Origin of the sequence: Rahnella sp. PCH160, from assembly GCF_047784855.1 — a bacterium.
Taxonomy (GTDB): domain Bacteria; phylum Pseudomonadota; class Gammaproteobacteria; order Enterobacterales; family Enterobacteriaceae; genus Rahnella.
The window spans coordinates 1,496,119-1,553,789 of record NZ_JBLOGT010000001.1 but is presented as its reverse complement, the minus strand read 5'-3'; the positions used below and the strand labels follow the sequence as shown (position 1 = coordinate 1,553,789).

The following is a 57,671-nucleotide window of genomic DNA, read 5'->3' as shown; positions in this document are numbered from 1 at the left end:
CCTTTCCCAACATATGCCCGAGCATATACCAGCCGTTAATAAATCCTTTTCCCATTCCCTCCAAAACATCCGGCATCTGCCTGGCAGCTTCCATCTCCGCTTCTGCCTGCTGCACTTGCGCCTCGCCCATCATTTCCCACAGGGAAAGGGTTCCCGTTACCGGTATTTCGCCATTGGCCGGGTTAACCTGAGTGTAAAGTTTGCCGACCGTATTGCCGTTATTCATCGCAACCAGCGAATCCTGTCGGGCAACGGGTTTTCCTTTGCATTTAATATGCGGCACGCCTGTGATTATTTTGCAGTCGCCACTGCCAAGACTGGTACCCGAACTGATGCCTTTTCCTGCATTACTTTGCGTTCCGGCAATCTCACAGCCCACCGTGAGAATGGGCTTACCCCGCGCCCTGACATTAGTGATGTAGCTTTTGATGTGCGATAAATCCTGAAAACTGTCGAACGGTACCGGGGAATCTCCTACCATGCAGACGTCAGGTGCAGTACTGATCACCATGTACTGTGACTCCTGACTTCCTATGTGTTTCTCAGCCATGAGGAACCTCCCTGTCCGTGATTAATATCAGGCTGTCCGGGAGTGAGACTGACGGCAACGTAATTCGCCACACCAGAGTCAATTGTTCCTCATCGGTATAGCAAGTCAAAGTATCCGCCAGTAAGAGCTGCTGTCCCAGCGCCTGATCGCCCTTGCTCATTTGCGCCCATACCCGGATCCCCGGTAGGAAACCCCTGAATTTCGTTGCAGACGGAAGCAACCCATTGAGAACAACCTTCTCGTTACCTTTAAGAAAGCCGACATATTGCTGTTCAGGCGGCGCACAGCTCAGGAAGGTAAAATCGAACTCATCGGGGTAAAACGGACGGGTATGTTTTTGCCAGTGCGAATTGAAACCTTTGGCATAACGAATTCTCGATGGCCAGCTCCGGCAAACCGCGCCTGGGGAAGATGACAGTTGAGGAGCAGGGAAAATCTGTTGGGTATTAGCATCCTCTGGCAAGCGCCTTCCAACCGGGTTGAATTCGCTGAATGAGGCCAGCTCAAAACGCAGGGGCACATGGTCTGTTTGCCCCGGTTGACTCAGTTCCCATTCACCCTGTGAATATCGCCATTCGCACGAACCGCAGACAGAAATAGTCCGACGAAAATCGCCCACCTGAAATTCAGCCTGCCAATCTCGGGCGCGCCCTGCTGCATTCCATGCATGCCCTGATAAAAGAATTTCTGAGCGCTTCTTTTTACAAACAAGATCTGTCGTCGTTTTCAGGCTGCTCATTTCCGGCTCACCAAACCAGCTATCGGCAAGAACCGGCGGGCGCTGAATTTCAGATATCAGACAAATACCGCCATCGGATGAAAGATCGAATGTCTGACTCACCACGATCACGCTAAATAACTCACCAAAATAGCTGACCTTTTCGAACTGGAAATGTGGAAACTCAGTCTTATTAATAATGTTCATTCATCATTCCCCTGAATTAGTCCATATCAATATCAGCGCCAAAAATATTGATTTTGCTTTTCCCTGAGATCTGAACGCTTACGCCATTCAACGTGATCGTCCCGTCCTTATTCATTTTCAACAGGCATTCCCCGACTTTTATGGTCAGGCTTTCCGTTACCGTCAGCGTGTAGTTTTCACCGATTTTGATGTCCTGAGATTTTGTGACCTTTTGAGTATCGCCTCCTGTTACCTCGCTGCTTTGGTCGTTGCCGACTTTGGCATGGCGGTCATTGGTCACATCCAAGTGTTGGTCATTCCCCACGGTCGTGCGATGGTCATGAGCAACGTCGAGCTTTTGATCATTGCCGACCTTAACTTCACGATCATTCGTCACAGTGGTTTTCTGGTCGTGCCCGCCCGCTTTCTCTTTACCCACAGTCACCGTCTGCCCTTTCCCGACCGTGACTTTCTGGTCGTTACCCACCGTTTCCGTATGGTCGACCGCCACGTCCGTCATCCGGTTGTTCAGCACCTTGGTCTTCATGTCTTTCTGCGCATGCATCGACAGAAGTTCCTGGCCGGTCGCATCTTCGAACATCAGTTCGTTGTAGCCGCTGCCTTTATAGGTTTGCGAGCGGATCGCCATCTGGGTTTTGGTGCCCGGCAGGTCACCGGGCGAACGGTTGCTGGCATGGTAGGTGCGGCCCGTGATGATCGGTTGGTCCGGGTCACCGTTGAGGAAATCGACGATCACTTCCTGCCCGACGCGCGGGATCGCGATATTGCCGAAACCGGTGCCTGCCCACGCCTGTGAGACGCGGATCCAGCACGAGCTGTAGTTGTCGGCTTTGTTGTAGCGGTCCCACGCGAACTTCACCCGCACGCGGCCATGCTCGTCGCAGAAAATTTCTTCGCCCGGCGGGCCAGTGACAATCGCGATTTGCGGACCGTCGACCTGGGGCTTCGGCTTCGGCGTTTGCCGCCAGGTTTGGGTGGAAGGGATGACTTCAAATTGAGTGCTCAGCGTGGTGCCCTGGCCTTCGTTGCCGATCCATGCCTGCGGCTGGTCGCCGCTCATTTCGATAGCGACCACCTGCCAGTTGGCGTTCAGGTCTTCGCGCGGGTGGTCGGTCAGGGTAAAACAGACGCCCGGATACAACTGCGGCGAATTGGTGCAGCCCGCCACGGTGTCAGCGCTGTTACGCCAGCCTTCCATCTGATATTTGGCAAAATCAGCGCCGTGCTGCTCGTCTTTGAAACGGCCCGGATAGTCAAACATGTCGTACACCGTATGCTGGTGCCCCATGTTTGACGCTTTTTCCTGATACTGTGCCTGCCAGTTCGGCGCGGTAAACGTGTAATCTTGCGTGATAACCTTTGACGGGCGAACCTGCGCACTGCGGCGGAAGTTGTTGATGCAGTAGGTATCGGACTCGGAGGCGGCGTTTGGGTTGTAGGGGAACGCGCCGATACTGATCAATGCGCTACAGTTGTCGGCAAAGGTGAGTTTTTGATCGTTGGCCTTCAGGAACTCTTCTTCGTAAAAGAAAATCCCCTCTTCGGCAGTCAGGCGCGAGATAAAATCAAAATCGCTTTCCATAAACTGGACACAAAACTCCCGCCACTTATGCGGAGAGCGGAACAGCGTGTCGTGCTTGAGGACCCCCATCTCTTTGAGCAACGGGGCAAGAATAGCGACAATATTCAGGTTCTGAAAACTGCGGCAGTTTTGCCGCAAAGCGCTGCGCCAGAAATAAGGGCGCACCGTCATGCGGTACCGCGTCTGGTTTTTGCCGGTGTCCCCCTGCTCACAAGTGCTGACGATGCCGCGTACCCGACGCTTTATCTCATCGCCCTGCCAAATCGTGAGCGTCGCCATCTCGTCCAGCACTTTGTCGAACCCGACGGCGGGGTCGCTGCTGGCCAGCACCAGGCTCAGGGTAAAGAGTTCGGAGTATGCCTGGGAAAGCTGAAAGCTGACGACAGCAAAGGTATCGCGCGGTGCGCTGCCGGCGGTGAAGGTAAAGCGGGTTCCGTTAAGGGGCATGGTGTCATTCCTTCGATACGCTGGGGATAACGCCCTGCATATGCAATGCAGGGCGTTGGCTTATTACCTGAGGGATCAGGCTTCCAGCGGTGCGCGCCAGTCATCAGCACCAGAGGTACCGGCAGAGACGTGCTCCCACTCAATTTTGCGATAAGCCAGCGAGACTTCGATCAATTGGGTGAACTCGCGTTTTGCAGGATCCTGACAGTGCGGCATGTGGCAGTTGATATCCACGATGGTGGAGTCAGTCAGACGAGTGGTGAAGAAATGTTCCTGCTTTCCTTCAACGGAAGTACGGAACCATTTTAGCTCGGTCGTAGGCAGCATTTCACCTGAAGCCAGTGCGTTATAAAGCAACGGAACAGCTTTATTCAGAGCCACAGTAAAGATAAAGGGCTTATGAGCACGCTGACCGGCTGGCTGACCTGATTGCGGGTCAGTAGGGACGGTAACGATGTGCTGGAATTCCTGCACCAACATTTCGTTTTCGTGGCCCTGGACATAAATATTACCCACAGATTCTGATGTGAAAGCACCTGCGGTGATATTCCCCTGAGTCTGACCATTCATTGAGATATAACATGGGGTTGGCATCGTAAAACTCCTTGTAAATAATACATACCATTGGTTGTTAAGAATGACCGCTTTCCCAATAAAACATTTACCGCCAAGTAGTTGAGTTATATTGATAAAACAAAAAATAAAGAAAACAAATGTGCATATTTAGATTACTTTTCGGAAATAATTCCAAAATAACTTTCTAAAAACAGTATATCCCATCGAGAAAGGTCGGCAGTAAAATATCACCAATTCATGGACTATGAAATAATTAAAAACATGTAAATCAAAAATAAAATGCAATTCCTAAAACTAATAAATCAAATCATAATATATAAAATAATTATGAAAACACAAAAATGATATTGTAAATAATCTTTTAAAAACAATGAATTACGAGAAATAAGAAATGTGATTATTTTATTAACCTTAATTTTTACCAATAGTTATGTACAAACTAATTTTGAAAATGCTAATTTAGTCAGCCTCAGAAAGTAATTAACTCAACGTCGAGCAGCCACAAGCCCTCGATTAAACACCACGATCTGCTTATCAATAAAAGCCAATCATATAACTGACCGGCATGTAACATTAAGGATGATTCAATATGAGCAATACCAAAGACGGCAGTGTCGCTCCTAAAGAGCGAATTAATATTCGCTATGTGCCAAAAGCGGATGGATTAAGCTCTGAAGTAGAGCTACCGCTCAATCTCCTGGTTGTTGGTGATATGAAAGGCCGACCAGAAGATGCCCCTATCGATGAGCGCTCATCAGTGTCTGTTAATAAGAATAATTTTAACTCAGTGATGAGTGAAACAGGGATCAGCCTGAATTTTAGCGTTGAAAATTCGCTGAGTGACAAGAAAAGCGAAGATATTCAGGTCGAAATTGATATCAAAGGGATGGAGGATTTCTCCCCGGATAACATCGTTAAACAGGTTCCAGAACTGAGAAAACTTCTGGAACTACGCGAAGCGCTGGTTGCCCTCAAGGGACCTATGGGCAACGTGCCTGCTTTCCGTACCCAATTACAGGCTCTGCTGGATCAGGAAGAGTCACGTATGCAACTCCTGAAAGAGCTCGATATCGTCAATAAGGCGTAATTTTAAAAGGGATTTTTACTATGTCATTACAGGAAGAACTGGCCACATCCATTGCTGAATCGGTTGCACCGCAAAAGTCGCTTCTGGATGAAATTATGGCGCAAACCCGCATCCAACCTGAATCTGACGGCTACGATGTGGCCCGGCAAGGTGTAGCGGCTTTTGTGTCCAGCATTCTGGAAACCGGCAGCCACGCAGAACCTGTCAATAAACTTGCCGTTGACCGCATGATCGCCGAACTGGATAAAAAACTCAGCCAGCAGATGAATAACATTCTGCACGCCGATGCGTTCCAGCAGGTGGAGTCATTCTGGCGTTCAATGAAGTTGCTGGTTGATCGCACTGATTTTAAAGAAAATATTAAAATCCACATCTTGCATGCGACGAAAGAAGAGTTGCTGGAAGATTTTGAGTTTGCCCCCGAAATTGTGCAGTCCGGTTTTTATAAACACGTTTACTCGTCCGGATATGGCCAGTTTGGTGGTGAACCGATCGCTTCCATCGTGGGGAGCTACGCGTTTAACAACTCCGCACAGGACATGAAGCTGCTCAATTACGTCAGCGCCGTCGGCGCAATGGCACATGCCCCCTTCCTGACCTCAGTCTCGCCTGATTTCTTTGGCCTTAAGTCGTTCACCGAGTTGCCGACCATTAAAGATATTTCCTCTATTTTTGAAGGCCCGGCCTACACCAAATGGCGCGCTTTGCGCGAAACAGAAGACGCCCGCTATCTGGGTCTGACTGCACCACGCTTCTTGTTACGCCTGCCTTATTCCCCGGTAGAAAACCCGGTGAAGAAGTTCAACTATCAGGAAGATGTCAGTAGCCATCACGAAGATTATCTGTGGGGTAACACCGCATATTTGCTGGCCAGCAGCCTGACAGACAGCTTTGCGAAATACCGTTGGTGTCCGAACATTATCGGTCCGCAAAGCGGCGGTGCTGTGAACGATCTTCCGGTACATATGTTTGAGGCGATGGGGCATACGCAGGCCAAAATCCCAACCGAAATTCTGATCACCGATCGTCGCGAATTTGAACTGGCAGAAGAAGGTTTTATCACGCTGACTATGCGTAAAGGCAGCCATAATGCGGCGTTCTTCTCAGCTAACTCCGTTCAAAAACCGCGAAAATTCCCGGGCACCCCTGAAGGCAAAGTGGCTGAAACTAACTATAAGCTGGGTACCCAACTGCCTTATATGTTCATCATCAACCGCCTGGCTCACTACATCAAAGTTCTCCAACGTGAACAGATTGGTTCATGGAAAGTACGCAACGATCTCGAGCGCGAACTGAATAACTGGATCAAGCAATATATTGCGGATCAGGAAAACCCACCGGCAGATGTGCGCAGTCGTAAACCCTTACGTGCAGCCAAAATTGATGTGCTGGATGTGGATGGTGATCCGGGCTGGTATCAGGTCGCTATCTCTGTTCGCCCGCATTTTAAATACATGGGTGCGAATTTCGAACTGTCTCTGGTCGGCAGGCTTGATAAGGAATAATCACGATGATGCCAGGTCGGAAAAAAGGTGTGTCTGCCAGTCTGTTTGAACGTATCGGGGGGAAACAGCAGGGTTTTCTCATTCGGTACAAGTCGAACGTTTACAAACGTCGATTAAACGAAATCTGCGCAACATTCTCAATGCCAGGCCTGGCAGTTGCCAGAGCACATTAGGTTTAGGCGTTATCGATCTTAATGATGCGACGGCAACGTCTGCTGATTTTCGTAAAACGGTTGAAGAAGCCATTCAGAAATGTATTGAACGCTATGAGCCACGGGTGAGAAAAGCAGACGTTAAAGCGCTTAATAACGACGGCTATAACCCGATGGACCTGAATTTTCATATTGTTGCCTTTGTGGACTTTAACGGTTTGCACAACGTCGTGGAATTCAATATGCAACTCGATAATCACCACCACTATCAACTGGATTAAGCACCATGTCATTTGAGGAAAAATATTTCCGGGAAGAGCTCGATTATTTACGTCAGTTAGGGAAACTGCTGGCTAAAGAAAAACCTCATCTGGCCCCGTTTCTAGCGGAAAAAGAAGCCGACCCTGACGTCGAACGCCTGCTGGAAGGTTTTGCATTCCTGTCCGGAAATATGCGTTCAAGAATTGAAGATGAATTCCCTGAACTCACCCACAGTCTGCTTAATATGCTGTGGCCCAATTATCTTCGCCCTACACCCAGCATGACGATCATGGAATATGTCCCTGATCCTAAAACGGTCACGACAGCATTTCGGTTATCAGAAGGCGCTCTGGTCATGAGCCCGCCGGGGGAGATTACGGGCAAAAAATTAGACAACGGCTCTGCTGACCCGGTCCCTTCATGCAAATTCACGTTGAGTCGTGATATCTGGCTGCTGCCCCTGAGCCTGGATAGCCTATCCTCAAATAACAGTCATAAACATGGCATGATTGACATTAGTTTTCTTACCGGCTCGCAACAAAAAATCGATGCGTTAGATTTTGGGAAAATACGTCTATGGCTTGGCAACGACGATAACTACACCCGTTATCAGCTCTATCTATGGTTTTGTGAATACCTGACTGACGTAGAGTTAATCGTTGGTAAGCAAACCATTCGTTTGCCTAATTTCAGGTTACACCCTGTTGGTTTTGAGAAAGAAGACGCCTTGCTGCCGTACCCTAAAAATGTCTACAGCGGCTATCGCGTCTTGCAGGAATATATCTGTTTTCTGGACAGTTTCTTCTTCTTTGATATCACCGGAGTGCAGTCACTTCCCGAGGGTCTGATTGCGGGGGAATTCACTTTACGCCTGCATTTTTCACGTCCGTTACCGCCGGATTTGAAATTACGGAAAGAATCCCTGCGTTTATATTGCACACCCGCAGTGAATCTTTTCCCAGGGGATTCCGAAACTATCGTTCTAAATGAAACGTCTACTGAATATATTCTGGAAGCAAGTCACAAACTCATGGATTGCTACGATATATTTTCTGTAAACCATGTTGAGAGTGGCTGGACCCTGAAAAGTGCGGATGGCCGTTCTACAGAAACGTTTACCCGAAGCTATGTTTCGTTCGAAAGTTTCCAACATCAGGTCGAATATTCGAAGCAACGTGAAGCCGTTTATTATCGGGTCAAAACACAGCCATCACATAGCCACCAGGGGTTTGAACATCTCATTTCTTTTGTCCATGGCAATGGCCTGTCACAAAAAAACAGGTTAGTGCCCGGTGTTGAGGAGATCGTTTCTGTCGCATTAACCTGTACCAATCGGGATCTTCCTGCACAGTTAATGACAGGTGATATTAATCTGGCCGATGGAAAAGATCCGGCCATTAGTTCATTTCGTAATGTAACGCGACCGTCATTACCTCTTTATCCTGTTCTTGATGGCAGTCTGCATTGGTCATTACTGTCCAACATGAGCCTTAACTATCTTTCATTACTGGATATCGAGGCTTTAAAACAGGTACTGCGCACCTACTATTTACCTGGAATTCATCACCCTCAGGCCGCCCGTCTATCTCAACAAAAACTGGATGCCATCGAACAGATTGAAACCCGCCCGGTCGACCGTTTATTTAAAGGCGTACCTGTCCGGGGGCTTACCTCCACGATTTCTATCCGTCAGGCCCCTTTTGTTTGTGAAGGTGATTTGTATTTGCTGGGCACCGTGCTTTCTCATTTCTTTTCGCTTTATGCCAGCGTGAACAGTTTCCACATATTAAAAGTGATCAATATCGATAATCAGGAGTGCTACGAATGGCCGGAAAGAATAGGTCAGCACGCGCTGATTTAATGAAAAACATCCCATTCAGCGATGTCCGCCGTTATAACTTTTATGCTCTGGTTGAAGCCATTTATAAGCGGACAGGCACTTATGAACATATTTCTCTGCAAACTGATCCGCATGAGGAAGCCGTACGCTTTGAAGCTGATGCCAGCATTGCTTTTCCATTAAGCGATGTCATGGCGCTTGAACTCAATAAGTCACAGCAGTTCATCATGACGGTCGCCTTTATGGGGCTGAATGGGAGCCAGTCTCCTTTACCGGGATATTATCTGGATAACCTTGCCTGGGAGTCAGCACAGGGTGAAAGAAAACTGACTGATTTTCTCGATATGTTTTCGCACCGCTGGACGCAGTTTATTTATCACATCTGGCGTAAATACCGTTATTACGTGTGCTTTCGCAATGGCGGGACGGATGAGTTTTCGCAGCGGATGTATTCGCTGGTCGGCCTGGGTAGCCAGAGCATTCGCGGTCGAATGGCGATCAATCACAGCAAAATGTTGGCGTATGCAGGCGCTCTGGCTAATCCAGGCCGCTCACCGGAGGTTATTTGCAGCCTGGTTTCGCACTGCTTTGATCTTGACGAAGTGACACTTCACGGCTGGCAGTTACGAAAAATGATGATCGAGCCTGGACAGCAAAATCGCTTGGGTGGCAAAAGCTTGCTGGGCTGCAAGATCATTGAAAAATCCGTGTTGGGTCAGAACTTCTCCATTGGCAGCCGAGTACCAGATCGCGGTGGCAAGTTTCTGTTATGCATAGACAACCTGTCCCGTGAGCGTTTTCTTTCATTCCTGCCCAATGGCGATAACTTTCTGCCTCTGACGCTGTTTGTCGCTTTTATTTTACGCGACCAGTTCGCCTGGGATCTTCGTCTGGGAATCGCCCCGAATCAGGTCGGCGGTATGACCTTAGGCAATGAGCAAAATTCTCTGCTGGGATGGACCAGTTTTGTCGGGCAACCCGGGCAGCATCCTCACGTGACAATCGCCGTGAGATCGTAATCAGTACAAAAAATGGAGCGCAGTATGGCAAAGGAAAAACAACAACAGCCATCCCTCTCATTACAGATTTTAAATGGTAATGAACTGGAAAGTGGCCGGGCTGCAAAGTGCCTGTTCACCACAGAGGGCGGTGAAATCGGTCATGCAGAAACATGCTTCTGGTCTGTTCAGGATCGCCAACTGAGCATCGAAGAGAAAAACTGCTCTGTCATCTGGCATGACGGGACATTTTGCCTGCAAAGTTATAGCCGGAATCTGACGATAAATCAGGCACCTGTCTCACTGAATTCGGGGCCAATCCGTCTGTCTCAGGGAGACGAAATTCACGTCGGAACACTTCGCATCAAAGCCCAGTTTCACCTCGGTGAAGCCGTGGATTATGACATTCAAAATGCTACGCCCGAAACAATCGTCATGAACCGAGATCAACTGACTGAGACCTTATTAACCACTGAGGGGCAGCCCAGTTATCAGGGTAATCATACCTTTAGTGAAACAGCCCCGACGCTGGTAAACAGTTTTTCGCAAGACCCGTTAGCGGCTTTACAAAAAGAGAGCCTGACCACGCTTCACGCCGGGTTTTCTGCCTTTGATGAACCTGCTCAGTTGCAGTATTCCCATCGCGTCTCGCGGGTTGCCCCTGATTCAGATATCGCCCCTAAGAGTGGAATAGACAATAATTTTATGGACTTGCCTGACATTCACGCGCATCGCGATTACGCCGATACAGACCCTTTTAAAACGCAGGAACAGGATCTGACCTATCAGCATGTCGCCATGAGCCCATTGATGCGCGGATTAGGCCATGCTGTCCCGCTGCACAATTCACAGGATGCTGATGATTTTTTAGAAGAAATCGGGCGCACTTTGCAAGCTGCGGTGAAAGGGCTACTGGATCTGCAATTCCAGCAAAACAGCCTCTCCGACAAGCATCTTCGCCCGCTCGAAGATAACCCGCTGCGTCTGAATCTTAATTATGAAACCGCATTGAGTGTCCTGTTCGCCGATCAAAAAAGTCCGGTGCATCTTTCCGCTCCTGCGGCTGTTTCAGAAAGCCTGCGTAATCTGAAATCGCACAATCAGGCAAACCAGACTGCCATCGTCGAGGCGCTACGCATGATGCTCGATGCCTTTTCACCTGAGCAGCTCATGACGCGCTTTGCACAGTATCGTCGCAGCCACGAACAACGTCAGGAAATGAGTGATGCCTGGGCATGGCGCATGTACTGCAGCTATTACCAGGAGTTGGCATCCAGCCGACAGCTGGGCTTTGAGAAGTTGTTCAACGAAGTCTATGCGCAGGTTTATGACCGCGTACTACGCCAGATGAACCGGGAGTCAGATGCATCATGAAATGGCGTTTTTTCCTGTCGATGTCACTGATATGTCTCATGGCCGGATCCCTGAGCGGATGCGAAACCGTAAAAAAAATAGGCAAAGTGATCGCGAACCCGGACATCAAAGTCGGTGAGAACGCGGCTCAACCTTCAGATATGACGGTCATGCTGTTAACCGAGCCCGATATCAATCCTAACGACAGCGGTGAGGCTTCTCCGGTGAGCTTCCAGCTCATTTATATGAGTGAGGATTCAAAGCTTCGGGCCGCTGATTTCGATCAGATAACCACCAACAAACTGGATGACGTTCTGGGTAAAAACTATATCGACCATCAGGATTTCAACTTATTGCCAGACACCATGAAAACATTGCCGCTCACGAAATTAGAACCCACGACCCGCTATATCGGCGTGGTGGCCTATTTTTCTGACGATCAGGTAACGGAATGGAAAGCTATTGAGCGCGTTACGGGCATAGGCCATCACTACCACCTGCTGGTACACGTTCGTGAACACAGTATCGAATTAAAAAAAGAGGATGAATGATCGTGGCAACTATGAAAAATAAAGTGATCTGGCAGGAAGGGCTGTTTGTGAAGCCTCAGCATTTTCAGCAACTTCAGCGTTATAACGACTACATCATCCACAATCGTTTGTCAGCTATCAGTAGCCTTATCTGGGGGTTTACCGATCTCGACATTGATGAAACGCAGCTCAGGCACGGCAAAATCAGCATTAACAAAGCCGTCGGCTGTTTGTCGGACGGTACCGTCTTCAGTGTGCCCGATCAGGATATCGTCCCCGCCCCTTTACTGGTGGAAAACGCCAACTCCGTGGCAAGCCGGGATATTTTTCTGGTTCTCCCGATCATCAGCGACGTCATCAATGAAGTTGAAGGCATGCACAGCGCAGGCCAAACCTCTGGCCGCTACAGAATCAATTTCTGCGATGTGCGTGACCTGCATACTAATGAAGGCGATGCCACTCAATTAGGACTAGGGCAACTCATTCCCCGTCTGATGAACGGCTCTGAGGATTTAAGCTCATGGGTCACCATTCCCGTTTGTCGCATTAAAAACAGACATCCTGACGGGAGACTGGAATTGGATCCTGATTTCATTCCAGGCTGCCAGACCGTCCACGCCAGCACCACATTGAAAAGATATCTTGATGAAGTCACTTCCGCGCTGGCGAGCCGATCCGCTGAACTTGCCGGACGTATTGGCTCGCCTTCCCAACAAGGTATTGCCGATGTGGCTGAATTTATGATGTTGCAAATGTTCAACCGCAATCAGATTAAATTTGCGCACCGTGCGTCGCTCTCCTGTCTGCATCCGGAAGATTTCTACAGGGATCTGATTTCACTCTACGGCGAACTGGTAACATTTACCGAAGAATCGCGGTTGCCGGAAAAGCTTGCGTTATACCAGCACGAAAACCTGACAGAGACCTTTGGCGTGGCGATGCAACGTTTGCGAAAAGCACTGGGTACCCTGCTGGCTCCGCGAGCCGTGAATCTGCCATTTACCCAAATGGACGGAATTTACGTCACCCTCATCAACGATGTCTCCCTGCTGCAGTCAGCGACCTTTGTACTGGCAGTCAAGTCACTGTTACCGCATGAAGCACTACAACGGCAGTTCGTTCAGCAATCGAAGATCAGCTCGGTAGAAAAAATTCGCAACGTGGTAAGTGTTCAGGTTCCCGGCGTGCCTTTAGTCGCGCTGCATACCGCGCCGCGCCAAATCCCTTATCACGCCAACTATGTCTATTTCTCACTGGATAAAAACAGTCAGGGATGGGCAGAAATCATGAAGCAAAACAGCATCGCGATGCACGTCTCCGGCTCGTTCCCGGAGCTGGATCTGCAACTTTGGGCAATAAGGGGATAACGCATGAGCGATATGCCTTCAGTGACGTCATTGCTGCCGGACGAAACGCACGATGACGAACACCGCCAGTATCGGATGACGCTGCGCGGCAACAGCCTGAACCCTATGATTGATGCCGCAACTCCGCTGCTTGGGATGGTACTGCGGCTGAAAAGCATGAGCAGCCGGGGGTTGCCTGAGCACCTGTTTGGTCAGGTCGTGACGGATATCCGCGCCATCGAACAGTTACTTCAGAACCATGGCTATGAGCCAGGCACCATCATTTCATTTCGGTATGTGCTTTGCACATTCATCGACGAAACGGCGCTGGGTCAGGGATGGTCAACGCAAAATGAGTGGATCAAACAGTCATTACTGGTGCATTTCCATAATGAAACCTGGGGGGGTGAAAAAGTGTTCATCCTGCTCGAAAGGCTGATGGGGGAACCCAAACGCTACCAGGATCTTCTGGAGTTTTTATATCTGTGCTTTTCACTCGGGTTTCGTGGCCGCTACAAAGTCAGCAATCAAAACAATGATGAATTTGAACAGATTTTTCGCCGCCTACACCACGTTCTGCACCAGTTACGAGGGGAGAGTGCCTTCCCGCTGCTGCATCAGAATAAGCAGGGCGAACACGGTTTTTACCGGCTGGCTAAACGGCTGGGGATCAAACACCTGCTGACGGGCGGTATCGCCATTCTGGTCGTTGTTTATCTGTTCTATTTATTGCGCCTGAATGCCCAGACCCAGGACATTTTGCACCAACTGAATAATTTGCTGAGATAGGAAAAGGACATTTCTATGATCCAGATTGATTTACCGACACTGGTTAACCGACTGAATACTCTTTCAAAACAGTCGCTGGAACTGGCTGCAGCCGAATGCATCAATCAACAGGCGACAGAAATCACAGTAGCTCATGTACTGTCGCAGATGTTAATGACCCCGCGCAGCGACGTTCGCGTCATCATCGAACAGACCGATATTGATGCCGACGAACTGCGCGACGCACTGACGCTCATGGGTGAAAACCGCAATCAGGCGGTAGAAAGTTACCCGAGTTTTTCACCCCTGTTGGTTGAGTGGTTAAAAGACGCGTGGCTGTTGGCCTCGGCTGACATGCAGCTTTCACAGCTGCGTGGCGGGATTTTGCTGCTCGCGCTGATCCACTCTCCGTTACGTTATGTTCCGCCAGCTGCGGCCCGGTTACTCGCACGAATCAATCGCGATCTGCTGCGTCTGGAATTCACCGCATGGACGAAGGACTCGGCAGAATCCGTCATTCTTCCTGACGGCAGCGCAAGCCACGCGCTGAACTCCGACGAAGACAGCCTTCTGGCACGCTACTCCTCCAACGTGACGCAAGATGCCCGCAACGGCAAGCTTGATCCCGTTTTGTGCCGCGATAATGAAATCGACCTGATGATTGATATTTTGTGCCGCCGGCGTAAAAACAATCCGATTGTGGTCGGCGAAGCCGGGGTCGGTAAAAGCGCATTGATTGAGGGACTGGCCCTGCGCATCGTCGCGGGACAGGTGCCTGAAAAGCTGCAAAACACTGAACTGGTGACGCTCGATTTAGGCGCACTTCAGGCGGGTGCGTCGGTTAAAGGGGAATTCGAAAAACGCTTTAAAGGCATCATGACCGAAATCAGACAGTCGGCGACGCCCGTGATTCTCTTCATTGATGAAGCGCATACGCTGATCGGTGCAGGCAATCAGCAAGGTGGCCTGGACATCTCCAACCTGCTTAAACCCGCCCTCGCCCGTGGCGAACTCAAAACCATCGCCGCAACGACCTGGAGCGAATACAAAAAATACTTCGAAAAAGACGCTGCACTTTCAAGACGTTTTCAGCCCGTGAAGGTCTCCGAACCGACCGCCGCTGAGGCCACGATTATTCTGCGCGGCCTGGCATCCGTCTATGAACAATCGCATGGCGTGCTGATTGATGATGAAGCATTACAGGCGGCAGCAATACTCAGCGAACGCTATCTGTCTGGCCGACAACTTCCGGATAAAGCCATTGATGTCCTTGATACTGCATGCGCGCGGGTAGCGATTAATTTGTCTTCTCCGCCGCGACAAATCTCTGCGCTCACCACGGCCACGCACCAATATGAAGCCGAAATTCGCCAGCTCGAACGGGAACAACGCATTGGTTTGCATCAGAACGATACGCGCCTACATGAATTACATCAGCTTCACGAAGAAACCAAAATTCAACTGGATGATCTGGATGTTAGCTGGAAACATCAGCGCGATGTAGTCCATCAGATAATCTCGTTGCGTCACGAATTCTTAAGCATGACGGATGCTGAAACGGACAGCGAAGAAACGCCGGAGAAACGTGAAAAGCTGGCAGCACTGATGGCTGAGCTGTGTGAGCTGCACCAAATGCGCACGCTGGTATCACCGCACGTCGACAAAGGCCAAATTGCCGCCGTGATTGCAGAATGGACGGGCGTGCCACTTAACCGTTTATCGCAAAGTGAAATGGCGCTGATCACCGAACTGCCGGTCTGGCTCGGTGAAAAAATCAAAGGCCAGTCGCTGGCGATTACTCACTTGCATAAACATTTGCTGACCGCCAGAGCGGATTTACGCCGCCCCGGTCGCCCGCTGGGCGCGTTTTTACTGGCAGGCCCAAGCGGTGTCGGCAAAACTGAAACCGTTCTGCAACTGGCTGAACTACTGTTCGGCGGACGCCAGTATCTCACCACGATCAACATGTCAGAGTTTCAGGAAAAACATACGGTCTCGCGTCTGATTGGCTCACCTCCGGGTTATGTCGGTTACGGCGAAGGCGGTGTTCTGACCGAAGCTATTCGCCAAAAGCCTTACTCGGTTGTCCTGCTTGATGAAGTTGAAAAAGCGCACCCCGATGTGCTGAATCTGTTCTATCAGGCATTTGATAAAGGCGAAATGGCGGATGGTGAAGGCCGCCTGATCGACTGCAAAAATGTGGTGTTCTTCCTCACATCCAATCTGGGCTATCAGGTGATTGTTGAACATGCCGAGAACCCGGAGAAACTGCACGAAGCGCTGTACCCCATCCTGGCCGATTTCTTCAAACCTGCCCTGCTGGCGCGTATGGAAACCATCCCGTTCCTGCCGTTATCCAGCGAAACCCTCATCACGATTATTGCGGCAAAACTGGCAAGGCTGGAGACGTTGCTCAATCAGAGGTTCGGCGCAGATGTTGTGATCGATGCAGAAGTCAGCGACGAAATTATGCTGCGTGTTACACGCGCTGAAAACGGAGCCCGTATGCTGGAATCCGTTATCGACGGCGAAGTATTGCCCCCTCTGTCTCTGTTATTGCTACAGAAACTCGCCGCAGGTTCAGCCATCCGTCGCGTCATTATTGGCGTCGCCGAACATCGTTTCACAGCGGATATTCAGGAAGCTCTCACTGAGAATGAAGGCGAGTTATGCGTGGAGTAACGCTGGTCTTCCTGTTGCTGCCTTTCGCCTCAGGTCAGGCATTTTCTGACACGTCAAACCCAGAACTCAGCCCGGCAGAATCAACGCTCAAAGCGATGTCCGCTTGCCGGGCTGAGCCCGCATCACTCGAGCGCCTTGATTGCTATGACCGGTTATTAACCCCGGTTTATCCAGATTTTTCCGGGGCACTGGTACAAGCGAAAGTACAAGGCGAAGCCTGGCAGCGGGCATTTTCTCAGGAAGCACAGCGTGACGATCACTCAACCCAATTTTTGACCAAACTGACCGAGGGCGAGCGCCCTTCGGTAGTGATCACCACACCTGCACTGGGGAGTCTTCCTCCCCGGCCTGTGCTGATGTTCAGCTGCATCGACAATATCACCCGTATGCAAATCGCATTGCCAAAGCCACTCAATGGCCAGCCGGACATCACGATGACCACGGAAAAAATCCACGTCAATACCCACTGGTTCCTGCGTGAAAACGATTCGCTGCTGGAGTCCAGTCGCGGACTTCCGGGAATTGATGAGATTAAGCAGCTCTTCGGCGCGAAAACACTAACGGTGACATTTAACACGTCAGGTCATGACGTCTCAGCCAACAAGAATGCAGCGCTCTCATCGCTGACTTTCACTATCAGCGATCTGGAAAAGACACTCGATCCAATGAGAGTGGCCTGCCACTGGGCGGACTAGTTATACCGATTTTTAAAGGGAATTTTCATGGACACACAGACGTCAGGTGCATGGTTCGGACAGGTACTTGCTTCATTATCGCAAGAAAAAATTCGCTCTGAAATGAGTGAAACCAATGCGGACTGGGAATACATTGACAGTGAAATGGTCAGGCTGGGTTCGCTGACGCATGGCCAGCTCGATATTGCAGAAATTCAGCAGAAAGCATTGAAATTACTGATGAATGAAAGCAAAGATTTCCGGCTGATGGTTCATCTGTTGCGCACGCTGCAACATGGTGGCAAAGCAGCAGAAGTTCTTTTGGCCCTCCAGCTCCTGACAAAATATACGGAGCACTTCTGGCTGCACGCGTGGCCGCAAAAAGGGGTTCATAAAAATCGCTTTGCACAGCAGGTGCTCAAACGATTTGAGACGGCAGCGACCAGCTTTGCCGATGATGCCGATCAGGCCCAGCGGGACGCCATGTTGGGGGAATTTGCCCATCTGGCCCAGCTTTGGAAGAAAACAGATAGCCTCTTACTGTCACAAGGTGCTGACGAACTCTTCACGCTTTATCAGCGCCGGATTCATGAGCAGGCCACAGAAGCCACGGTCAGACAGGAAACGCCTGCACCAGCCACGGCGGGGACTGAGCCCGGTGATAGCAGCCAGTCGCAAAACCCGCGCCCGGCGACCGCTGTTAGCGTCGAAACGCATGACGATAAATCCTGGCGTCAGACGCTGCTGAAAGTGGCCGATGTACTTTGCGAACGTCATCCGCAAAGTGCGACAGGGTACCGCCTGCGCCGTCATGCACTCTGGCAAAACATCGCGGCGGCCCCGCAGGCAGAGAATAACGGCCGTACATCACTGGCCGCATTTCCGGTTGATATGATGGCTGATTATCAGGCCCGGCTTCCGGCGGCCAATATTGATTTCTGGGAACAGGTCGAAAAAAGCCTGTTGCTGGCCCCCTATTGGTTTGACGGGCACTGCCTTTCAGCCCGCATCGCCAGCCAGTTGGGTTATTCAGAAACAGCGGCTGCGATCCGTGACGAACTGGCTCTTTTTATCGGTCGCATCCCTGTACTTCGGAGTTTGCAATTTACCGATCTCACTCCTTTTTTGTGTGAACAGACTCAGGACTGGCTTCTGGAAGACAACACGTCAAAAGCGGTTTCGGGCGTCTCTGCCTCGCATGATGATGAAACCAACCGTATCTGGCAGTATTTTTCCGAACAGGGTCTGGCACCAGCCTTGCAGCTTCTCGACCAGCTTCAGCATCAATCCCACGAACCCCGTCAGCTGTTTTATCGGCAATATCTCGGCGCGCAGCTCCTTGAAAAAGCAGGTTTAGTCACTTCCGCTCACCAGCAATACAAAACTCTGCACCAGACTGCACGCCAGATAACGTTACCCGATTGGGAACCTGCGTTGCTTGAGCAATTAAAAGAAAAAATCACGACGGACCAGTGAAGTAAAAAAGGAGTTTTATTGTGTTCAGAATATCAAAGCCCGGTTTTCTCCGGGCATTAAAACCGACGCTCAAACCCGCAATGCCAAGGTTCAAAATCTCCGCCATGATCCTGTTGATCATCGGCTGGGTATTATCGCTGGTCTGGATTTGGTGGAAAGGCCCGTCATGGACGCTGGGGGAACAACATCCGCTGGCACCACAGCCTAACCGCTGGCTGGCCACCTCTGTCTGGGTACTCATCGCACTTGTCTGGCTGACATGGCGGGTGGTAAAACGCCTTCAGCATCTGGAAACGTTGCAGCGCCAACAGCGCCAGCATGAGAAAGATCCGCAGAGCCAGGAAGTGCACCAGCAACAGCGCCATCTCGACCATTGGCTGTTACGTTTACAGCGGCATCTGGCCCGGCGTAACACCATTTATCATCTTCCGTGGTACATCGTCATCGGTACGACGGACAGTGGTAAAAGTACGTTACTGCGCGAAGGTTACTCCTCGGACACGATATATGTGCCGGAAAAAGTGCGTGGCGAAAATAGCGGAGTCTGGCACATCTCGCCGCACGTCGGTGAACATGCGGTCATTTTTGACATTGACGGCGTTCTGATTGACCAGCCGGTCAGCGGTCAGGATGAAGCTAACGTTTACAGCCGCTTATGGGAGCACTGGCTCGGCTGGCTGAGCCAGAACCGCCCTCGCCAGCCCCTGAACGGCATTATCCTTTCGCTGGATTTACCTGAGCTGTTGACCGCCAGCAAGCATCAGCGCGAGCGTCAGTTGACCATTTTACGGCAGCGGCTTCAGGATATCCGTCAGCAACTGCACTGTGAGTTACCGGTCTATATCGTGCTGACCAAACTGGATTTACTCTACGGTTTCGCCCCGCTGTTCCAGCCTTTGGATAAACAGCAGCGCGACACTATTCTCGGCGTCACCTTCACTGAAGGTTCCCACGATAATGACCACTGGCGCGATGAGTTACGCACCTTCTGGCAAGAGTGGATTCAGCGTTTTAATCGGGCGCTGCCCGACCTCTTACTCAGCCATGTGGAAGCCAGCCAGCGCAGCATGTTGTTCAGCTTTAACCGCCAGATGCACGGGATCAACGAACATCTCGAAGCGTTAATCGCCAGCCTGCTGGCCGGCGATAATATGTCCGTTATGCTGCGCGGGGTTTATCTCACCTCTTCGCTTCAGCGCGGTCAGGTCGACGATATGTTCATCCAGTCCGCCGCCGCTCAGTATCGGCTCGGACAGACGGCGCTCTCCTCATGGCCGATGGTGGTCACACAACCGTACTTTACCCGCGATTTATTCCCGCAAGTGCTGCTTGCAGAGCCTAATCTGGCGGGGGAAAACAGCGTCTGGCTGAGTAAAACCCGCCGGCGGCGCACCTTGTTCTCCGCGATTGGCGCCGCCGCCGCCGTGGCCTGCATCGCAGGCTGGCACTATTACTACAATTCCAACTATCACGCAGGCGTCAACGTACTGGCGCAGGCAAAATCCTTTATGGATATCCCGCCGCCACAAGGCATTGATGAACTGGGCAACCTCCAGCTTCCGCTGCTTAACCCTATGCGCGACGCCACGCTGGCATACGGTGATTATCGTGAACACAACGCGCTCACCGACATGGCGCTGTATCAGGGCATGAAAATCGGCCCTTACGTCGAAAAAACCTATCTCCAGCTCCTCGATCAACGCTTCTTACCGGCGCTGCTCAACGGGCTGATAAAAGACCTGAACGCGGCCCCGGCGGGAAGTGAGAAGAAACTCGCCGTTCTGCGCGTGATCCGCATGCTGGAAGACAAAAGTGGTCGCGATAATAAAGTCGTCGAACAATATATGTCTCAGCGCTGGAGCGAAAATTTCCACGGCCAGCGCGAGCTACAAACGCAACTGATGTCGCATCTCGATTACGCACTGGATCACACTGACTGGCATTCACAAAGGGCAAACGGAAATAACGACGCGATAAACCGTTTCATTCCTTACGATAAGCCGATCGCCACCGCACAGCGCGAACTCAGCAAACTCTCTATTTATCAGCGGGTTTATCAAAGCCTGAGGGCGAAAGCGCAGGGTGTGTTACCTGCGGATCTCAACCTGCGGGACCAGATCGGGCCGAGCTTCGATAAAGTTTTCGTGGCGAATAAAGATGAGGATCTGGCGATCCCGCAGTTCCTCACCCGCTACGGACTGCAAAGCTATTTTGTGAAGCAGCGCGACAGTCTGGTCGAACTCACGGCGCTGGACAGCTGGGTGCTCAATATCACCAAAGACGTCACTTTCAGTGATACCGACCGCGAAGAGATCCAGCGACACATCACCGAGCAGTACGTCAGCGATTACACCGCGACCTGGCAGGCGGGAATGAACAATCTGGATATCCGTGAATACGAGGATATGCAGGCCGTTACCGATGCGCTGGAGCAAATCATCAGCGGTGACCAGCCGTTCTACCGTGCGCTGCAAACCCTGCGGGACAATACTCAGCTTCCGCCACCGCCCGCCAACCTGCCGGACAAAGCACGTGACGAAATGATGTCGTCCCTCGATTTCCAGCTGCTGACGCGCCTGGGCCGCGAGTTCGCCCCGGAGAACGGCGTGCTGACGGAGACAAAAGACAAACAAAGTACGTTGCAGGCGGTCTATCAGCAGTTAACCGAACTGCACCGTTATTTGCTGGCGATCCAGAACTCGCCGGTGCCGGGGAAATCCGCCCTGAAAGCGGTGCAGATGCGGCTCGACCAGAACAACAGCGACCCCATCTTCGCCACACGCCAGATGGCAAAAACCCTGCCTGCACCCCTCAACCGCTGGGTCGGTAAACTGGCCGATCAGGCCTGGCATGTGGTGATGATCGAAGCCGTTCATTACATGGAAGTCGAGTGGAATGACAAGGTAGTCAAAACATTCAATGAACAGCTGGCAGACCGCTATCCGTTTAACCCGGACGCCACGCAGGACGCCTCTCTCGATGCCTTCAACCGCTTCTTCAAACCCGACGGCGTGCTCGACAGCTTCTACCAGCAGAACCTGAAACTGTTTATCGAGAACAAACTCACCTGGGGCGAGGACGGCGACGTGCTCATCCGCCCGGACGTTCAGCCGCAGCTGGAAACCGCGCAAAAAATCCGTGAGACCTTCTTCACGCAGCAAAGCGCGCTCGGCACGCAGTACGCGATTGAAACCACCGAACTCTCCTCCAACAAACGCCGCAGCGTCCTGAATATGGACGGGCAACTGCTCGATTACAGCCACGGCCGCAACTACACCGCACATCTCGTCTGGCCGAACACCATGCGCGACGGCACCGAAAGCAAACTGACGCTGGTCGGCAACGACAGCGGGTCACCGCGCAGCATCAGCTTCAAAGGGCCGTGGGCGCAGTTCCGCCTGATGGACGCCGGCAGCCTGACCAACGTCGACGACGGTTCGTTTGACGTCCGCTTCAACGTCGACGGCGGCTACATGAATTACCGCGTGCATGTCGACACCCAGGACAACCCGTTCACCGGCGGACTTTTCAGCGAGTTCAGCCTGCCGGATACCTTGTATTAAAGGAGTAACCCCGGCAGCGATGCCGGGGTATTAAGGAAAAACCATGAGCGACGACACACACATCATCAAACTTGGCGACGATCCGCGCTTTTTACCGGAGTTCAGCGCGATACGCGAAGAGATCAACAAATCCAACCACCCTTCTCAACCGGAAGTGAACTGGCGGCTGATTGAGTCGCTGGCGCTGACGCTGTTTAAAAGCAACGGGGTCGATTTACATACGGCCACTTACTACACGCTGGCGCGCACCAAAATTAACGGCCTGTCCGGGTTCTGTGAAGGGTGCGAGCTGCTGGCGGGGCTGATCACCGCCGAATGGGAGCGCTTCTGGCCGCAAAACTACCAGGCGCGCAGCGACATGCTGGAGTGGTTCAACACCCGCATCGGCAACATCCTGCGAAAAAATCCCGCTCTGGCGCTCGGCGACGTCCCGTTGCTGTACCGCACCGAACGCACCCTGCAACTCATCTGCGACAAGCTTCAGCAGGTCGAACTTAAGCGCGTTCCCCGGGTAGAAAACCTGCTCTATTTTATGCAGAACATCCGTAAACGGATGGAGGCCGAACAGCAGGCGCAAAGCGCGCAGGCCTGTCAGTACGTTTCCCCGACGCTGGTCTATATGCCGGAACCGGCGGCTTATGCCGAGCCCGTCTACTCGCCGCTGCCCGCCATGGACCCCGGACATCAGGCACCGAAAGTCGAAGTGCATTTTGCCGGTTCCGAAAACAAAAAACGCCCTTCCCGGCTGCCCATTATCGGCGGATTTCTGGCCGGTATCACCTGCACGGCGGCGGTCTGCGGAGGGTTATGGTGGTGGCAGGTTGCCCCCATGCAACAGAAAATTGCGCAGGTCAACGACACCCCGCAGGGGGGCGCGGCGCTCTGGCTGACATCACCTGAGCTGAAAGACTACCCGCAACGCCTGAACCGCTTGCTGAGTGCATCCCCGCTGCAACCGCTGGAAACCGGCGGGCATATGACCAAAACGGCGGCCGCAGTCTGGCCTGAAAACGAACAGCAGCAGCAGGCCACCGCCCGCTGGAACGCGGCAATCACACTGCGCGCCGACAACAGCCCGACGCTGCGAGGCTATCTTCAGGTTCAGCAGGACTTACACGCATTCGCGGCACTCCTGCTACAGCGGGAAAAAAGCAAAGAAGGCGTCACGCTTTCCTATCTTAAAACCGTCGCCTATCAGGCCGAAACCCTGCTGAATAAGGAAACACCGCTCGAAGCGCTGTTAACCCAACTCGAAGACGCTAAAAAACAGAACCAAAATACGCAAACGTTAGAGAAACAAATAAACGAGCAGCTCGATGCCTTATCCAGCCGCTTGCTGTTAATCAAAAGTGCCGGGCAACCGGGAATAACGCGTTAATCAACACCGTTAATACACATGACTAAACGAAAGGAATAACATCATGGCAAATCTTATTTACTTAACCCTCAACGGCCAAACCCAGGGCCTGATCTCCGCAGGATGCTCATCGCAGGATTCTATTGGGAATAAGGCACAGATCGCACATTTAGATCAGATAATGGTTTATGAGTTGACAAATTCAATCTCAAGAGAGCAGAGTTCTACACACCACCCCGTAATAATAAAGAAACCCATTGACAAATCATCTCCATTGTTAGGGAAAGCTATATCTGACAATGAGATTTTAACATGCGATTTTGATTTTTATCGAACAAACAGATTCGGAATAAACGAATTATACTATAAATTAAAGCTCACTAAGGCCAGAATGACATATATTAATCTAAATATTCCAAATGTATTATTAGATAATAAAAATCAGCCTGAAGAAAAAATATCATTTTCATATGAAACAATAACATGGGAGCACATATCTGCAGGTACAAGTTCGTATAGTTTGTGGAATGATAGAATTTTATAAATACTACCCCACAAAGAAATACATGGGTATATAAATGGCTGTACTTTTACTTATAGTACAACCTATCCTTCATTAATTTTTTTGCAAAAATAAGAAATAGTGATTGACATTAAGATTTGTCATTCACTATTTCTTACATGACCCTCTTTCGACTTTAAAAAAACAGATATGATGATAACTATATATGGAACAAAAAAATACCCAAGGCATAACCAAATTGAGACCCTGGTGTCTCTTAGCCTTCGGACATTACTTGAAAGAAGAGGGATTAAGTAAAATAAATAAAACACTAAAGTAAATCCATCACTCAACATATAAAAAATAGTTAAAATTAAATGATGTAAAATAACAAAAATAACAAAAAAAAACGATTATCCCTCCCTGTAAAATTAAATGAGTTAACATAACCACGATTTAAAATATTGAGAATAATACACGCCAAATTCATTTATCACCTCCACTAACAACTCTAGTAAACATACCTATAACCACCAGTGTTAAAATAGTGGTAGCGATAATAACCCAGATTAAACTCACACTATTTCTAGCCAAATAAAATGTGTAGTTTAAATTTGATACACCATGACATATAGCTGCCCCCTGCCCCTTTAAAACAATAGTTAAAATGATAAAATTAAGAAAATACCCCACCATAAAAAACAATTTTCGCTTACATTTACCAAATCGCCAATTACGTGAAATTAATAACAAGAACAATGAAACAGCCAACCCCATCATGAAGAAAAACCCACCGGCCTTAAACAAAGAAATAACATCATCATGTTGATTGGATATAACTATTTCATAGCAAGAAAAAAATAACCGATGAAATAAAGATAAAAAACAAAACCTAATATCATGTAAAAAAAAGCCATAAATATTATAACTATTTCAACTTTCATACAAACAACCTCATTTCATACTATCCATAATGGATTTCATTTCATTAACTGATGAAATAATTACAACTTCACGAGTTTTTTATTATATTTTGCAATTGCCGTAGGCACATCCAACCCACCACTACTTGAAATGAAATTTATATCTAACCGACCATATAGCTGTATGTCTGGGATAGGATCTTGACCAAAATCAAGAGGTGCAACAAAATTAATATGGTAGCTATCAGAAAGTAATTTTGTTATTTTTTCGCCTAAGAAGTTATCATTCAGATTAGGTAATGGAACAATATAAGTATTAGTCCCACAGAAAACCAGGTTATTAGCCACTTCGGGAGTGTTTTTTGAAATCACTTCATGCCCATATAAAATTCGTAGGGTCTGCCATAGCGTTATGTTGTCATAGTCTATTTTTTCGTCATCAAGATATATATCTTGAAAATGACATACCTCATAGATCGTTCTTACCACTTGGATAGCTGCACTGCCAACCGTATTCCATAGTGCAGGTAGCCCACTTTTTGCATAAATTTTTTCGACAGTAAAATATATCCCAGTGCCTTTGACATGACGTGGCATGCTCATGCTAACAACCCCTATTATTCAATTCAAATACATGAGCTTTGTATCTTCTATAAAACAGAAAAGCCCACCGCAATAAGACCTCAACCATGAGGCTCCATATCCTATTATGGATAGTATATTAAATCATACGACATAAGAAATTAAAATTTAACTACCCACAAAAAAAACCTACCATAATAATAAGAAATGAAAATGGATTGTGTTATTAGCTTCATGAATGAAAGTCATAACCTATAACAATTAAATTAACACTTATCATTAATTTAATTAAAAAACTCTTGTGCAATAACTTACTTTGAACATTATTCATTGTGAACTTTTTTTACAGCGTGATTTTTTATAAATTAGATTTTCCAAAGTCTGACATGGCGTGTTTCTGGCCGGCAGCGCCTGCACAGCGGCGGTCTGCGGGGGTTATGGTGGTGGCAGGTTGCGCCCATGCAGCAGCAAATCGTGCGGGTCAACGACACCCCGCAGGGCGGCGCGGCACTCTGGCTGGCATCACCTGAGCTGAAAGACTACCCGCAACGCCTGAACCGCTTGCTGAATGCCTCCCCGCTGCAACCGCTGGAAACCGGCGGGCATATGGCCAAAATGGCGGCCGCCGTCTGGCCTGAAAACGAACAGCAGCAGCAGGCCACCGCCCGCTGGAATGCGGCAATTACACTGCGCGCCGACAACAGCCCGACGCTGCGAGGCTATCTTCAGGTTCAGCAGGACTTACACGCATTCGCGGCACTCCTGCTACAGCGGGAAAAAAGCAAAGAAGGCGTCACGCTGTCTTATCTCAAAACCGTCGCCTATCAGGCCGAAACCCTGCTGAATAAGGAAACACCGGTTGAAGCGTTATTAACTCAGCTCGAAGACGCTAAAAAAAAGAACCAAAATACGCAAACCTTAGAGAAACAAATAGACGAGCGGCTCGATGCCTTATCCAGCCGCTTGCTGTTAATCAAAAGTACCGGGCAGCCGGGAATAACACCATGGCACATCTTATTTACTTAACCCTCAACGGCCAAACCCATGGTCTGATCTCCGCAGGGTGTTCATCGCAGGATTCTATTGGGAATAAGGCACAGATAGCATATCAGGATCAGATAATGGTTTATGACCTTTCACATGCTATTTCACGAGAAGAAAATGCCAATCATCACCCGGTATTTATCACTAAGCCTATCGACAAATCATCGCTTTTACTTTGTAAGTCAGTATCAGAAAATGAAATACTCACATGTGACTTTGATGTTCACAGGATAAACAAATTTGGCATTAACGAATTATTCTATAAATTTAAGTTAACTAAAGCTCGAATTACCAACATTGAAGTAATTTTCCCTAACGTGTGCATATTCTGGCCTATCGTGAACACTCATTCTGGCAGAACGTGAACGCACTTTCTGGTTTCGCGTGAACGCGTATTCCGACGGAAAATACCACGATTTTGCACCATGGCCAGAATCACTGTTCATTTTGCCAGAATCGGTGTTCACCTGACCGGAATTGCTGTTCACGTTTCCAGAATCATTCTTAACGCATTGATTTTTGCTGCTATATCTATCCCTTTCATTACAGGGGGTGATATATGCCAAACAAGAGAATCGCAATGCGTAAAATCCATGAAATTTTAAGGCTGCGTTTTGAGGTCGGCCTGTCATTCCGTCAGATAAGCCAGTGCGCCGATGTCAGCACAGGTGCCATCCAGAAAATGCTCAAACGCCTTGAGGCCTCCGGGATCTCCTGGCCGTTACCAGAGGGGATGTCAGAGCCCAGGCTTGCCAGCATGCTGTATCCGGACTCTGACAGTCGTCCCGGTGCGCTGGAAGATCCTGACTGGGCTAAAATCCATATGGAGTTGCGTAAGAAAGGCGTCACCCGCCACCTTCTGTGGGAAGAGTATTGTCAGCGGATGCCGATCCGGGCGTACAGCTACTCACAGTTCTGCTGCCGCTACCAGACCTGGTCCCAGTCACAGAAGCGCTCCATGCGCCAACAGCATCTCGCTGGTGAAAAATGCTTTATCGACTACTGTGGGCCCACGGTGGCGGTTATCTCACCCGAAACCGGTGAGTGCCGGCAGGCTCAGATCTTTGTGGCGGTGTTGGGGGCATCAAACTATACCTTCGCGGAGGCCACGTATACACAGTCGCTACCGGACTGGCTTCTCAGCCACGTCAGGATGCTGGAGTTCTTCGGCGGCGTTCCCGAAATCCTGGTCCCTGATAACCTCAAAAGCGGGGTTAATAAAGCCTGTCGCTACGATCCCGAACTGAATCCGTCCTACCAGCAACTGGCGGAGCACTATCAGGTCGCGGTAATACCGGCCCGCCCCCGAAAACCCAGAGACAAGCCGAAGGTGGAAGTTGGCGTTCAGATCGTTGAGCGCTGGATCCTGGCCCGACTGCGGCATCAGGTCTTCTTCTCGCTGGCAGAACTGAACCACTGTATCCGTACGCTGGTTACGGATCTCAACGAACGCCCCTTTAAAAAACTGCCCGGCAACCGCCGGGAAGCCTTCGACAGGCTGGACAAACCTGCGCTCAGGCCGTTACCGGTACAGCCGTGGCGCTACCGGCACATCAAAAAAGCGAAAGTGAATATCGATTATCACGTTGAATATGAACAGCACCATTACTCTGTGCCGCATCAGTACGTCGGCAAAACGGTGGAACTTCATGCCTTCGACAACCTGCTGGAGGTCTGGGCTGAGGGCCTGATGATCACCAGTCACCCGCGGCGTCTTCATCCCGGTAACAGCACCGCAGCAGAGCATATGCCGGAGCGTCATCGCCACCATCAGCAGTGGACGCCAGAGCGGTTGAAAAACTGGGCGGCAGGCGTGGGCTCCGACACGCTCAAGTGGGTCAGTGAGCGTCTGGTGGAAAAAGCGCATTCGGAGCAGGCCTACCGCCTGTGTCTGGGGTTACTGAGCCTGACGCGCGAGTATCCTTCTGAGCGCGTCAACAACAGCTGCCGGCTGGCTAATGCTGAGGGGCTAACCCGACTGAAGCAGATAAAATCGATACTGAAAAATAATCGCGACCTTGTTCCGGCGGACGGCGATCTGCATCCGTCTCAGGAACTTCCTCAGGAACATGAAAACATCCGTGGCCCACGCCACTTCCACTGAAACAGGGAACTCGATAATGCCACATACGCTGATGAAACAGCTGACTGAAATGAAACTGATGGGAATGGCAGCCGCGCTGTCCTCACAGATGGAACAACCCGGCACTTACGAAGAGCTCTCCTTCAGGGAAAGGCTGGCGTTGCTGGTGACGCGTGAATCTCTGGAAAGGGATCAGCGCAAACAGAAACGCCTGTTGCAAAAGGCCCGGCTGAGGCTTGAAGCCTCGGTTCACGACATCGACTATCAGCCGGTGAGAAACCTGGAGCGTTCGCGGATCGCTCAGTTAAGCCAGAACGAGTGGGTGGTCAGGGGGCAGAACCTGCTGATAACGGGTCCCTGCGGCTGCGGTAAAACCTATGTAGGCTGTGCGCTGGGCAACAACGCCTGCCAGCAGGGTTACAGCGTACAGTACTGGCGACTGAGCCGGTTGCTGGTTGAACTGACCCACAGCCGGGCAGACGGCAGTTACCGGAAACAACTTGCTCAACTGTCCAAAACGCAGTTGCTTATCCTGGATGACTGGGGTCTCGAACCGTTACTACCAGCGCAACGTAACGATCTGCTGGAACTGATGGACGACAGGTACGGTAAGAACGCCACGGTCATGATAAGCCAGCTGCCAACGGATGAGTGGTACGGTTGCGTTGGAGATAACACATTGGCGGACGCGATCCTTGATCGTCTGATGCATAACTCGCACCGTCTGGAAATGAAAGGTGAATCGATGAGAAAACGACTGGCACAGGTTGACTAAAAGTGAACGGTCGGTGTAATAAAAAGAAGTTAGGGCGCGTTAGGAAATAACGCATTCACGTTCAGCCGGAACGACCGTTCATCTTCGCCAGAATACGCAACGTGATACTTAACAGTAATTGCCTGCCTCATGAAACACTAACACTTTCATATGAAACAATCACTTGGGAACATATCACTGCAGGGACGAGTGCCTACAGCCTATGGAATGATAGAGTTCTGTGATGTTCAAGGCATCAATTTACCATAGTGACATGAGATGAATATTGGCTGATAGATAGCGCTATAATATCAACGATATCTATCAACCATTTTCAATGCTCCACAGGTAATTAACATGATATAAATATTTAAACTACCACCATTTCCACTTTAATGGCCCACTGGCCTTTGGAATTAACGACATGTATAAAAAAGAAAAAATTAAACATGAATACTGCAAGTATGGGTATTCTAGGAAGTCAATTATCTTTGTAAACCCATTGCCATAAATTCCAGCATACAAATATGAAGCAGATACACACAAGTTTATAATTAGTGCAATAATAAACAAAGGAGCATTTCTGAAGGATGAAGAAAAAGATCTAACCCAATAAAGAAAAATCGCGACACAAAATGAAAAAGAAAAATATAATAATATAGGTGTGTATGAAAATGAATCTATGACAATGTCTCTGGAGTTAGTGATTATCAAAATACCCCCCTTCACTGATTCCTTTGATTATTTGGAAAAGAGAATGTAAATACATGAACTTACTCATACCTCGATAAGCAGAGCTATACAATACTCTTGAAAAACCTGCAAAAATTGATCTATGTCGTAATAATAACATTAAAATTTAACTACAACTGACTGATGAATTTCAATGAAGTGATTTCCCAAGTGAATATGTCAGCGAATAAATTTAGATAGAATAGTTATTCTATCAGATATAAATAACAGGTACTGGGTTATACATTCCGAACATCATATAAGTGAAGCCCCATAAAAAAAGGCCACCGTCTCCGGCAGCCTTTTACTTTTAAATCCGATTATTCATAAATCAGGCTCGATTAATGACGTTTCCCGTCATCATCTTCATCGACGAAATCTTCATCTTCGCCTTCTTCACCTTCTTCGTCGTCATCGCCTTCGAAGTAAGTGCCCCAGCCGTCATAGTTGACGCCGTTGGCTTCGGCCAGATTCATCAGTTGTTCAACCTGAGCGTCGATCAGTTCCGCTTTCAGCGCGATTTCGCTGATTACGTCACAACACATCAGAACAGAACCGTCTTCGACTTCCAGCTCTTCCGGGTCGGTAACTTCGTAACCCAGCTTGAAAGCTTCAACCGCCGCTTTCTCCAGAACTTCGAATTTCTCTGAAGATAAGTGGTGTTCAATGGTGTAAAGCGCGTCAGGATCGCTGCCATCGTCCAGCAGCTCTTCGATGATTAAGCGAGTCTCTTCACGTTGTTCGTCCAGCAATTCACGGTTTGCCATATCTCAGTCCTCAATCAATGTGACGTTTGACCGCTATTTTCACACACCACAGGGCGCGCCTCCACTATAAACGACAAAGTTTTTGCTTCGGGGTTGTAATTGCATATTCATACAGTTAAATTGAATTTAAATTCAATCCGAAATGCTAACGCGCTATGGAGCGACATCATGAGTTTGTTGAGTAAACGTCATTTTCTCAGGTTACTGGATTTTACCCCGTCAGAGATTTCGTCCCTGCTGAAACTCTCCGCAGAATTAAAAGCCGCTAAGAAAAACGGCACCGAGAAGGCCAGCCTGCAAGGCAAAAACATCGCGCTCATCTTCGAAAAAGACTCAACACGCACCCGATGCTCTTTCGAAGTTGCCGCATACGATCAGGGGGCGAAAGTCACCTATCTCGGCCCAAGCGGCAGCCAGATTGGCCATAAAGAATCCATGAAAGATACCGCCCGCGTGCTTGGCCGGATGTATGACGGTATTCAGTATCGGGGTTACGGCCAGGATAAAGTGGAAATACTGGCGCAATACGCCGGTGTCCCGGTCTGGAACGGTCTGACCAACGAATTCCACCCGACCCAATTGCTGGCGGATTTGCTCACCATGCAGGAACATCTGCCAGGCAAACCGCTGAAAGGCATGCGTCTGGCTTATCTGGGCGATACCCGTAACAACATGGGGAACTCGTTACTGGAAGCGGCAGCGTTATGCGGGCTGGATTTACGTCTGGTCGCGCCTTCTGCCTGCTGGCCGGAAGCTGAACTGGTCGCCACCTGCGAAAATCTGGCAAAAGAAAATGGCGGCAGCATAACGTTGACAGAAGATATCGCGACCGGCGTGAAGGATGCCGATTTCCTGTATACCGACGTTTGGGTATCGATGGGTGAGCCGAAAGAGGTCTGGAAAGAACGTATAAATCTGTTGCGTGGGTATCAGGTTAACAGCGCGATGCTGGCACTGACCGGCAATCCGAAGGTGAAGTTTCTGCACTGTTTGCCTGCGTTTCACGATGACCAGACCACGCTCGGCAAACAAATGGCAGAAGAATACGGCCTGCACGGCGGCATGGAAGTCACCGACGAAGTATTCGAATCTAGCCATAGCGTGGTCTTCGATCAGGCTGAAAACCGTCTGCACACCATCAAAGCCGTGATGGTCGCTACCCTCGGCAACGCCTGATTTTATCCGGCATCTTTTGCGACAAGGCAAAGTGATGCCGTTTTATTCCCCCGGAATCCTCTGCTATATCGCTCTCCTGCCGTCAAAGCCTGCCATTTTCAACTAACCTTTTCAGAGCACTGTTATTTTTCATACAAAAAGAATGCTGTAAGAAGGAACCGCTATGAGCTCAGTTAATCTCGAGTATGTCCTGCGGCTGGAAAGTCTTTTAAGCCGGATTTACCCCAGAGAACACATTGCTGACCTGCTGAAAAAAATCCTGCATCTCGCTGAAAAATGGAACTACGGCAAACACCGCACGACAAGTTGGGTCGATGGCACCCATATTTATCTGATCACCTACGGCGACAATATTCGCCACGGCGAGCAACCGCCGCTGGCGACCTTAAACCATTTCGCCAATACTTATCTGCGCGAGATCGTCAGCGACATCCACATTCTGCCGATGTATCCCTACAGCTCGGATGACGGTTTTAGCGTTATTGATTACCGCCGGATCGACGAGAATCTCGGCGGATGGTCCGATATTCATCATCTCTCCGCACATTTCAATCTGATGTTTGACTGCGTCATCAACCATATCTCGCGATCCAGCGAGTGGATGAAAGGCTACCTGCACGACGATCCGTATTACAAAGATTACTTTATTGCCTCGAATCCCGAGCTCGATTACAGCCGCGTGGTGCGTCCGCGCGCCTCGCCGCTGCTGACGCCATTTATCAAAGCCGACGGCACCGAACTGTATCTGTGGACGACGTTCAGCGAAGATCAGGTGGATATCAATTTCAAAAATCCGCAGGTTCTGCTGGAGAGCATCGACGTATTGTTGCAGTACGCGGCCAGCGGCGGCCAGTCGATCCGCCTCGACGCCATCGGGTATATCTGGAAAGAAGTGGGTACGCGATGCATTCATATGCCCCAGGCGCACAACATCATTAAAGTCTGGCGCACGATCCTCGACGAAGTGATCCCCGGCACACGGCTCATCACGGAAACCAACGTGCCGCATCACGAAAACATCAGCTATTTCGGTGAAGGTGATGAAGCGCATATGGTGTATCAGTTTCCGTTACCGCCGCTGACGCTCTACGCCTTTTTACGTCAGGACACCACGACCCTGACACAATGGGCGCAAAGCCTGAATGCAGAAGCGCGCTATCCGGACACCACGTATTTCAACTTTCTGGCGAGCCACGACGGCATTGGCCTGCGCCCGACGGAAACCTTCCTCACCGACGATGAACGCAAATATATGGCGCAGGAAACACTGCGCAAAGAAGGCCGCGTCTCCTATAAAGACAACGGCGACGGCACACATTCGCCTTATGAACTGAATATTAATTACCTCAGCGCCCTGACCGAACCGGAAGATGATATCGACCTGAAAGCCCGTAAATTCCTGGCAGCGCAGGCGCTGTTGCTCTCGTTTATCGGCGTTCCGGCGATTTACATCCACAGCCTGCTCGGCAGCGAGAACGATCTCGACGGCATGCATCAGTCCGGGATCAACCGCCGCATCAACCGTAAAAAACTGGAACTCGGCACACTGGAGGCTGAACTGGAGAAGAAAGACAGCCTGCGCTCCCGCGTATTTTACGGCTTACAGGAACTGATTAAACATCGTCGCGCACATCCGGCGTTTTCGCCGCAGGCAGGCCAGCGCGTGTTTGATCTGGGCAAATCGTTATTCGCCATGGAACGTTATGATCCGAAAAGCGAAGATCGGATCACCTGCGTGTTTAACATCAGCGATCATTCCCAAATGCTGAAACTGGCGGTGGAAGGCAAAGATCTGATTGGCGGAGAAGTATTTAACGGCCAGATGCGGCTCCAGCCGTGGCAGGTGGTGTGGATCAAACACAAACTTAAAGCGCCAGAACGTCTTGGCAGGCTGCGTCGCTGGCGGATGAAATTGTTTAAACGGACAAAACGTTAAACTGACTGGCCGTTAAGCAGACAACGTATTGACATCCATTTTGACAACCGCTTTGCGCACGTTGGCCGGTTCGCCGACGGCGCACAGCGGTTTATGCACTTCGCCCGGATAAAACACCACGAAATCACCGGCCTGCATAATCATGGTTTTTTCCTGCTCGCCGGCAGCCAGAAACGCGATGTCTTTATCTTCCAGCCAGTCAGTATCAACGGTTCCCGCCGGAAGATTGCTGAACGTCATCCCTTCCGTCCCGTTCAGGACAATCTGGATATCCAGATAACGGGCATGGAACTCCGCACGGCGTTCCGCCTGAGGCGCGGTTGAATCGTTAGAAATCAGAACAAACGCGTCGTTCCCGCGAATATCGTGTTTACCCAGCGGTGTTTGTGCCGTGATATTTTTCTTCACATACTCAATGGCTTCGCGCAATTCAGCGGGCAGATAAGGCACTAAATGCAGTTGATGAATGTTACCGGTGATCATGGTTTTCCCTTCGTTAAAGTTAAAATGAAATACTGTTTCAATGTCTGCACATCATAAAGAAAAGAAAGGCAATACCTTTTGATCCAGTTAACAATTTTCGTCTCCATTTTCAGCCATACCAATCGTTTGCTTATCGGCCATTTTTCCGCTTGATGTCGCCGGTGACGCGCGTATAATGCGCCACAATTTGCCGGGAGAACCTATGAACAATTGCCACGTTTTGTGCTCAGATGATCGACCAGACACCGTGCCATCAGGCAGCCCGCTGCCGTTGTTCTTCCGTTGCATCTCCGGTCAGCGTTCAGTTGATCAAAAAGAAAGGCCCCTCATTGCAGGGGCTTTTTTTTGTCCAAAATTTGGGTGTGTCGCGTTTGAGCGCGCATCTTCTAAGAACAAAGAAACAGGAGAATAACGATGGCTAACCCGCTCTATCAAAAAGACATCATTTCTATCAACGATCTCAGCCGCGAGGAACTGGAACTGGTGCTCGACACCGCGGCCAGCCTGAAAGCGAATCCGCAACCGGAATTGTTGAAACACAAAGTGATCGCCAGTTGTTTCTTCGAAGCCTCAACCCGAACGCGCCTGTCGTTTGAGACGTCCATGCATCGTCTCGGCGCTTCCGTCGTCGGTTTTTCTGACAGCAGCAATACGTCGCTCGGCAAGAAAGGCGAGACACTGGCAGACACCATTTCGGTGATCAGCACCTACGTGGATGCCATCGTGATGCGCCACCCGCAGGAAGGCGCGGCGCGTCTGGCGACTGAATTCTCTGGTGGCATTCCGGTTCTCAATGCCGGTGACGGCGCGAACCAGCACCCGACGCAAACTTTGCTGGATTTGTTCACCATTCAGGAAACGCAGGGACGTCTCGATAACATCAAAATCGCGATGGTCGGTGACCTGAAATATGGCCGCACCGTTCACTCTCTGGCGCAGGCGCTGGCGAAATTTAACGGCAACCGCTTCTACTTTATCGCGCCCGACGCGCTCGCCATGCCGGGGTATATTCTGGCGCTGCTGGAAGAGAAAGGCATTGAATACAGCCTGCACAGCAGCATCGATGAAGTCGTGCCGGAAATCGACATTCTGTACATGACCCGCGTACAGAAAGAGCGTCTGGACCCGTCTGAATATGCCAACGTCAAAGCGCAGTTTGTCCTGCGCGCGGCGGATCTGAACGGCGCTCAGCCGCACCTGAAAGTTCTGCACCCGCTGCCACGCATCGACGAAATCACGCCGGATGTCGATAAAACGCCCTACGCCTGGTATTTCCAGCAGGCCGGCAACGGGATTTTTGCGCGTCAGGCTTTGCTGGCGCTGGTATTGAACGCAGAGACTGCACAGTCAGCTTGAGGAGAAAACGATCATGACACACGACAATAAACTTCAGGTTGAAGCCATTAAATGCGGCACGGTAATCGACCATATTCCGGCGCAGGTCGGCTTTAAATTGCTGTCGCTGTTTAAATTTACGCAGACAGAACAGCGCGTTACCGTCGGCCTGAATTTGCCTTCCGGTGAACTTGGCCGCAAAGATATTATTAAAATCGAAAACACGTTCCTGACCGACGAACAGGTCAATCAGCTGGCGGTCTATGCCCCGCGCGCCACGGTGAACCGCATTGATAATTACGACGTCGTGAAGAAGCTGATGCCGACGTTGCCGGACCGCATTATCGGGGTTTTGCGCTGCCCGAACGGCAACTGCATCAGCCGTTTTGAACCAGTGGATTCCAGCTTTGCGGTAAAACAGCGTGCAGATGGCGTTCATCTGAAATGCAAATACTGCGAGAAAGAGTTTGAGCATCAGGTTGTACTCAACAACGATTGACCATACCCGTCATACTTCAGGTTGCAGGTGCGCTGGCTTCGCTCTTTCACCCGAATCACTGACCTGAGTCAGCTCATCGGGATTCTCTCACTTGCCGCCTTCCTGCAACCCGAATTATTTAGGGTATACTGGTGGCTGGATTTTTACCCCCCTAACCCAAAATCAGGAGACGTTATGTCCCGCGAAATCAGCACTGAAAACGCACCCGCCGCAATCGGTCCTTATGTTCAGGGCGTGGATCTGGGCAGCATGATCATCACGTCAGGCCAAATCCCTGTTGATCCTAAAACCGGCACTGTGGCCGATGACATCGCCGCTCAGGCGCGTCAGTCTTTGGAAAACGTCCAGGCTATCGTTGAAGCTGCTGGCCTGAAAGTTTCAGACATCGTGAAAACCACTGTTTTCGTGAAAGATCTGAATGACTTCGCCACCGTTAACGCCACTTACGAAGCTTTTTTCACCGAACATAACGCACCTTTCCCGGCACGTTCATGCGTTGAAGTTGCCCGTCTGCCAAAAGACGTGAAAATCGAAATCGAAGCCATCGCCGTCCGCCGTTAATCGCGCCAGCCGCACTTCGAACTGACCAGCCTGCGGGCTGGTTTTTTTTCGCCTGTCCGTTCACGTTTCTTATGTTTTTCCGCCACCGGTGGCGGTTGCTTCATCAGCGACCATACTTACCGTAACACGACCATTTTTGCCCTCTTTTCACTCAGTCAGAAACTTTTCTGCACCTAAACAGGGCGGCATGACCTCTTTTTCCTTCATTTTCAGCCCGTTTTGCACGCTGGCACACTTTATGCCTGATCTTCATTGTTATTGAACGATTCAATTGCGGCCTGTCCAGTTTGTGAGGTGATGATGATCAAGATTGACCTTTCCGATTCACCCTTTTTTGATGAGATGCTAATGGCTGACGGGACGCACCGCAGTCATTATCAGGCCTACTGGCAGTGGTTGCAGCAAGCCGATCAACAGGCGGTTCAGCGCAAAAAAGAGGAAGCGGCGCTGTTATTCCACCGGGTGGGGATTACCTTTAATGTTTACGGTGAAGATGATGGCGCGGAGCGGCTGATCCCGTTCGACAGTGTTCCGCGGATCATCCCGGCCAGCGAATGGCAAATGCTTGATCGCGGCATTCGTCAGCGCGTTCAGGCGCTGAATGCTTTTCTGCACGATATTTACCACGATCAAAAAATACTGAAAGCGGGGATCGTCCCGGCCGAACAGGTTCTGGCAAACGAACAATATCAGCCCTGTATGCAAGGCATCGATCTTCACCGCGATACTTACGCGCACATTGCCGGAACCGATATGGTGCGCGGCGGCGATGGCGAATATTACGTGCTTGAAGATAATCTGCGCACGCCGTCCGGTGTTTCTTACATGATGGAAAACCGCAAAATGATGATGCGGTTATATCCGGAACTGTTTGCCGAACAACGGATTGCACCGGTTTCCCGCTACCCTTCCCATCTGCTGCAAACCTTGCGGGAAAGCACCACGGTGAATGATCCGACGGTGGTTGTCCTGACGCCCGGCCGCTTTAACAGCGCGTATTTCGAACACAGTTTTCTTGCGCAGCAAATGGGCGTCGAACTGGTGGAAAGCGCTGATCTCTTCGTCAAAGACGGTGCCGTGCTGATGCGCACCACAGCAGGCCCGTGCAAGATCGATGTGATCTACCGCCGCCTCGACGATGCGTTTTTGGATCCGCTGGCGTTCCGCGCCGATTCAATGCTGGGCGTTCCCGGCCTGCTGTCAGTCTACCGCGCCGGTGGCGTCGTGCTGGCGAATGCGATTGGCACTGGCGTCGCCGACGACAAGTCTATCTATCCGTATGTGCCGGAGATGATCCGCTACTATCTGGCCGAAGATCCGATACTTAACAACGTGCCGACCTGGCAATGCCGCAAGGGATCCGATCTTTCTTTCGTGCTGGCAAACCTGGAAAAAATGGTGGTGAAAGAAGTCCACGGTGCAGGCGGTTACGGCATGTTGATCGGCCCGACCGCCAGCAAAGTTGAAATTGAACGCTTCCGTCAGTTACTGAAAACCCGGCCTGAAAACTACATTGCACAGGAAACGCTGGCGCTCTCAACGTGCCCGACGTTTGTCGAAAACGGTCTGGCTCCGCGCCATATCGATTTGCGGCCTTTTGCACTGACCGGCGCTGAAATTCGTCTGGTGCCGGGTGGGTTAACCCGCGTCGCGCTGGAGGAAGGCTCGCTGGTGGTGAACTCATCTCAGGGCGGTGGCACCAAAGATACCTGGGTGCTGGAAGACGATTCGGAAGATCCAACGGAGGGTGACGCATGCTAAGCAGAACAGCCAGCGAACTGTACTGGATGGCGCGTTATCTGGAACGCGCCGAGAATATCGCACGCCTGCTGGACGTGACCAATAAACTGTCATTGATGTCGATTCGTGATGTTAACGCCCGCGATGAAAATAACGATTTGCTGGTTCCGCTGACCATGACCGGCACCCGTACGTTATTTAACGAGCACTATCCGCAGGAAACGATGGGCAATTTGCTCAACTTTTTTGCACTCGACAGTTTCAACCACAGCAGCATATTCAGCTGTCTGCAGATGGCCTGGAACAACGCGCATGCGGTGCGCGGTAGCCTGTCTTCCGAAGTGTGGGAAAGCATCAACGCCACCTGGATTGAAATGAAGCTGATCCGCCGTCAGGGCGTCGGCTCCGCAGGCGCAGATTCTTTCTTCGACTGGGTTAAGGAGCGCTCGCATCTGTTTCGTGGCGCGATGTTTGGCACCTTATTACGCAGCGACGCACAGAATTTCATCCGGCTCGGTACCATGCTCGAACGCGCCGACAGCACCGCACGGTTACTGGACGCCAAGAATCAGTTGCTCAATGCCGACGAAGATCCGGTACGCGAGTACTACCGGATGGACACGTTATTGCGCGCCGTCAGTGCCCGCGAAGCGTTCCACACGCTCTACAAGCAGCAGGTCAGTCAGAAACGCATTGCCGAGCTGCTGATACTGCGCCGCGAATTGCCGCGATCCCTGTTGTCCTGCGTAGAAATCATGGCCGAGCAGTTGGAGGAAATCGGCGGATCAGCGGGCAATTTGCCGCGTCGCCGCGTTCATACCCTGCATGCTCAGCTCCGCTTTACTGAAATGGAAGAGATAGTCGAAATGGGCCTCAGCCCCTGGTTAATGCAGTTTCTTGATCAGACCAACGCCATCGCTGAGAGCATTCATCAAACCTATCTGGAGGCACAATAATGAAACTGAATGTCAGTCATCAGACGCATTACACCTATGCGCAACAAGTCAAACACAGCACGCAATATCTGCGCCTGACCCCGCAGGACTCCAGCCATCAGAAAATCCTCTCATGGGATCTGACGCTGCCTGAATACGCTACCCGCACGCTGGACGCTTATGGCAATGTGTTACACGTACTGACACTGGACCAGCCGCATCAGGCGATCATCATCGAGGCCAACGGCGTGGTGGAGATTGAAGACAACACAGAAGACGACAATTGCGGACATCTGTCGCCGCTGGTCTTTTTGCGCACCAGCCCGCTGACTCAGGCCGACGGCGCAATCCGTGATTTCGCCAACCGTTATTACCGGCCGCAGGCGCAGCACGAAAGCCTGTGCAGCCTGATGGGCGAACTGCTGCTGAAAATGCCTTACAGCCCCGGTACCACCACGGTGAAAGACAGTGCCTCGCAGGCGTTTTCTGCACAGCAAGGCGTGTGTCAGGACCACACCCACGTTTTCCTCGCCTGTTGCCGCAGTCTGGGCATTCCGGCGCGTTACGTCAGCGGCTATCTCTACACCGAAGACTCCGCACATGTGGCAATGCACGCGTGGGCTGAAGCCTGGCTGGATGACCGCTGGCAGAGCTTTGATGTCACGAATAACACCTGTCAGCCCAATCAGCATTTGAAACTGGCTATCGGCATAGATTATCTTGATGCGTGCCCGGTCCGCGGTATCCGGTTAGGTGGAGGATGCGAAGACATGCGCACTGTCGCGGCGGTAGAGATGTTCGATATTCCGCAATAATCCTGACTGATTGAAATAGGAAGATTTTTCTATGACTTACTGTGTGGCCATGCGCTTGTCCTCTGGCCTGGTGTTTGTTTCAGACTCGCGCACCAACGCCGGAGTGGACCATATTTCCACCTTCCGCAAACTGCACGTTTTCCATCAAAGCGATGAACGTGTGCTGGTGCTCCAAAGTGCCGGAAATCTGGCGACCACACAGAGCATTATCAGCCTGCTGCACCGTCGATGCCTGGATGATGAGCGGGAAAACCTGCTCAACGTGGAGTCAATGTATGACGCCGCAAGCCTGCTGGGCGAAACGGTTCGCGAAGTGATTGCCCGCGACAGCGGTGCGAATCAGGGCGGGAGCACGGATTTCAGCTGTAACCTGCTGCTCGGCGGCCAGATTAAAGGCGAAGGGCTGCGGTTGTTTCATGTTTATCCGCAGGGGAATTTTATCGAGGCCACACACGACACGCCGTATTTTCAGGTGGGTGAAAGTAAGTACGGTAAACCGATTATCGATCGCGTGCTGAGCTTCGAGACGCCGCTGGATCAGGCGATGCAATGCGCGCTGATTTCGATGGATTCCACGTTGCGGAGTAATCTGTCCGTCGGCCTGCCGCTGGACGTTCTGACCTACCCCACAGACAGCTACAGTACCGCACAACAGTATCGGATCACCGAAAGCCATCCGTATTTCGACATGATCCGCAAAGGCTGGGGCGAAGGCCTGCTGAGCATTTTTGCGCAGTTGCCACCGCTGAAACTGGAAGAGTAAATCTTTAACCGGAAGCCATGGCGATTGATATAGTAAATCACCATGGCTTCCGGCAATGAGATACCGGCAATTATTATTGATGGCTCAATTTAGCCGTTTCATTCAACTTGTTCATTTCAGCCATGCTTTTATCATAAGCCGATTTAAATAACTGCATCCCCAGGATTTGACGCTCGCGTAACGTCATCGTGCGGTATTGTTCAATAGTGGGCAGTGATGGCATATCCATTTCCTCCATATCCAATATTTGACACTATCGTGTATTTCAATGAGTGCCGGTGTTTTCTGGCTAAACGATCATAGAAGTGTTTTAGTCTGGGATTATCGGCAATAGCCAGCAAGAGTTGTGATTGATATTTGATAACGTGTTTTTCAAGAATGATTTCTAACACGTTACCCAGCGCCGCCATCCCCTTTGCATTGAGCTGCTCGTCCGGCTGTGCTGGCGTGTAGTATTCTTCCTTATCAACATTATTTTGTCTATCGGATTTCACGTCAAAGCTCCCGGCAGGCAGAGTGAAGCCAACTTCTTTTTCACGTTCCCATAAATACTCACGATCACTTCTCAAGATTTCAAAGAAGACCATAATAAACGGAAATCCATTTATTAAAAATTTGAATGATTGGTAGTTAAATCCATTTTGATGTAACTCGTTAAAGTCATCACTTAACTGAAAAGGCATATTATCTTCCCTGAAAAATATCATTAAATTTTAAAAAACATAATTTAATGTTTTATTTCAAGATGCCAATGAGGAAAGTAAAAAACTTAATGACGGATTCAGATAAAAATAGATCGTTACACGTTTTCACTGAGATTTTCAGACAGAGATCCACAATTTGTGGACCTCTCCATTATCCGGCCTGATTCTCTTCCATCTTCTTCACGAGCTTTTTCTCGACTTCGAAAGGATCGATGCCGCGAAGTTGTAACCGGCGGAAACGGATGATGTTAAAGCCGTTCATGACGAGGAAACTGCCTTCAATAAGCGATCCGCCGATCGAACCGAGCCAGATATTGTGGAATACCCAGCAGCAGGTCGAGCACCACATGATGCAGCGCGTGGTCAGCCCGCTGGTGCGGAACAGCGCCCAGGTGCTGACGACCGTTGCGCCAACAGGCAATAATTCCACCCAGTGGTGCGCGCGGCTCAGCCCCAGAACCAGCGTCAGGACGATGAAAATCACCATAATCCACTGATTACGTGTGCGCAGGGAAATCAGGGTTCGTACCGAGTTCAGCAAGGCGCTCATGCCCGCCGGTGCAGCGCCCATCATCAGGAAATGCACGCCTATAATGGCGCTGTAGGCTGAAAGCTGCTGTTTGAAGCGGCGGTCGCTGCGGTTGAAAAACATCGTGATACCGACCACAAAGGCCAGAACACCGACTGACTGGGCAAACCAGTAATACGTCATTTTTCGGAGATCTCATTCGAAGGATGCGTAAAAAAGCAAACGGCGCTTCATATTTGAAACGCCGTTTCATTCTAACGATTATGCGTAAGCGTTACAATGTGACACCGCTTTTAAAGATCGCCAGTTCGCGGAAATCGTTAAGTTCGTTTTTGGCTTTACGGCCATCCGCGATCGCAACGATCAAATCCACAAACTCACCCAGCAGTTGATCCATGCTGACATCGTGGATCAGGCGTCCTGCATCGAAGTCGATCCAGTGAGGTTTTTTCGTCGCCAGTTCACTGTTCGTCGCCAGTTTTACCGTCGGCACAAAACCGCCGTAAGGCGTGCCGCGGCCGGTACTGAACAGCACCATATGACAACCGGCACCGGCCAGCGCGCTGGTTGCTACGGCGTCGTTGCCCGGCGCGCTCAGCAGATTCAGGCCCGGCGTCGTCAGGCGTTCGCCGTATTTCAACACGTCCATCACCGGGCTTTGCCCTGCTTTCTGCGTGCAGCCGAGCGATTTTTCTTCCAGCGTGGTGATACCCCCGCTTTGTTACCCGGAGACGGGTTCTCATAAATCGGCTGATTATGCTCGATGAAATACTGTTTGAAATCGTTGACCATGTGAACGGTCTTTTCAAACGTCGATTCATCGCGGCAGCGGCTCATCAGAATACGTTCCGCACCAAACATTTCCGGCACTTCGGTCAGCACAGAGGTGCCGCCGTTGGCGATCACGTAGTCGGAGAAACGTCCGAGCAGCGGGTTCGCGGTGATACCAGACAAGCCGTCAGAACCGCCGCATTCCAGACCAAATTTCAGCTCGCTGAGTTTACCGGTTTCACGTTTGTCATTACGCATGACGGCATACAGTTCGCGCAGACGCTCCAGACCGGCTTCCACTTCGTCGTCGAATTTTTGCAGCGTCATGAAACGCACGCGATCTTCGTCAACTTCACCCAGCGTTTCGCGGAACACGTCCACCTGGTTGTTTTCACACCCCAGACCAATCACCAGCACCGCGCCCGCGTTCGGATGGCGTACCATATTTTGCAGCATGGTGCGGGTGTTCACGTGGTCATCGCCCAGCTGCGAACAGCCAAACGGATGGGTGAACAGGAAGACGCCGTCGGTGCCTTCCGCGTCATGGGTTTCTTTCAGGAAACGTGACTGGATCTGGCGGGCAATTCCGTTCACGCAACCCACCGTTGGGATCAGCCAAATCTCGTTACGGATCCCGACCTGACCGTTTTTACGACGGTAGATCTGCACTTCGCGATCGGCCATTTGCTCCGGCAGGGTCGCAAATTCCGGCTGATACTGGTACTGATCCAGATCGCTGAGATTGGTTTTGCCGTTTTGTGAGTGAATATGCACACCTGGCTCAATCGCCGTCAGCGCATGACCAATCGGCAGACCGTATTTAACAATGTTTTCACCGGCCGCAATCGGACGCAGGGCAAACTTATGACCACGGACGACAGGCTGAGCCAGAACCACGGTATAACCGCCCGCATCGACCTGCTCACCGGCATCGATATCGCGAAGGGCTACAGCGACGTTATCGGCAGTATGAATTTGAATGATACTTTGCATAGTTGCTCTCTTAGCTGTAAGCCGCCAACGCATCGCGCATGCCACGGTCTTCAATCGCCTGCAGTTGTTCGGTGATTTTTGCCGTCAGTCCAGGGATCGTGTTCAGATCACGTCCCCAGTGTTCTTCATCGGCCAGCACGGTTTCCACCAGCCCGACCAGCGGCAGGTTACCACTGCGCACGCTTGCCCAAAGTTCGGAGAAACGACTCAGCCAGTGCGCATCGTCCTGCAACGGATAGGTTTCGCCGTTACGTTCGCCACGGTAAAACGCCAGCAATGCGGCCAGTGCGAAAGTCAGGCGCGGAGGCAGGATGCCATTCTTTTCCTGGCTCGCCAGCAGTTGCGGCAGAATTCGGGTGCGGTATTTAGTCATGCCGTTCAGCGCGATAGACAACAGCTGATGCTGAATGAACGGGTTGCGGAAACGGCTGAGCACTGCCTGAGCAAATGACGTCAGTTCGTCCTGCGGCAAATCCAGAACCGGAGAAATCTCTTCGGCAATGGCCAGTTCTACAAAGCGGCTGATTTGCGCGTCATTCATAGACTCACCAACGGTGTTCAGACCGGACAGAAACGCCACCGGCACCAGCGCCGTGTGCGCGCCGTTGAGGATCGCCACTTTGCGTTCTTTATACGGTTTGATGTCGTCAACCAGGCGGATGTTCAGCGGTAATTTGTCCAGACGCAGTTCCTGCGCCAGGCTTTTCGGCCCCTGGATCACGAACAGATAAAAGTGTTCGGCGCTGTCGAAGAAGCTGTCCTGATAACCGAGTTCTTCCTGCAGGCTGTCGATTTCGCTGCGCGGGTAACCCGTCACAATGCGGTCAACCAGCGTCGAGCAGAAGGTGTTGCTGTTTTCCAGCCACTGGGTGAACGCCGCCGGTAATGCCCACTGTTGTGCATAGCGTAGCACCAGTTCCTGCAAGGCTTTGCCGTTATAATCAATCAGTTCACACGGCAGCAAAACCCAGCCTTTATCAGCCGCGCCGGAGAAATGAGTGAAACGCTCGAACAGCAGACGGGTCAGTTTGGCCGGGAAACTGGCCGGTGGCGCATCGTTCAGGCTGTCGCTTTCGACATAGCTGATACCCGCTTCGGTGGTGTTAGAAAACACAAAGCGGATATTCGGATCGCGGGCCAGCGCCAGATATTCGTCAAACTGATGATAAATATTGATTTCGCGGTTTACGGAACGAATGATGCGCGTGTCGCGCACGGTTTCACCCTGCTCATTCAGGCCGCTGATGATCGTGGTGTACAGACCGTCCTGCGTACTCAGTGAAGGTGGGAAATCGGTATCAATCGGGCGAACGATCACGATACCGGCATCCAGATCGGTATGTTCATTCAGCAAATCTATTTGCCAGTCGACAAACGCCCGCAAAAAGTTGCCTTCACCGAACTGGATAATTTTGTCTGGATGTTGACGGCCTGGGAAGTCACGGCGATTTAACCTTTGCATCTCACATTCACCTTAATTTGGTCAGACGCCGGTCTTTGAGGACATCAGTTTGTCCCGTGGCCGTCGTTCTTTGTTGGGATAATAGTTTGTTATTTATGTATTTTATCAGGAGCGCAGGAATCTGCGCCCCGTCGTGCTTTTAGTTCAGTTCAATCTGGAAATACTGTTTGGCGTTATCGAAGCAGATATTTCTCACCATGCTGCCCAGCAGTTCGATATCTGCCGGCGCTTCACCCGCTTCCACCCAGTGGCCGATCATCTGGCACAGGATCCGACGGAAATATTCGTGGCGTGTATAAGACAGGAAACTGCGGCTATCCGTCAGCATCCCCACGAAACGGCTCAACAAGCCCAGATTGGCGAGCTGCGTCATCTGGCGTTGCATGCCATCTTTCTGATCGTTGAACCACCAGCCGGAGCCGAACTGCATTTTGCCCGGCATCCCTTCCCCTGGAAGTTACCGACCATGGTGCCGATCACTTCGTTATCACGTGGGTTCAGGCAGTACAGAATGGTTTTTGGCAGACCACCGGCCAGGCCCTGCGCGCCCAGCAGTTTTGACAGCGGTTCTGCCAGCGGCTGGTCATTGATGGAGTCGAAACCGACATCCGCGCCGATCAGCTGGAACATACGGGTGTTGTTATTACGCAGCGCACCAATGTGGTACTGCTGCACCCATTCGCGACGCTGATATTCAGAAGCCAGATACAGCAATACGCCGGTTTTGAACTGGGCAATTTCTTCAGACGTTGGCGTTTCACCGCTCAGGCGACGGGCGAGAATGCCGTCCAGGGTGGCGTCATCCGCTTCGCCGTACACAACGACATCCAGCGCATGGTCGGAAACTTTGCAGCCGTGCGCCGCGAAGTGATCCATTCGTTTTTTCAGTGCATCACGCAGATCGCTGAAACGGGTGATGGAAACGTCAGCCGCAGCTTCCAGTTTCTTCACGTAGTCAGCGAAAGTCGCGGCTTCAATGTTGAAGGCTTTGTCCGGACGCCAGCTTGGCAGCACTTTGATATCAAAACTGCTGTCTTGCGCGACGGCTTTATGGTGTTCCAGCGAATCGATCGGGTCATCGGTTGTGCCGACCATTTTCACGTTCATCTGTTTCATGATGCCGCGTGCAGAGAAGTTGTCCTGCGCCAGTAATTCATTACCGCGTTCCCAGATTTCGCCTGCTGTGGCCGGGGAAAGCAGTTTGCCGGTAATACCGAACGGACGACGTAACTCAAGATGCGTCCAGTGGTAAAGCGGATTACCGATGGTGTGAGGAACCGTCGCTGCCCACGCGTCAAATTTCTCGCGGTCAGTGGCATCGCCGGTACACATACGTTCAGGCACACCGTTGGTGCGCATCGCACGCCATTTGTAGTGATCGCCTTTCAGCCAAATGTCATACAGGTTTTTGAATTTGTAGTTCTGAGCAATCAGCTCAGGCGGCAAATGGCAGTGGTAGTCGAAAATTGGCTCATCTTTCGCGTAGTCGTGATACAGGCGACGTGCGAATTCAGTGTCGAGAAGGAAGTCTTCTGTTAAAAACTGCGCCATCTTAGGTTCCTCATCATGAAATCTGTAGAGTTGTCTCTCAATGGTGCGAAGTTATCACACCAATTCAGGTTGTCGTCCAGCTCTTTTTAGGGGTATGTGCCGGTAAAAGCAGGCAATTCACGGCCTAATAAACTCACTAACTCTCTGTAAAATAATAACGTTGAAGCCTTACTGCACGGGTGCTTATTATCCTCACAATCAGAGTGTCATTTTGTGATGTCACTCAAACTTTAAATCTGTATGACAGGTTATTTCGAACCCAACGTAACAAAACCCATTTCACCGCTTGCAGGTTCCTGACCTGTTTTCAGGCATCTCCGGCCCCGCCCCGGCTGCCATTCCTTTATACATTGACGCTTTTACGTTACCGAAAGCCTGTCTTGCGTCGGCATAACCCCCTGACATCCACTGTCAGGCCGAAATGTGATCAACTCGTAAAGTTGTTACACCAATTTAGTTTCAGTGATCCGGTCCGCAATGTTACTCCTTCACAAAAAAGTGTGAACAGGATCAACTAAAAAAACAGTTTTATGAGTAAATTCAATTAAATAAGTGTGTAGTTAAAAAAGTTAAGTAACCACACAATTTAAATGTGGTTTTGTGATGTCATTCAAATTTTAAATCTGTATGACAAGTTATCTTTGCATCGCCCGGACAAGAGCGTCAGAGATTACCTGCCACGTCCTTTCGCTGTTGCCCGGGCAAAACACTTCCCAGGCGCAATCAGCCCATGGCGAAGCAGTAATTCTGGTGTTCAGGAAGTTCATCGGACTCTTACGCACAGATAACAATAAACCAGTGCGTAAGCCATCGGGCAGCTCCCAGTGAAATCATCTGGCGGCGACGTTCCCGGAAAACACTTTTTAAGGAAAGCCAGAAGCCCGCGCTTATTCAGGCGGTGCGAGATACGCCATGACAGCGTGCGTTGTCATCGCCGGATTATTTACTGGGAGAGAGTTAAATGAGTAAGATTAAAGGGTTACGCTGGTACATGATCGCACTGGTGACATGTGGCACTGTATTAGGCTATTTGACACGTAACGCCATTGCTGCCGCAGCGCCTACGCTGATGAGCCAGCTGAACATCACCACACAGCAATATTCTTACATTATCGCCGCCTATTCCGCCTGCTATACCCTGATGCAGCCGGTTGCCGGTTATGTTCTTGACGTCATGGGGACGAAAGTCGGTTACGCCATGTTTGCCGTGATGTGGGCCATCTTCTGTATGGCAACCGCGCTGGCAAGCAGTTGGGGTGGTCTGGCTATCGCCCGCGGTGCTGTCGGTATGGCTGAAGCCGCAATGATCCCTGCCGGCCTGAAAGCCAGCAGCGAATGGTTCCCGGCCAAAGAACGTTCTATCGCCGTGGGCTACTTTAACGTCGGTTCTTCTATCGGCGGGATGATTGCGCCACCGCTGGTTGTCTGGTGCATCGTGATGCACAGCTGGCAGTTGGCCTTCATCATTACCGGTGCGCTGAGCCTGATCTGGGCAGTGAGCTGGCTGGTGTTCTACAAGCATCCTAAAGATCAAAAGAAACTCAGCAACGAAGAACGTGATTACATTCTGGAAGGTCAGGAAGCACAGCATCAGACTAACAACGGCAAGAAAATGTCTGCCTGGGAAATCCTGCGTAACCGTCAGTTCTGGGGCATCGCGCTGCCACGTTTCCTGGCTGAACCCGCCTGGGGCACATTCAACGCCTGGATCCCGCTGTTCATGTTCAAGGTATATGGCTTTAACCTGAAAGAAATCGCGATGTTTGCGTGGATGCCGATGCTGTTCGCTGACCTCGGTTGTATCCTGGGTGGTTACCTGCCTCCGCTGTTCCAGAAATACTTCAAAGTTAACCTGATCGTATCGCGCAAAATGGTGGTTACCATGGGCGCAGTCCTGATGATCGGCCCGGGTATGATTGGCCTGTTCACCAGCCCTTATGCAGCTATCGCGTTACTGTGCGTCGGTGGTTTTGCTCACCAGTCACTGTCCGGTGCGCTGATTACGCTGTCTTCTGACGTGTTCGGTCGTAACGAAGTGGCAACGGCCAACGGCCTGACCGGTATGGCGGCGTGGATGGCAAGTACCATGTTTGCGCTGGTGGTCGGTGCGCTGGCCGATACCCTTGGTTTCAGCCCGCTGTTTGCCGCTCTTGCAGTCTTCGATTTGCTTGGCGCTATCATCATCTGGACAGTGCTGCAGAACCGTTCAGCTGTTGAACCTGTTGCAGCGCCACTGAAAACCGCGAAAGCCTGATCCGCAAAATACAAACCCGGTGAAATCCTTTACCGGGTTTGTCTCTTTCTCACATTTCTCCCGTGCATTTGTGTCCGATGCACGGTGCATCAACCTTTCGTAAATCGTATACTGGCAGTTGTATAATAGGTTTGCAGGTCTGTCCGACACTCGCATCTTGCAGGTTTCACCACTTTTAAAGAGCATTCATATGGAATCCACAGACACCAGACGCCTTTATCAACAACTGGCTGCCACGCTCAAGGAACGAATCGAAACGGGTGTATACCCGGTTGGCGAAAAGTTACCGGCTGAACGCCTCATTTCTGATGAGATGGATGTCAGCCGCACCGTGGTGCGTGAAGCGATTATCATGCTGGAAGTTGAAGGTTATGTGGAAGTCCGTAAAGGCTCGGGCATTCATGTGATGTCAAATCAGCAGCGCCATCTGGTGGTGCCTGATAATGGTATTGAGTTTGGAACCGCCGGCCCGTTTGAACTGCTTCAGGCGCGTCAACTGATTGAAAGTAATATCGCCGAGTTCGCTGCCACGCAGGTCACGAAACAGGACATCATGCGCCTGATGGAAATTCAGGAGCACGCCCGTCAGGAAGATCGTTTCCGCGATTCAGAATGGGATTTGAAATTTCACGTTCAGGTGGCACAGGCCACGCAGAATACTGCGTTGTCGACCATCGTTGAAAAAATGTGGAGCCAGCGTTTGCATAACCCTTACTGGCGCAAACTGCATGAGCACATTGATGAGAAGTCGATCGAAAGCTGGTGTGAAGATCACGACCTTATTCTAAAGGCGCTGATTCGCCGGGATCCGCATGCGTCGAAACTCGCCATGTGGCAGCATCTGGAAAACACCAAACAAATGCTTTTCCGCGCAACCACCGATGATTTCGAATTTAACGTAGACCGTTATCTCTATTCAGAAAACCCGGTAGTGCATCTCGATCAACCGCTGCTCAATACTAAATAAATTCCCTTTAAGGCCGGTTATTTCCCCCAACCGGCCTTTTCTGCACAACAGCTTTAATTCGCTTATTCCTGTCAGACACTGTCGAGTAGTGTCAGCCAATGTAAAACCCTTTTCCATAACGTGCGCCAGACTTAAATGATCAGTCTCAACGCGCTATATTTACCTGTCTGAGCTATTGTTATTTTGTTACAGTTAGACCACTTTTTTTACCCGTTTACGTTGCATGAAACAGCCTGATGTAACGCGTAAACCCCCAATGAATTCAAAAACCAGATAGCCCGCCAGGGAAATGGCGACCTTATCAGCTTACAGGCCGCGTCGAGACATATACTCCGCTGATGTCAATGCTGACCCACTGAAAATGATGGAGTTTTACACGACAGATGGAAATTATCAGCTCGCTTATCGATGCCCTCTGGCAACAAGACTATGTCACCCTGGCCAACCCGTCTCTGGTCTGGGCGCTGTACCTGATTTTATTCATGATTATCTTTCTGGAAAACGGTTTACTGCCTGCGGCCTTTTTACCCGGCGACAGCCTTTTGATCCTCGTGGGTGTATTGATTGCCAAAGGTGCCATGAATTTCCCGCTGACAGTTTTCCTGCTGACGACCGCCGCGAGCCTCGGCTGCTGGCTGAGTTATGCGCAAGGTAAATGGCTGGGAAACACCCGAATAGTGCAAAGCTGGCTGGCGCATTTGCCGGTGCAATATCACGAACGCGCGCACGCCTTATTTCATAAACACGGGCTTTCAGCGCTGTTAGTCGGCCGTTTCCTGGCCTTTGTCCGTACCCTGCTGCCCACAATTGCCGGTTTATCGGGCCTGAGCAACAGCCGTTTTCAGTTCTTCAACTGGGTGAGCGGACTGCTCTGGATCCTGATCCTGACCTCTTTGGGGTATTTCCTGGGCAAAACACCGCTGTTCCTGAAATACGAAGATCAGGTGATGAACTGCCTGATGCTGCTGCCGGTGCTTTTGCTGGTCGGCGGGCTGGTCGGTTCCATCGTCGTTCTGTGGCGTAAAAAGCACGCTGACCGCCAGAACAAAGGCAAAAACGCATAATGAACCGCCTGTTGAGAAAGCATTCATTTATCTGGCCAGCGTTATTTATTCTGCTGGCCGCAGCGGCCATGATCGGGCTGGCGATATCACGTCTTCCGGCACCGGCCAATACCTTGCAAATCCGCCCGACACGTTCCGGCGTGGCATTGCCTGACGGCTTTTATGTCTACCAGAGCCTGGCTGAGCGCGGGATTCACATCAAAAGCATCACTCCGCTGGAGGATGGCTTGGTCGTCCAGCTCGATTCCGCCGCACAACGCAAGATGGCAGAAGCAGCATTACAGACCATTTTACCTGCGGGCTTTGAGATTCAATATTGCGAACCCCCACACACCAAAGCCTGGCTGACCAAACTGGAGCGTGATCGTTTAAAGTTTGGGTAACTGACGGCGGATTTGTCTGATGTCACGACCTATATTGTTAGTGATATGATTTAAATGTTAGTTATTCAAAAAATCTATATTCACGGAAATAAGTGCCACAATCACTTAACCATCAAAAGGAAGCCCGACGATGAAAATCACTTTGTCTGCACTGGTTTTAGCCCCTGCATTGCTATTCACTACAGCCAGCTTTGCGGCTCCTCAGCCAGAAAGTTGCGTGACGAAACAGCACGAAATTCAGAAACAAATCGATGAAGCCCGCCTGCACAAAAACGAAAACCGCGTTGACGGTTTGGAAAAGGCACTGCGTGAGAATAAATCGCACTGTACCGATGCGGGGCTTAAAGCCGAAAATCAGAAACGTGTCGAAGAAAAACGTGAAAAAGTCCGCGAACGTGAGCAGGAATTGAAAGAAGCTCAGACGAATGGCAATCACGAAAAGATCACCAAAAAGCAGCGAAAACTGGAAGAAGCACAGTCTGAACTTAAACAGGCTCAGGGTCTGTAATCCGCTTTCTTAAAGCGCCTGATGGGCGCTTTAATGCGGGATCTTGCTTTTTGAAACAGACAATTCGCATTTGCGATCACCTGAATATCCGCTATGTTAAAAGTTCGAATCAGTTAACGTATGGAGTGACTTACACATGGCTAGTAATACATCAGAACAACTGCGCGCTGAATTAAAGTCATTGGCAGATACGCTGGAAGAAGTTCTTCAGACCTCTACCGATAAGTCGAAAGCTGAACTCGATAAGTTACGCGGCAAAGCAGAATCCCTGCTGAAAGACACCCGCGAACGGCTGAGCGACACGGGCGATAAAATTGCCACCCAGACCAAAGAAATCGCCGGCAAAGCCGATGATTACGTACATGAAAAACCGTGGACTGGCGTCGGTATTGGTGCCGCTGTCGGTGTTGTGATTGGCGTTCTGTTAGCCCGTCGCTGATTATGCCTGAACCGATAAAATCGCCACCACAAGGGCCGGGCAAAGGACTTTTTGATATCGTTTCACGGATTGCCGCCGTCGTTGTGGGCATGGTTGAAACGCGTATCAGGCTGGCCGTTGTTGAGCTGGAAGAGGAAAAGGCCAATATTTTCCAATTGCTGCTCATGGCTGGTATTACCCTGCTTTTCACCGCCTTTGGTCTTATGAGTTTGCTGGTTTTCCTTTTCTGGGCGATTGATCCGGCGTATCGCCTGATCGCGATCGGCACGGCGACCGGTGTTCTGCTGTTCCTTGCTGTGGTTCTGGGCGTGATGACGCTGGCAAAAGCCAAACGTTCAACGCTTTTGAGCCTCACCCGCAAACAACTGGATATCGACCGGGCGTTGCTGGAAAAGGATGACACTCTATGAGTATCCCAAACCGTGCTATCGAGAAAGTCAGACTTCTGCGCCAGATTGAGCTACAGCGCGCCGAGCTGTCTGAAGCAGGTTCTGACTGGCTGGATGCCACAGCGAAAATTGATCGCGGCTGGGTGAAAATCGTGGATATGCGTAAGTATCTGGTCGTCGGTTCCAGCCTGATTGCCGTTTATGGCATCCGCCACCCCAGCAGCATTGTGCGCTGGTCACGGCGGGCATTTGGCATCTGGGGCACCGTCCGGCTGTTTCGCAAGACGTTCGCCAGCAAATAAGCTTAGCGACTTTCACATCAAAGGGTCGGGTGATTATTCATCCGACCCTTTTCTTTTTGAATAACAAGCCTTCCTCCGTTCAATTTATTTGAATCATTCCAACAGTTTTACTTGCTAACAAAGCGTAATCGTTCGACTTATTATCTCACCATCAACTGATGCGGTAACGGCGAGAAACATTTTCTGACCGGGCCGGTAACACTTTAAGCTCAATTTGAGCACACTACGTTTTTGGAGAAGAAAATGACTAAGTTACAAGACACCGCTTTACTGGTTGCCCGTATCCTGATGCCCATTCTGTTTATCGTTGCTGGCTGGGGCAAAATTAACGGTTACACCGCAACTGCGGGTTACATGACGTCCATGGGCGTTCCAAGCTTCTTCCTGCCCCTGACTATCTTGTTAGAATTTGGCGGCGGTCTGGCAATCCTGTTCGGTTTCTTCACCCGTACTACGGCGCTGATCACAGCCATCTTCACCATCCTGACGGCGCTGATCTTCCACACTGATTTTGCACAGGGCGTGAACCAGATGATGTTCATGAAAAACCTGTCCATCGCTGGCGGTTTCTTCGTCCTGTTCGCTTCAGGCCCGGGCGCATTCAGCATCGATCGTCTGATCAAGAAAAACTGGTAATCGCTGCTCCGGCACCAGGGCGCTGTAACCAAGCTATAATTAGATAAGACAATAAAAAGCACCTGCAGGGCGATGTGATTAATCACCTCGCCCTTTTTTAATTCTGAAAGATCACTGACAGTAAGGAAAATATCATGGGACAACTGGTCGAAGGCAAATGGCAGGACACCTGGTATGACACCAAATCGACAGGCGGTCATTTCAAACGTTCTGCGGCGCAGTTCCGTAACTGGATCACACCCGATGGCGCCCCTGGCGAGCACGGCGTCGGCGGTTTTACCGCTGAGCGTGACCGCTACCATCTTTATGTTTCACTGGCTTGTCCTTGGGCACACCGGACACTGCTGATGCGTGCCCTGAAAGGGCTCGAAGACATCATTCCCGTCTCCGTCGTTCATCCGCTGATGCTGGAACACGGCTGGACATTCGGCACCGATTTCCCGGCCGCCACCGGCGATGATTTGTATCACCTGAATTACGCGTATGAAATCTATCTGCGTGCGCAGAATGATTACACTGGCCGCGTGACCGTGCCGATCCTGTGGGACAAAAAACAGCAGACGATTGTCAGCAACGAATCCGCCGACATCATCCGTATGTTCAACAGCGCTTTTGATGCCGTCGGTGCCAAAGCGGGTGATTATTACCCGCAAAACTTACGGTCTGAGATCGACGCGATTAATGAGTGGGTGTATCCGCAAATCAACAATGGCGTTTATAAAGCCGGTTTCGCCACCTCTCAGGACGCTTACGACGACGCCGTGAGTGGCGTGTTTGAGGCACTGGAACGTGCTGAGGAATTACTGGGGAAACACCGTTACCTGACCGGTAATAAGCTCACCGAAGCCGATCTTCGTCTGTGGACCACGCTGGTTCGCTTTGACCCGGTCTACGTCACGCATTTTAAATGCGACCGTTACCGCATCAGCGATTATCCGAATCTGTACGGCTTCCTGCGCGATATCTATCAGATGCCGGGAATTCGTGAAACCGTGGATTTCGCACACATCCGCAATCACTATTTCCGCAGTCACGCCACGATAAACCCGTACGGGATTATTTCTACCGGGCCGGCGCAGGACTTAGATTCGCCACACGGCCGCGATACCCGCTTCAGTTAATCATGCAGACTTCTTCCCCTATCACAAAGGGGAAGAATGCCCGTCACGTTGATTCACTTCGCTTCGCGCGTTGCCAGCAACCGTGGAATTTCGCGCAGGAACCAGGCTTTTGCCTCGCCCATGCTGTCGCGCCGCCACGCCATAATGATGTCTATTTCACGCTTATATTCTGCACTGACGACCCGCAAACGCCCTTCGGCAATATCCTGTTCGACCATCGGATACGGCATCGTCGCGACGCCTAATCCGGCCAGCAGCGCTTTGCGTTTTTCTTCGAGGGTACTGACCGTCAGACGTTGTTGCTTATCGAGCAATTGCACGGTGAGCACCGGCCGTTCACGCGCCGTATCCGCCACCGCAATCCCACGATATTTTACGCGACTGACTTCTGAGAGCGGCTCGGCCTCCAGATGAATCGGATGATCCGGCGCAGCCACGTAGACGCTGAACAGCTTGTAAAGTTTGCGGCTGTTAATTTCGGTCGAGGAACGAAAATGCATATCGGGCGCGATAACAATATCCGCACGTCCCTGCTCAAGACGCTCCCACGCCCCGCCAGCACTTCGGTAATCAGCGAAACCTGTGTGTTGGCTTTCAGCGCCAGCTTTTCAATCAGCGGAAATAATTGCACAGCCGGAGATAAGGCTTCGCAAACGATCGTGATGTGCGTTTCCCAGCCACGCGCAAGCGCTTCGGCGTCGACGGTGAGTTTGTCAGCGGCTTCGAGCAGCACACGGCCACGCTCAAGCAGCATCCGGCCCACATTGGTGAATTTTGTCCGATGACCTGAGCGGTCAAATAACACCACGTCCAGCTCTTCTTCCAGCTTTTGCATGGTGTAGCTCAACGCAGACGGGACGCGGCCCAGCTCATCTGCGGCGGCGGCAAAACTTCCTCTGCGGTCAATCGCATCCATGACCCGTAAGGCTTCCAGTGTGAGTGCGCGATCCTTAGCCATTCTTTTCTCTGTCAGGAAATTTGAATATAGCGACCAGATTAACTGGCTAACAATCACACGTCCAGACGCTTACCATTTATACATCGAAATTTTTAAGAGAGGCGACCGCCATGATCACCAGCAGAACGGCAAAAGAGTGCGGCACCGCTGACTTTGGTTGGCTGCAGGCACGTTACACATTCTCCTTCGGACATTACTTTGATCCGAAGCTGATGGGCTATGCGTCGCTGCGCGTGCTGAATCAGGAAGTGCTCTCGCCGGGTGCCAGTTTCCAGCCACGCACTTATCCGCGCGTTGATGTTCTGAATCTGGTTTTGCAGGGTTCGGCGGAATACCGCGACAGCGAAGGTAACAGCGTGCGGGTGGAAGCCGGTGAAGCCGCGCTGCTTTCCACGCAGGCAAACGTCAGTTACAGCGAGCTGAATACCCGTGCTAACCAGCCGCTGACCCGCATGCAGTTATGGCTGGATGCCTGCCCGGAACATGAAAATCCGCTCACCCAGAAAATGACGCTGCCGGATGCGAAACATTTCCTGCTGGCGTCGCCGGACGGCGAAAACGGCAGCCTGCAACTTCGGCAAAATGTCTGGATACATCATCTGGATTTAAAACCGGGTGAACAGATTTCCCTGCCGATCCGCGGCCCGCGGGCGTATCTGCAATCGATTCACGGACAAGTCGATGCGCTGGGTGCCATCGGCCACCAACCGCAAAAACTGGCGTGCGGCGACGGAGCGTTTATTCATCAGGAAAACAGTCTGACCGTTTCCGCCAGCACGCCGCTGCGCGCATTGCTGATCGACATGCCGGTTTAACAGTCGCAGACAACGGATTGGCGGATTTTGCGGATAGCAGAAAGGCGAAAGCCCGCGCAGTTTCCTGCGCGGGCTTTCTTTTTGACGAGGGAGTTGACCGTTAAGCCGGGTTCTGTCGTGGACAGTCATTCGTCTAGGCCAGCAATCGCTCACTGGCTCAAGCAGCCTACCCGGGTTCAGTACGGGCCGTACCATGTGAACCCCTATTTGGCCTTGCTCCGGGTGGAGTTTACCTTGCCACGAACTGTTGCCAGCCGCGCGGTGCGCTCTTACCGCACCCTTTCACCCTTACCTGATCCCACTTGCGTGGGCCATCGGCGGTTTGCTCTCTGTTGCACTTGTCGTAAGCTCGCGCTTCCCAGGCGTTACCTGGCACCCTGCCCTATGGAGCCCGGACTTTCCTCCCTCCACCTGTCTCCCCGAAAGGGACGGCAGTGAAGCGGCGACTGTCTGGTCAACTCCGCGGCGGATAATAGGGTATTACGCCCTATTTGTCACCCTCTTGCTCATCAAGCGCATATTT

The 57,671-nt window shown here is 50.9% G+C and carries 52 protein-coding genes, 1 other RNA gene and 4 pseudogenes (2 of these 57 only partly in view); 39 read left to right on the top strand and 18 right to left on the bottom strand.

What is annotated here, in order from left to right; genetic code table 11:
• The 4 genes from ACM5QY_RS07205 to ACM5QY_RS07190 form a co-directional block, all read right to left on the bottom strand.
• Positions 1–550: the 5' portion of a PAAR-like domain-containing protein gene (locus ACM5QY_RS07205; protein ID WP_416119910.1), read on the bottom strand. 599 nt of this gene lie to the left of the window's left edge; 550 of the gene's 1,149 nt are visible here — the first part of the coding sequence; the start codon lies at positions 548–550; its stop codon lies beyond the left edge, outside the window.
• Positions 543–1,475 carry a DUF2169 family type VI secretion system accessory protein gene (locus tag ACM5QY_RS07200; protein ID WP_416119909.1) on the bottom strand — a complete coding sequence of 311 codons (933 nt, stop codon included), beginning with the start codon at positions 1,473–1,475 and terminating at the stop codon, positions 543–545. The genes ACM5QY_RS07205 and ACM5QY_RS07200 overlap by 8 nt, the downstream gene beginning before the upstream one ends.
• 16 nt (positions 1,476–1,491) lie before the next feature.
• Entirely contained in the window at positions 1,492–3,504 is a 2,013-nt protein-coding gene (locus ACM5QY_RS07195; protein WP_416119907.1) for a type VI secretion system Vgr family protein, read from the bottom strand.
• Between the two features lie 75 nt (positions 3,505–3,579).
• On the bottom strand, positions 3,580–4,098 hold the full coding sequence (locus ACM5QY_RS07190) for an Hcp family type VI secretion system effector (protein WP_104924329.1): 519 nt from the start codon (positions 4,096–4,098) through the stop codon (positions 3,580–3,582).
• A 571-nt stretch (positions 4,099–4,669) separates the two neighbouring features.
• On the opposite strand from ACM5QY_RS07190, the gene tssB reads away from it, so the two are divergent.
• The 15 genes and pseudogenes from tssB to ACM5QY_RS07115 all read left to right on the top strand — a co-directional run bounded on the left by tssB (position 4,670) and on the right by ACM5QY_RS07115 (position 24,216).
• Complete coding sequence (tssB, locus tag ACM5QY_RS07185) at positions 4,670–5,167, top strand: type VI secretion system contractile sheath small subunit (RefSeq protein ID WP_416119906.1); 498 nt, start codon at positions 4,670–4,672, stop codon at positions 5,165–5,167.
• A 20-nt stretch (positions 5,168–5,187) separates the two neighbouring features.
• The gene (gene tssC / locus ACM5QY_RS07180) at positions 5,188–6,672 is read left to right on the top strand and encodes a type VI secretion system contractile sheath large subunit (RefSeq protein WP_416119905.1); all 1,485 of its coding nucleotides are present in this window, start codon (positions 5,188–5,190) and stop codon (positions 6,670–6,672) included.
• Between the two features lie 5 nt (positions 6,673–6,677).
• A pseudogene (gene tssE / locus ACM5QY_RS07175) lies at positions 6,678–7,105 on the top strand (type VI secretion system baseplate subunit TssE).
• A gap of 5 nt (positions 7,106–7,110) precedes the next feature.
• Complete coding sequence (gene tssF / locus ACM5QY_RS07170) at positions 7,111–8,946, top strand: type VI secretion system baseplate subunit TssF (RefSeq protein WP_416119903.1); 1,836 nt, start codon at positions 7,111–7,113, stop codon at positions 8,944–8,946.
• Positions 8,910–9,944, top strand: coding sequence for a type VI secretion system baseplate subunit TssG (tssG, locus tag ACM5QY_RS07165; protein WP_416119902.1), 1,035 nt, complete (start codon positions 8,910–8,912; stop codon positions 9,942–9,944). Before tssF ends, tssG begins: the two co-directional genes overlap by 37 nt.
• A gap of 24 nt (positions 9,945–9,968) precedes the next feature.
• Entirely contained in the window at positions 9,969–11,297 is a 1,329-nt protein-coding gene (tagH, locus tag ACM5QY_RS07160; protein ID WP_416119901.1) for a type VI secretion system-associated FHA domain protein TagH, read from the top strand.
• Positions 11,294–11,827 carry a type VI secretion system lipoprotein TssJ gene (gene tssJ / locus ACM5QY_RS07155; protein WP_416119900.1) on the top strand — a complete coding sequence of 178 codons (534 nt, stop codon included), beginning with the start codon at positions 11,294–11,296 and terminating at the stop codon, positions 11,825–11,827. Before tagH ends, tssJ begins: the two co-directional genes overlap by 4 nt.
• A gap of 2 nt (positions 11,828–11,829) precedes the next feature.
• Entirely contained in the window at positions 11,830–13,173 is a 1,344-nt protein-coding gene (gene tssK / locus ACM5QY_RS07150) for a type VI secretion system baseplate subunit TssK (RefSeq protein ID WP_416119898.1), read from the top strand.
• A gap of 3 nt (positions 13,174–13,176) precedes the next feature.
• Positions 13,177–13,941 (top strand): type IVB secretion system protein IcmH/DotU, encoded by a 765-nt coding sequence (icmH, locus tag ACM5QY_RS07145; protein ID WP_416119897.1) that lies wholly within the window; start codon positions 13,177–13,179, stop codon positions 13,939–13,941.
• A gap of 15 nt (positions 13,942–13,956) precedes the next feature.
• Entirely contained in the window at positions 13,957–16,602 is a 2,646-nt protein-coding gene (gene tssH, locus ACM5QY_RS07140; RefSeq protein ID WP_416119896.1) for a type VI secretion system ATPase TssH, read from the top strand.
• Positions 16,590–17,297, top strand: coding sequence for a type VI secretion system-associated protein VasI (gene vasI, locus ACM5QY_RS07135; RefSeq protein ID WP_416119894.1), 708 nt, complete (start codon positions 16,590–16,592; stop codon positions 17,295–17,297). The genes tssH and vasI overlap by 13 nt, the downstream gene beginning before the upstream one ends.
• A 21-nt stretch (positions 17,298–17,318) precedes the next feature.
• Positions 17,319–18,752 (top strand): type VI secretion system protein TssA, encoded by a 1,434-nt coding sequence (gene tssA, locus ACM5QY_RS07130; RefSeq protein ID WP_463366396.1) that lies wholly within the window; start codon positions 17,319–17,321, stop codon positions 18,750–18,752.
• 20 nt (positions 18,753–18,772) lie between these two features.
• The gene (gene tssM, locus ACM5QY_RS07125; RefSeq protein ID WP_416119892.1) at positions 18,773–22,315 is read left to right on the top strand and encodes a type VI secretion system membrane subunit TssM; all 3,543 of its coding nucleotides are present in this window, start codon (positions 18,773–18,775) and stop codon (positions 22,313–22,315) included.
• A 43-nt stretch (positions 22,316–22,358) separates the two neighbouring features.
• Positions 22,359–23,693, top strand: coding sequence for a VasL domain-containing protein (locus tag ACM5QY_RS07120; protein ID WP_416119891.1), 1,335 nt, complete (start codon positions 22,359–22,361; stop codon positions 23,691–23,693).
• A 43-nt stretch (positions 23,694–23,736) separates the two neighbouring features.
• Positions 23,737–24,216 (top strand): Hcp family type VI secretion system effector, encoded by a 480-nt coding sequence (locus tag ACM5QY_RS07115; protein ID WP_416119890.1) that lies wholly within the window; start codon positions 23,737–23,739, stop codon positions 24,214–24,216.
• Positions 24,217–24,335: 119 nt separating this feature from the next.
• Here ACM5QY_RS07115 and ACM5QY_RS07110 read toward each other — a convergent pair whose 3' ends face one another.
• The 3 genes from ACM5QY_RS07110 to ACM5QY_RS07100 all read right to left on the bottom strand — a co-directional run bounded on the left by ACM5QY_RS07110 (position 24,336) and on the right by ACM5QY_RS07100 (position 25,700).
• Positions 24,336–24,539: a DUF805 domain-containing protein gene (locus tag ACM5QY_RS07110; RefSeq protein WP_463366395.1), complete on the bottom strand. Its 204-nt coding sequence runs from the start codon at positions 24,537–24,539 to the stop codon at positions 24,336–24,338.
• A gap of 121 nt (positions 24,540–24,660) precedes the next feature.
• Positions 24,661–24,954, bottom strand: coding sequence for a hypothetical protein (locus ACM5QY_RS07105; RefSeq protein ID WP_416119889.1), 294 nt, complete (start codon positions 24,952–24,954; stop codon positions 24,661–24,663).
• A gap of 224 nt (positions 24,955–25,178) precedes the next feature.
• Positions 25,179–25,700, bottom strand: a complete 522-nt coding sequence (locus ACM5QY_RS07100) for a hypothetical protein (protein WP_416119888.1) — start codon at positions 25,698–25,700, stop codon at positions 25,179–25,181.
• Between the two features lie 438 nt (positions 25,701–26,138).
• Here ACM5QY_RS07100 and ACM5QY_RS07095 point away from each other — a divergent pair, with 438 nt between their 5' ends.
• The 4 genes from ACM5QY_RS07095 to istB all read left to right on the top strand — a co-directional run bounded on the left by ACM5QY_RS07095 (position 26,139) and on the right by istB (position 29,581).
• Positions 26,139–26,705: a VasL domain-containing protein gene (locus ACM5QY_RS07095; RefSeq protein WP_416119887.1), complete on the top strand. Its 567-nt coding sequence runs from the start codon at positions 26,139–26,141 to the stop codon at positions 26,703–26,705.
• Positions 26,684–27,088: a type VI secretion system tube protein TssD gene (gene tssD, locus ACM5QY_RS07090; protein ID WP_416119886.1), complete on the top strand. Its 405-nt coding sequence runs from the start codon at positions 26,684–26,686 to the stop codon at positions 27,086–27,088. The genes ACM5QY_RS07095 and tssD overlap by 22 nt, the downstream gene beginning before the upstream one ends.
• 194 nt (positions 27,089–27,282) lie before the next feature.
• Positions 27,283–28,827, top strand: a complete 1,545-nt coding sequence (istA, locus tag ACM5QY_RS07085; protein WP_416119222.1) for an IS21 family transposase — start codon at positions 27,283–27,285, stop codon at positions 28,825–28,827.
• Between the two features lie 13 nt (positions 28,828–28,840).
• Positions 28,841–29,581 carry an IS21-like element helper ATPase IstB gene (gene istB, locus ACM5QY_RS07080; protein ID WP_416122809.1) on the top strand — a complete coding sequence of 247 codons (741 nt, stop codon included), beginning with the start codon at positions 28,841–28,843 and terminating at the stop codon, positions 29,579–29,581.
• Positions 29,582–30,633: 1,052 nt separating this feature from the next.
• Here istB and rraB read toward each other — a convergent pair.
• Positions 30,634–31,059 (bottom strand): ribonuclease E inhibitor RraB, encoded by a 426-nt coding sequence (gene rraB / locus ACM5QY_RS07075; RefSeq protein ID WP_104924309.1) that lies wholly within the window; start codon positions 31,057–31,059, stop codon positions 30,634–30,636.
• 168 nt (positions 31,060–31,227) lie between these two features.
• Here rraB and argF point away from each other — a divergent pair, with 168 nt between their 5' ends.
• Both argF and ACM5QY_RS07065 read left to right on the top strand, forming a co-directional pair.
• Positions 31,228–32,235 (top strand): ornithine carbamoyltransferase, encoded by a 1,008-nt coding sequence (argF, locus tag ACM5QY_RS07070; protein ID WP_416119885.1) that lies wholly within the window; start codon positions 31,228–31,230, stop codon positions 32,233–32,235.
• A 163-nt stretch (positions 32,236–32,398) separates the two neighbouring features.
• Positions 32,399–34,171, top strand: coding sequence for an alpha-amylase family glycosyl hydrolase (locus ACM5QY_RS07065; protein WP_416119883.1), 1,773 nt, complete (start codon positions 32,399–32,401; stop codon positions 34,169–34,171).
• A gap of 12 nt (positions 34,172–34,183) precedes the next feature.
• Here ACM5QY_RS07065 and ACM5QY_RS07060 read toward each other — a convergent pair whose 3' ends face one another.
• On the bottom strand, positions 34,184–34,654 hold the full coding sequence (locus ACM5QY_RS07060) for a NanQ anomerase/TabA/YiaL family protein (protein WP_416119882.1): 471 nt from the start codon (positions 34,652–34,654) through the stop codon (positions 34,184–34,186).
• Positions 34,655–35,068: 414 nt separating this feature from the next.
• Here ACM5QY_RS07060 and pyrB point away from each other — a divergent pair, with 414 nt between their 5' ends.
• The 7 genes from pyrB (at position 35,069) to ACM5QY_RS07025 (ending at position 41,302) form a co-directional block, all read left to right on the top strand.
• The gene (gene pyrB / locus ACM5QY_RS07055; protein WP_416119881.1) at positions 35,069–36,010 is read left to right on the top strand and encodes an aspartate carbamoyltransferase; all 942 of its coding nucleotides are present in this window, start codon (positions 35,069–35,071) and stop codon (positions 36,008–36,010) included.
• Positions 36,011–36,023: 13 nt separating this feature from the next.
• Positions 36,024–36,488, top strand: coding sequence for an aspartate carbamoyltransferase regulatory subunit (gene pyrI / locus ACM5QY_RS07050; RefSeq protein ID WP_104924304.1), 465 nt, complete (start codon positions 36,024–36,026; stop codon positions 36,486–36,488).
• 174 nt (positions 36,489–36,662) lie between these two features.
• On the top strand, positions 36,663–37,049 hold the full coding sequence (gene ridA / locus ACM5QY_RS07045) for a 2-iminobutanoate/2-iminopropanoate deaminase (protein ID WP_416119880.1): 387 nt from the start codon (positions 36,663–36,665) through the stop codon (positions 37,047–37,049).
• A 300-nt stretch (positions 37,050–37,349) separates the two neighbouring features.
• Positions 37,350–38,810 (top strand): circularly permuted type 2 ATP-grasp protein, encoded by a 1,461-nt coding sequence (locus tag ACM5QY_RS07040; protein WP_416122832.1) that lies wholly within the window; start codon positions 37,350–37,352, stop codon positions 38,808–38,810.
• Positions 38,804–39,745, top strand: coding sequence for an alpha-E domain-containing protein (locus ACM5QY_RS07035; RefSeq protein WP_416119879.1), 942 nt, complete (start codon positions 38,804–38,806; stop codon positions 39,743–39,745). The genes ACM5QY_RS07040 and ACM5QY_RS07035 overlap by 7 nt, the downstream gene beginning before the upstream one ends.
• Complete coding sequence (locus ACM5QY_RS07030; RefSeq protein ID WP_416119878.1) at positions 39,745–40,539, top strand: transglutaminase family protein; 795 nt, start codon at positions 39,745–39,747, stop codon at positions 40,537–40,539. Before ACM5QY_RS07035 ends, ACM5QY_RS07030 begins: the two co-directional genes overlap by 1 nt.
• 31 nt (positions 40,540–40,570) lie before the next feature.
• Positions 40,571–41,302, top strand: a complete 732-nt coding sequence (locus ACM5QY_RS07025) for a proteasome-type protease (RefSeq protein ID WP_416119877.1) — start codon at positions 40,571–40,573, stop codon at positions 41,300–41,302.
• A gap of 73 nt (positions 41,303–41,375) precedes the next feature.
• On the opposite strand, the gene ACM5QY_RS07020 is transcribed toward ACM5QY_RS07025, so the two are convergent.
• The 6 genes and pseudogenes from ACM5QY_RS07020 to uxaC form a co-directional block, all read right to left on the bottom strand.
• Complete coding sequence (locus ACM5QY_RS07020; RefSeq protein WP_416119876.1) at positions 41,376–41,525, bottom strand: hypothetical protein; 150 nt, start codon at positions 41,523–41,525, stop codon at positions 41,376–41,378.
• A complete protein-coding gene (locus tag ACM5QY_RS07015; RefSeq protein WP_416119875.1) occupies positions 41,503–41,985 on the bottom strand; it encodes a hypothetical protein in 483 nt (160 codons plus the stop codon). Before ACM5QY_RS07015 ends, ACM5QY_RS07020 begins: the two co-directional genes overlap by 23 nt.
• Before the next feature lie 172 nt (positions 41,986–42,157).
• Positions 42,158–42,718 carry a YgjV family protein gene (locus ACM5QY_RS07010; RefSeq protein WP_416119874.1) on the bottom strand — a complete coding sequence of 187 codons (561 nt, stop codon included), beginning with the start codon at positions 42,716–42,718 and terminating at the stop codon, positions 42,158–42,160.
• A gap of 91 nt (positions 42,719–42,809) precedes the next feature.
• A pseudogene (locus ACM5QY_RS07005) lies at positions 42,810–44,299 on the bottom strand (UxaA family hydrolase).
• 10 nt (positions 44,300–44,309) lie between these two features.
• Positions 44,310–45,761 (bottom strand): tagaturonate reductase, encoded by a 1,452-nt coding sequence (locus ACM5QY_RS07000; RefSeq protein WP_416119873.1) that lies wholly within the window; start codon positions 45,759–45,761, stop codon positions 44,310–44,312.
• A gap of 139 nt (positions 45,762–45,900) precedes the next feature.
• A pseudogene (gene uxaC / locus ACM5QY_RS06995) lies at positions 45,901–47,312 on the bottom strand (glucuronate isomerase).
• A 961-nt stretch (positions 47,313–48,273) separates the two neighbouring features.
• Here uxaC and ACM5QY_RS06990 point away from each other — a divergent pair.
• The 10 genes from ACM5QY_RS06990 to ACM5QY_RS06945 all read left to right on the top strand — a co-directional run bounded on the left by ACM5QY_RS06990 (position 48,274) and on the right by ACM5QY_RS06945 (position 55,375).
• On the top strand, positions 48,274–49,566 hold the full coding sequence (locus ACM5QY_RS06990; protein WP_416119872.1) for an MFS transporter: 1,293 nt from the start codon (positions 48,274–48,276) through the stop codon (positions 49,564–49,566).
• A 190-nt stretch (positions 49,567–49,756) separates the two neighbouring features.
• Positions 49,757–50,533 (top strand): transcriptional regulator ExuR, encoded by a 777-nt coding sequence (gene exuR / locus ACM5QY_RS06985; protein ID WP_416119871.1) that lies wholly within the window; start codon positions 49,757–49,759, stop codon positions 50,531–50,533.
• A gap of 383 nt (positions 50,534–50,916) precedes the next feature.
• Complete coding sequence (locus ACM5QY_RS06980; RefSeq protein WP_416119870.1) at positions 50,917–51,597, top strand: DedA family protein; 681 nt, start codon at positions 50,917–50,919, stop codon at positions 51,595–51,597.
• Positions 51,597–51,980, top strand: coding sequence for an EnvZ/OmpR regulon moderator MzrA (gene mzrA, locus ACM5QY_RS06975; RefSeq protein ID WP_416119869.1), 384 nt, complete (start codon positions 51,597–51,599; stop codon positions 51,978–51,980). The genes ACM5QY_RS06980 and mzrA overlap by 1 nt, the downstream gene beginning before the upstream one ends.
• A 130-nt stretch (positions 51,981–52,110) precedes the next feature.
• Complete coding sequence (locus tag ACM5QY_RS06970; protein ID WP_416119868.1) at positions 52,111–52,488, top strand: DUF1090 domain-containing protein; 378 nt, start codon at positions 52,111–52,113, stop codon at positions 52,486–52,488.
• A gap of 136 nt (positions 52,489–52,624) precedes the next feature.
• The gene (locus ACM5QY_RS06965; protein WP_416119866.1) at positions 52,625–52,927 is read left to right on the top strand and encodes an ElaB/YgaM/YqjD family protein; all 303 of its coding nucleotides are present in this window, start codon (positions 52,625–52,627) and stop codon (positions 52,925–52,927) included.
• Positions 52,928–52,929: 2 nt separating this feature from the next.
• Entirely contained in the window at positions 52,930–53,337 is a 408-nt protein-coding gene (locus ACM5QY_RS06960; RefSeq protein WP_416119864.1) for a phage holin family protein, read from the top strand.
• Positions 53,334–53,618: a YqjK-like family protein gene (locus tag ACM5QY_RS06955; RefSeq protein WP_416119863.1), complete on the top strand. Its 285-nt coding sequence runs from the start codon at positions 53,334–53,336 to the stop codon at positions 53,616–53,618. The genes ACM5QY_RS06960 and ACM5QY_RS06955 overlap by 4 nt, the downstream gene beginning before the upstream one ends.
• A gap of 243 nt (positions 53,619–53,861) precedes the next feature.
• Positions 53,862–54,254, top strand: a complete 393-nt coding sequence (locus ACM5QY_RS06950; protein ID WP_101074992.1) for a DoxX family protein — start codon at positions 53,862–53,864, stop codon at positions 54,252–54,254.
• A gap of 134 nt (positions 54,255–54,388) precedes the next feature.
• Positions 54,389–55,375, top strand: coding sequence for a glutathione S-transferase family protein (locus ACM5QY_RS06945; protein ID WP_416119861.1), 987 nt, complete (start codon positions 54,389–54,391; stop codon positions 55,373–55,375).
• A 53-nt stretch (positions 55,376–55,428) separates the two neighbouring features.
• Here ACM5QY_RS06945 and ACM5QY_RS06940 read toward each other — a convergent pair.
• Positions 55,429–56,333: pseudogene (locus ACM5QY_RS06940) on the bottom strand (LysR family transcriptional regulator).
• A 110-nt stretch (positions 56,334–56,443) separates the two neighbouring features.
• On the opposite strand from ACM5QY_RS06940, the gene ACM5QY_RS06935 reads away from it, so the two are divergent.
• Positions 56,444–57,148 carry a pirin family protein gene (locus ACM5QY_RS06935; protein ID WP_416119860.1) on the top strand — a complete coding sequence of 235 codons (705 nt, stop codon included), beginning with the start codon at positions 56,444–56,446 and terminating at the stop codon, positions 57,146–57,148.
• An 85-nt stretch (positions 57,149–57,233) separates the two neighbouring features.
• Here ACM5QY_RS06935 and rnpB read toward each other — a convergent pair.
• An RNA gene (gene rnpB / locus ACM5QY_RS06930) (RNase P RNA component class A) lies at positions 57,234–57,610 on the bottom strand.
• A gap of 25 nt (positions 57,611–57,635) precedes the next feature.
• Positions 57,636–57,671: the 3' end of a 16S rRNA (cytidine(1402)-2'-O)-methyltransferase gene (gene rsmI / locus ACM5QY_RS06925; RefSeq protein WP_416119859.1), read on the bottom strand. The gene runs 834 nt beyond the window's last position; 36 of the gene's 870 nt are visible here — the last part of the coding sequence; its start codon lies beyond the right edge, outside the window — the gene reads right to left on this strand; the stop codon is at positions 57,636–57,638.

Coding starts and splice junctions, on each gene's coding strand:
- ACM5QY_RS07200 (WP_416119909.1), bottom strand. CDS start 1,475: ATGAACATTATTAATAAGACTGAGTTTCCACATTTCCAGTTCGAAAAG.
- ACM5QY_RS07195 (WP_416119907.1), bottom strand. CDS start 3,504: ATGCCCCTTAACGGAACCCGCTTTACCTTCACCGCCGGCAGCGCACCG.
- ACM5QY_RS07190 (WP_104924329.1), bottom strand. CDS start 4,098: ATGCCAACCCCATGTTATATCTCAATGAATGGTCAGACTCAGGGGAAT.
- tssB (WP_416119906.1), top strand. CDS start 4,670: ATGAGCAATACCAAAGACGGCAGTGTCGCTCCTAAAGAGCGAATTAAT.
- tssC (WP_416119905.1), top strand. CDS start 5,188: ATGTCATTACAGGAAGAACTGGCCACATCCATTGCTGAATCGGTTGCA.
- tssF (WP_416119903.1), top strand. CDS start 7,111: ATGTCATTTGAGGAAAAATATTTCCGGGAAGAGCTCGATTATTTACGT.
- tssG (WP_416119902.1), top strand. CDS start 8,910: ATGGCCGGAAAGAATAGGTCAGCACGCGCTGATTTAATGAAAAACATC.
- tagH (WP_416119901.1), top strand. CDS start 9,969: ATGGCAAAGGAAAAACAACAACAGCCATCCCTCTCATTACAGATTTTA.
- tssJ (WP_416119900.1), top strand. CDS start 11,294: ATGAAATGGCGTTTTTTCCTGTCGATGTCACTGATATGTCTCATGGCC.
- icmH (WP_416119897.1), top strand. CDS start 13,177: ATGAGCGATATGCCTTCAGTGACGTCATTGCTGCCGGACGAAACGCAC.
- tssH (WP_416119896.1), top strand. CDS start 13,957: ATGATCCAGATTGATTTACCGACACTGGTTAACCGACTGAATACTCTT.
- vasI (WP_416119894.1), top strand. CDS start 16,590: ATGCGTGGAGTAACGCTGGTCTTCCTGTTGCTGCCTTTCGCCTCAGGT.
- ACM5QY_RS07120 (WP_416119891.1), top strand. CDS start 22,359: ATGAGCGACGACACACACATCATCAAACTTGGCGACGATCCGCGCTTT.
- ACM5QY_RS07115 (WP_416119890.1), top strand. CDS start 23,737: ATGGCAAATCTTATTTACTTAACCCTCAACGGCCAAACCCAGGGCCTG.
- ACM5QY_RS07105 (WP_416119889.1), bottom strand. CDS start 24,954: ATGATGGGGTTGGCTGTTTCATTGTTCTTGTTATTAATTTCACGTAAT.
- ACM5QY_RS07100 (WP_416119888.1), bottom strand. CDS start 25,700: ATGAGCATGCCACGTCATGTCAAAGGCACTGGGATATATTTTACTGTC.
- ACM5QY_RS07095 (WP_416119887.1), top strand. CDS start 26,139: ATGCAGCAGCAAATCGTGCGGGTCAACGACACCCCGCAGGGCGGCGCG.
- tssD (WP_416119886.1), top strand. CDS start 26,684: ATGGCACATCTTATTTACTTAACCCTCAACGGCCAAACCCATGGTCTG.
- istA (WP_416119222.1), top strand. CDS start 27,283: ATGCCAAACAAGAGAATCGCAATGCGTAAAATCCATGAAATTTTAAGG.
- rraB (WP_104924309.1), bottom strand. CDS start 31,059: ATGGCAAACCGTGAATTGCTGGACGAACAACGTGAAGAGACTCGCTTA.
- argF (WP_416119885.1), top strand. CDS start 31,228: ATGAGTTTGTTGAGTAAACGTCATTTTCTCAGGTTACTGGATTTTACC.
- ACM5QY_RS07065 (WP_416119883.1), top strand. CDS start 32,399: ATGAGCTCAGTTAATCTCGAGTATGTCCTGCGGCTGGAAAGTCTTTTA.
- ACM5QY_RS07060 (WP_416119882.1), bottom strand. CDS start 34,654: ATGATCACCGGTAACATTCATCAACTGCATTTAGTGCCTTATCTGCCC.
- pyrB (WP_416119881.1), top strand. CDS start 35,069: ATGGCTAACCCGCTCTATCAAAAAGACATCATTTCTATCAACGATCTC.
- pyrI (WP_104924304.1), top strand. CDS start 36,024: ATGACACACGACAATAAACTTCAGGTTGAAGCCATTAAATGCGGCACG.
- ridA (WP_416119880.1), top strand. CDS start 36,663: ATGTCCCGCGAAATCAGCACTGAAAACGCACCCGCCGCAATCGGTCCT.
- ACM5QY_RS07040 (WP_416122832.1), top strand. CDS start 37,350: ATGATCAAGATTGACCTTTCCGATTCACCCTTTTTTGATGAGATGCTA.
- ACM5QY_RS07035 (WP_416119879.1), top strand. CDS start 38,804: ATGCTAAGCAGAACAGCCAGCGAACTGTACTGGATGGCGCGTTATCTG.
- ACM5QY_RS07030 (WP_416119878.1), top strand. CDS start 39,745: ATGAAACTGAATGTCAGTCATCAGACGCATTACACCTATGCGCAACAA.
- ACM5QY_RS07025 (WP_416119877.1), top strand. CDS start 40,571: ATGACTTACTGTGTGGCCATGCGCTTGTCCTCTGGCCTGGTGTTTGTT.
- ACM5QY_RS07020 (WP_416119876.1), bottom strand. CDS start 41,525: ATGCCATCACTGCCCACTATTGAACAATACCGCACGATGACGTTACGC.
- ACM5QY_RS07015 (WP_416119875.1), bottom strand. CDS start 41,985: ATGCCTTTTCAGTTAAGTGATGACTTTAACGAGTTACATCAAAATGGA.
- ACM5QY_RS07010 (WP_416119874.1), bottom strand. CDS start 42,718: ATGACGTATTACTGGTTTGCCCAGTCAGTCGGTGTTCTGGCCTTTGTG.
- ACM5QY_RS07000 (WP_416119873.1), bottom strand. CDS start 45,761: ATGCAAAGGTTAAATCGCCGTGACTTCCCAGGCCGTCAACATCCAGAC.
- ACM5QY_RS06990 (WP_416119872.1), top strand. CDS start 48,274: ATGAGTAAGATTAAAGGGTTACGCTGGTACATGATCGCACTGGTGACA.
- exuR (WP_416119871.1), top strand. CDS start 49,757: ATGGAATCCACAGACACCAGACGCCTTTATCAACAACTGGCTGCCACG.
- ACM5QY_RS06980 (WP_416119870.1), top strand. CDS start 50,917: ATGGAAATTATCAGCTCGCTTATCGATGCCCTCTGGCAACAAGACTAT.
- mzrA (WP_416119869.1), top strand. CDS start 51,597: ATGAACCGCCTGTTGAGAAAGCATTCATTTATCTGGCCAGCGTTATTT.
- ACM5QY_RS06970 (WP_416119868.1), top strand. CDS start 52,111: ATGAAAATCACTTTGTCTGCACTGGTTTTAGCCCCTGCATTGCTATTC.
- ACM5QY_RS06965 (WP_416119866.1), top strand. CDS start 52,625: ATGGCTAGTAATACATCAGAACAACTGCGCGCTGAATTAAAGTCATTG.
- ACM5QY_RS06960 (WP_416119864.1), top strand. CDS start 52,930: ATGCCTGAACCGATAAAATCGCCACCACAAGGGCCGGGCAAAGGACTT.
- ACM5QY_RS06955 (WP_416119863.1), top strand. CDS start 53,334: ATGAGTATCCCAAACCGTGCTATCGAGAAAGTCAGACTTCTGCGCCAG.
- ACM5QY_RS06950 (WP_101074992.1), top strand. CDS start 53,862: ATGACTAAGTTACAAGACACCGCTTTACTGGTTGCCCGTATCCTGATG.
- ACM5QY_RS06945 (WP_416119861.1), top strand. CDS start 54,389: ATGGGACAACTGGTCGAAGGCAAATGGCAGGACACCTGGTATGACACC.
- ACM5QY_RS06935 (WP_416119860.1), top strand. CDS start 56,444: ATGATCACCAGCAGAACGGCAAAAGAGTGCGGCACCGCTGACTTTGGT.